The sequence below is a fragment of the Microtetraspora niveoalba genome (genome assembly GCF_001570405.1).
In the GTDB taxonomy this organism is placed as follows: Bacteria; Actinomycetota; Actinomycetes; order Streptosporangiales; family Streptosporangiaceae; genus Microtetraspora; species Microtetraspora niveoalba.
Map to the genome: position 1 here is coordinate 111730 of NZ_BBYM01000016.1, position 56541 is coordinate 168270.

A 56541-nucleotide genomic window follows, 5' to 3' on the forward strand; every position below is an offset into this window, starting at 1 on the left:
TGGTGGACGGTCCGCCCCTGGATGCGCAGCGGCCGCACGCGTTCGGTGACCAGCACCCGGGCCTCGATCGCGGTCCTGCTGGTCACGATCGTGGCCCAGGCGCCGTTCGCCAGGCCCAGCTCGGCGGCGAGCGACGGCGACATCTCGCAGAACAGCTCCGGCTGCAGCTCGGCCAGATAGGCCAGGGGCCGGCTCATGCCGCCCGCCGTGTGGTGCTCGGTCAGCCGGTACGTCGTGAGCACGTACGGGAAGCGGGGCGAGAGCTCGGGGTTGTACGGCGACTCGGGGCGCGGGTAGGTGTGCGCGCACGGGTTGGACTGGACGCCGTACAGGCTGTTGCGCACCGGCGACTCGTAGGGCTCGTAGTGCGCGGGCAGCGGCCCGTCGGCCAGGCCGGCCGGGGCGAAGAGCCAGCCCTTCCCGTCCGCCTGCATGATGAACGGGTCGGTCCCGGACAGCGCGTCCTCGGCCAGGGCTCCCGCGGGCGGCCGGTAGCCGGGGGGCTTGCCCTTCTCGAAGTCGGGCACGTCCGGCCCGGTCCACTCGCCCCGCTCGCCGTCCCAGACGATGTACGCCTTGCGCTCGCTCCAGGGGCGGCCCTCGGGGTCGGCGGAGGCGCGGTTGTAGAGGATGCGCCGGTTGGCCGGCCAGGCCCAGCCCCATTCGAGGGCCTCGGGGTTCTGCTCGCGTCCGGGCCTGCGCCTGGCCGCCTGGTTGACCTCGTCGGCGTAGACACCGCAGTAGATCCAGCAGCCGCAGCGGGTGGAGCCGTCCGGCCGCAGCTCGGTGTACGCGCTGAGGGCCCGGCCGTCGGGCCCGATCCCGCCGATCTCCCGCAACACGGCGGCGGCCGACGGGTCGCGGTGCTCGCCCTCCTCGGGATAGTCCCAGGTGAGCTCGCGCAGCGGCCGGTCGACCTCGCCGGAGGACGCGCGCTGCCTGAGCAGCCGGCCGAGGTGGTAGTAGAACCACAGGTCGCTTCGGCAGTCGCCGGGCGGGTCGAGGGCCTTCTCCCGCCACTGGAGCAGCCGCTGGGTGTTGGTGAAGGTGCCCTCCTTCTCCACATGGCTGGCGGCGGGCAGGAAGAACACCTCGGTGCCGATGTCCTCGGTGCGCATCTCCCCGGTCTCCAGCTCGGGGCCGTCCTTCCAGAAGGTCGCCGTCTCCACCAGGGTCAGGTCGCGTACGACGAGCCAGTCGAGGTTGGCCAGGCCGAACCGCTGCGCGCGCCCGCCCGAGGAGCCGACGGCGGGGTTCTCCCCCACCACGAAGTAGCCCTTGACCGTGCCGTCGATCATGCCCATGACGGTCGTGTAGTGGCCGTGGTCGCCGGTGAGGCGCGGTAGGTTGTCGAAGCGGAAGTCGTTCGCCTCGGTCGCCGCGTCGCCCCACCACGCCTTGAGCAGGCTCACCATGTAGGCGCGCTTCCTGCCCCAGAACCCGGTGTCCCCTCCCGCCCGCGTCAGGTAGTCGTCCAGGTTCTCGTCGATGTGCGCGTACGGCATCGGCAGGTATCCCGGCAGGATGTTGAACAGCGTCGGGATGTCGGTCGAGCCCTGGATGCTCGCGTGGCCGCGCAGGGCGAGGATGCCGCCGCCCGGCCGCCCGATGTTCCCGAGCAGGAGCTGCAGGATGGACGCCGTCCTGATGTACTGCACGCCCACGGTGTGCTGGGTCCAGCCGACCGAGTACACCCAGGCGGTGGTGCGCTCCCTGCCGGAGTTCGCCGTGATCGCGTCGGCCAGCTCGGCGAAGTCGGCCCGGGACACGCCGCACAGCTCCTCGACCGTCTCGGGCGTGTAGCGGGCGAAGTGCCGTTTGAGGATCTGGTACACGCAGCGCGGATGGTTCAGGGTCGGGTCCGTCTTCGGCCGCGGGTGCGCGGCCGCGCCGCCGGCGCCGTACTGGTCGGGGCCGGCGGCGCGGGCGTGCGGCCGGCCTCCTTCGAGCTGCTCGGCGCGCAGCCCGGCCGCGGGCTCCTCCCCCGCCCCCTCGTACGACCAGGTCGACGGGTCGTACGCGCGGGTCTCGTGGTCGAAGCCGGAGAACAGGCCGTCGAGGTCCTCGGTGTCGCGGTAGTCCTCGGACACGATCATCGGCGCGTTCGTGTAGGCCAGCACGTACTCGCGGAAGTCCAGCCCGTTCGACAGGACGTGGTTGATCAGCGCGCCGAGCAGCACGATGTCGCTGCCCGCGCGGATGTTCAGGTACCGGTCGGCGAGCGCGCTGGTCCGTGTGTAGCGCGGGTCCACGTGGAACACCTTCGCCCCCCGGGCCTTGGCCTCGACCACCCACTGGAAGCCCACGGGGTGGCATTCGGCCATGTTGGAGCCCTGGATGACGATGCAGTCGGCGCGCTCCAGGTCCTGCTGGAACGTGGTGGCGCCGCCGCGCCCGAAGCTGGCCCCCAGACCGGGGACGGTGGAGGAGTGTCAAATACGGGCCTGGTTCTCCACCTGGACGGCGCCGAGGGCGGTGTACAGCTTCTTCATCAGGTAGTTCTCTTCGTTGTCGAGCGTCGCCCCGCCCAGGCCGGCGATGCCCAGGGTGCGGCGCACGACCTTGCCCTCGTACTCCTGCTGCCAGGTGTCCCGCCGAGTCCGCGCGACCCGGTCGGCGATCATGTCCATCGCGGTGCCGAGATCGAGCGGCTCCCACTCGGTGCCGTACGGTCGGCGGTAGAGCACGGTCGTCTGACGGCCGGCGTGGGTGACGAGCTGCTTGCTGGCCGAGCCCTTCGGGCACAGCCGGCCCCGCGAGATCGGCGAGTCGGGGTCGCCCTCGATCTGGGTGACCGCGCCGTCCTTGACGTAGACGAGCTGGCCGCAGCCGACCGCGCAGTAGGGGCAGACCGACCGGGCGACGCTGTCCGCCTCCTCGACCCGGGGCCGCAGCGCGTCGGTGCGCGCCGACCGCGCGGCCGCGCCCCTGCCGTCCTGTCCCCGGAGCTGCCGGATCACCGGCCACCGGGCGAGCCATCCCCCACCTGCCATGACGCGTGTCTTGCCCGGCTACGTCCGGGTCTAACCGCGCTCCGCGGCGCGGCGGCCGACCGTGCCCGAACCGTGCCTCGTCGCGTCCGGCGGCCGGGCCGGACGCGAGGAGTGTCGTCCCCGGATCCGGCCGGGACCCCGGCTTACGCTGGGGCGATGGACTCCGGTTTCGGCTACTTCGCCACACACGACGCCGTCGATCCCGCCACGCTCGCCCGGTTGGTCGAGGAGCGGGGCCACATCTCGCTGATGTTCAGCGAGCACACCCACATCCCGGTGAGCGGCGCGGCGCCGCTCGGCCCGGACGGCGAGCCGCTGCCCCGCAAGTACTGGCACACCTACGATCCGCTGGTGGCCTGCATGGCCGCCGGAGGGGCCACGACCCGGCTGCGGGTGGGCACCGCCGTCTGCCTCATCCCGCAACACGAGCCGATCGCGCTCGCCAAGGCCGTGGCCAGCGTCGACGTCCTGACGGGCGGCCGGTTCGAGCTGGGGGTGGGCGCAGGCTGGAACGAGCCGGAGATCCGCGACCACGGCGTCGACCCGGCCCGCCGCTTCGCCGTGATGAAGGAGCGCGTCGAGGCGATGCGGCGGATCTGGACGCAGGCCGACGCCGAGTACCACGGCGAGTTCGTGTCGTTCGGCCCGATGTGGTCGTGGCCGAAGCCGGCCCAGCGGCCGCACCCGCCGATCCTCGTCGGCGGGACCGGGCCGCGCGTCTTCGACCGGGTCCTCGCGTACGGCGACGCCTGGCTGCCGAACTACGGCCCCGGCGTCCTGGAGCGGGTGCCCGAGCTGCTCGCCCGCGCCGACGACGCGGGCCGGCTGGTCCAGGTCGTGATGTTGTCGGCGCCCGCGGACCCCGCCGTGCTGGAGCAGTGCGAGAAGGCCGGGGTGTCGCGGGTGATGGCGTGGCTGCCGTCCGCCGGGCTCGGCCGGATCGAGCGCGAGATGGACGCGTTCGAGGCGGCGCTCGCCGACATGCGGGGAGAGTGACGAGGCCGGCTACGCCGCGATCTCGTCCAGCTCGGCCAGCGCCGCCGCCTCGGGCCGCCATGCCCCGGCGGCGGCGTTGGCCCTCACCTGCTCGGGCCGGGTGGCTCCGGCGATCACCGAGGCCACCGCGGGCCGGGCGAGGAGGCCGCCGATGGCGACGTCGAGCAGGCCCACGCCCTGCCGCTCCGCGAACGCCGCGAGCCGTTCCACGGTGTCGAAGCGGGCGTCGGTGAGGTAGTCGGGCCGGGCGGCGAGCCGGGTGCCCTCCGGGGGCGTCGCGCCGCGCCGGTACTTGCCGGTCAGCAGGCCGTTCGCCAGGGGGAAGTAGGGCAGCACACCGACGCCGAAGCGCCCCGCGGCGGGCAGCAGCTCCCGCTCCGCCCGCCGGTCGAGCAGGCTGTACTCGTTCTGCGCCGAGACGAAGCGCTCGTGCCCGGCGGCGCGGGCGATGTGGTCGGCGTCGGCGACCTGCCAGGCGGCGAAATTGGACGAGCCTATGTAGCGCACCTTGCCCTCGCGCACCAGCTCGGTGAGCGCGGCGAGCGTCTCCTCCACGGGGGTCGCCGGGTCGGGGAAGTGGAGCTGGTAGAGGTCGATCCAGTCGGTGCCCAGCCGGCGCAGCGACCGCTCGACCGCCTTGCGGATGTAGCGGCGGGAGGCGCGGGCGCCCCAGTCGGGGCCGTTCGCGCCGCCGGTGTCTCCGCCGAACTTGGTGGCCAGAACCACCTCGTCGCGGCGGCCGCGCAGCACCTCGCCGAGGAACGCCTCGGACTCGCCGTAGATGTCGGCGGTGTCGATGAGGGTGACCCCCGCGTCGAAGGCGGCGTCCACCACGGCGCGGGTCGCCTCGATGTCGATCCGCCGGCCGAAGTTGTTCGCCCCGAGGCCGACCGCCGAGACGACCAGACCGGAGTCGCCCAGGCGGCGGTAGGACATGTCTGTCACGAGAACGCTCCTCGTTGTCGTCTGCCGCGTACGCCGATCACCGCGTGCGGCCCGGCCCGCTCCCGGCGCCTACTCACCGGCCCCTTGCGGCGGACGCCGTCCGCGGAGGAGTTCCACGACCGCCCCGATGTCGGCGTCGGCCCAGCCGAGCTCGGCCGCCTCCTCGTAGCGCCGTTCGACCAGCCGGGCGATCGGCAGGTCGAGCCCGGCCTCCCTGGCGACGTCCCCGGCGAGCCGTACGTCCTTGGCGCCGAGCCTGGTCGTGAACCAGCCGCGATGATCACCGCTGAGGATATCGTCGATCCGGTTGTGGGCCGCGGGCGGGACGGTCGGCCAGCCGAGGAGGAAGTCACGCAGCAGCATGTCGTCCACCCCGGCGGCGAGGCCGGTGGCGGCCACCTCGCCGAGCACGGCGACGCTCGACATGAGCAGGTAGTTGTTCAGCAGCTTGAAGACGACCGCGTGGCCCGGGTCGCCCCCGCAGTAGCGGTAGGCCGCGAACGCCTCCGCCCACACCGGCCGCAGATCGTCGACCAGCGACCGGTCGCCGCCGACCAGCGTGAACGCCTGCCCGTCGACGACGGCGGCCGGCCCGCCGATGATCGGCGCGGCCACGAACCTGCCTCCCGGCGCGCTCTCGCGCAGCGCGCGGGACGTGCCCGGGGAGACGGTGCTCGTGTCGGCGAAGATCGGGCCCTCGACCCCGGCGAGCCGGGCCATGACCTCGCGCACCGCCTCGTCGCCGGCGAGCGAGAGCAGCACCGCGTCGGCGTCGCGCGCCGCCTCCGCCGGATCCGCCGCCTCGGCCGCGCCGAGCGCGGTCACCTCGCCGGCCCGGCCCGCCGTACGGTTCCACACCGTGACGGTGAAGTCCCGCGCGAGCAGCCGCTCGGCCAGCGCCCGCCCCATCCTGCCCATCCCGAGCACCGCGACGCGCATACGGCATCCCCCCTTCCGCCCATTGTCCCCGGCGTTTCCCCGCGGGAACGTCCCGGGTCGCGGGCTGTGGAGAACCCCGGACGCGAGGCCGTCACGCCGGCGGGCCCGCGATTTACGCTGGAACGGTCAGGAGCCGCCCGTACGAACCCGATGCTCATACGACCGCGAGGGAGCTGACGAATGCCGGAGCCCGAGAGCACGACCTGCGCCATATCCGGCGGCGGACCGGCGGGGGTGATGCTGGCCCTGCTGCTGGCCCGCGCCGGAGTCGAGGTGACGGTCCTGGAGAAGCACGGGGACTTCCTGCGCGACTTCCGCGGGGACACGGTGCACCCCTCGACGCTCGAACTGCTGGACGAGCTGGGGCTGGCGGACGAACTGGAGCGCATCCCCCACCGCGACCTGACCACGGTCCGGATGGACACGCTCGACGGCACGCTGGTGGACGCCGACCTCCGGCGGTTCGCGCCGAGGCGGAAGTACCGGCACATAGCGATGATCCCGCAGTGGGACTTCCTCACCCTGCTGGTGGAGCACGCCCGCCGCTATCCGGCGTTCCGGCTGCTGATGAACGCCGAGACGCTCGGGCCGATCGAGCACGGCGGCGCGGTCCGCGGCCTGCGCTACCGCGACGCGGACGGGGAGCACGACCTGCGCGCCGTGCTGACGGTGGCCGCCGACGGGCGCCGCTCGGACCTTCGGCGCGCCGCGGGCATGATCCCGATCGACTTCGGGGCGCCCATGGACGTGCTGTGGCTGCGCGTCTCGCGCCGGCCGGGCGACGTGGGCGGCGGCCTCACCGCCCGCATCGGCAAGGGTGAGATGGCCGGCGCGATCGACCGGGGCGACTACTGGCAGATCGCGTTCCTCATCCCGAAGGGCTCCTACCGGCGGATCAGGGAGCAGGGGCTCGACGAGCTGCGGACGCGGCTGGCCCGGCTGCTGCCGTTCCTCGGCGACCGGGTGAACGAGATCGACGACTGGGACAAGGTGGCGTTCCTCGAGGTCGGCGTGAACCGGCTGCGGCGCTGGGACCGGCCCGGCCTGCTGGCCATCGGCGACGCCGCGCACACCATGTCGCCGATCGGCGGCGTGGGCATCAACCTCGCGATCCAGGACGCGGTGGCGACCGCCAACCTGCTGGCCGGGCCGCTCCTGCGCGCCCAGGCGGACCCGGCGCGGTTCGACAGGACGTTGAACCCGCGCCTGGTGCGGCGGGTCCAGCGGCGCCGGGCGCTCCCGACGATCGGCACCCAGCTCGTCCAGTTGACGGCCCAGCGCCGGCTCATCGACCGGATCCTCGACGGCGAGGAGCCGCGGCTGCCCGCGTTCCTGAACGGCGAGCGGGCCGGCTGCGTCCTGTCCCAGCTCTTCGCGCGGATCATGCTGTACGGCATCCTCCCCGAGCACGTGCGCACGCCGGACCGGTCCGGCGCCGCCGCCCCCGCGCCGGCTGATCGCGCCCGCTGATCGCGCCGGCCGGCGGTCACACCACCTCGATGTCGGCCATCATCGCCATGTCCTCGTGTTCGAGGTTGTGGCAGTGCATCATGTACCGCCCGCCATAGCCCTCGAAGCGGACCAGCACCTCGACGACCTCGTACGGACGCACGTCCACGGTGTCCTTCCAGCCAGCGTCGGTGGCGGCGGGCGCCTTGCCGCCGCGGGTCAGCACCCGGAAGTGCGCCATGTGCACGTGCACCGGGTGGTGGAAGTCGCTGGCCAGCCGCCACACCTCGGTGGTGCCGAGGCGGGGCCGCGCCAGCGGGACGCCCGGCCGGAACGGCTGCCCGTTGATCGTCCAGCCGCCGGCCCACTCCCCCGACATGCGGAAGTCGAACACCCGCGTGGCGACGGCGGCGGATCGGTCGACCCGCTCCAGGCGGGAGAGCCGGTCCGGCACCGTGCTGTCGTCGGCGGCCCGGCGGGCGACCCGGAACGCCATCACGTTGCGCGCCGGTCCGGAGCCGAGGGTGTTGACCATCGTGACCCGGGTGCCGACGGGATAGGCGGAGAAGTCGACCACGACGTCGAACCGCTCGGCGGGGGCGACGGTGATCGCGTCGTGCTCCACGGGGGCGGCCAGCAGCCCCGCGTCGCTGCCCACCTGGACGAACCGGCCGCCAGGCCGCAGCTCCAGCCGGTAGCGGCGGGCGTTGGACGCGTTGAGCAGCCGCAGCCGGTAGCGGACGGCGTCCACCTCCAGCTCCGGCCAGGGGGCGCCGTTGACGAGGACGACGTCCCCTTCGACGCCCTGCATGTACGCGTCCTCGACGCCGGGGCGCAGCAGCAGGCTCGGGTCGCGCGAGGGGTAGCGGAACGCGCCGTCCTCGTCGAACGCGCGGTCGCAGATCATCAGCGGGATGTCGCGGTCGCCCTTCGGGAGCGGCAGCGCGTCGTCCTCGTCGTCGCGTACCAGCAGGAACCCGGCGAGCCCGCGCCATACCTGCGGGCCGGTGTAGTCCATGCGGTGGTCGTGGTACCAGAGCGTGGCCGCCCGCTGCTCCAGCGGGTAGACGTAGTCCCTGGCCCCCGGATGGAACGTCCACTGGTCCGGGTCGACCCGCATGCCGGCGTGGATGTGGCCGGTCGGGGGGCGGAACCCCCGTCCGGCGGCGACCACCAGATCGGTCGGGTACCCGTCGGAGGCGGCCGGGGTCACGCCGCCGTGCAGGTGGGTGGACGTCGGGACGGGCAGCTCGTTGCGGACCCTGATCACGGTGGGGTCGCCGCGCCGCAGGTCGAAGGTCGGCCCCGGGAATGTGCCGTCGAACCCCCACACCTCGGTCCTCGTCCCGGGGACGATCTCCACCTTGGCCGCGCGCTGCACGACCTCGTAGTGGCCGGGGCGTACCGGGCGGGCGACCCCGGGGACGGGCAGCGGCACGGTGAACGGCGCGGGCAGCGGGAGTGCGCTGGCGAGCGTGCGGCCGGAGGTCTCCCCGGAGAGCCGGCCGCACCCGGCGAGGCCGAGCGCGCCACCGCCGGCCAGGACGGCGCCGCCGAGCGCGCCGAGGAACCGGCGCCGGGAGAGCGTGGACGGGCGGATCATGCCGCGTTCCCCTCCTCACCGGCCCGCTCGCGGGCGCGCAGACCCCACCAGGTCCAGACGGCCAGCACGGCGGAGGCCCCGAAGATCGTCACGCCGAGCGGGAAGTGCCCCGCCAGCACCCGGCTCTGGCCGAGCGCGATCTGCGCCGTCTCCAGGCCCACCAGCGCCGCGCTCGCCCAGGCGGGGCCGCGCGGCCCGCGGCCCGGGCGCCACAGCAGGATCGCGGCGACGAGCTGGAGGTACAGCAGGACGTGTGTGAAGCCGCCGTTGTTGCGGTGCAGCGCCAGCATGTCCACGTCGCCGGTGACGAAGAGCCCGGCCAGGACCGCCTGCGCGAGGATCCCGGCCAGATGCCCGGTGGCGGCGATCCGCAGCCACCAGACGATCCAGCCCGGGGCGCGGGGCCGGAGGGTGCGGGCCGGTCGGCCGGCCACGGCGGAGGGAGCGTTCATGCGGGCAATGCTTCCGCCGGAGCGCCGTGTGATCGTCCGCCCGGCGACGGCGATTCGCCGTACATCGCGGGTGGTAGGGGACGTGGTCCCCTACCCCGGCGTACGACCGGGGATGTACGGGCGGGATCAACCGTGCGGCGGGCGGCCCATGGGAGCAGATGTCCTAATGTGTCGATGGTGAAAGCCCGCACGACGGACACACTGATCGCCGTCGCCGCCCTGATGGGCATCGTCGGCGGCACGTACGGCGGGCTGTCGAGCTCCGGCGCGTACGAACGCCCCCTGGACACGCTCGGCCTCGCGCTGATCGCGGTCGCCGCGCCCGCGCTGGCCTTCCGGCGGAGCGCTCCGCTGGCGGTCGGCGTGGTCACGGTGGCCTGCGCGGTGGCCTACTACGCCTTCCGCTATCCCGGGGTGTTCGCCGCCGCCCCCGCGCTGACGGCGATCTACACGGCCGCGTCCCTGGGGCGGAGGTGGCCGGCGATCTGGCTCGCCGTCGTGATGGACGCGGGCATCTACGGCCTGATCGCGCTGTCGGACACCGATCCGGCTCCGGGCGACGGCTTCAACCTGCTCGGCGGGTGGCTGGTGGCGATGGTCGTCCTCGGCGAGGTGACGCGGAACCGCCGCGCCTACCTGCGCGAGGTGGAGCGGCGGGCGATCGAGGCGGAACGCACCCGCGAGGAGGCCGCGCTGCGCCGGGCGGGCGAGGAGCGCCTGTGGATCGCCCAGGAGTTGCACGACTCGCTCACCCACAGCATCTCGGTGATCAACGTCCAGGTGTCGGTCGCGATGGAGCTCCTGGAGCGGCGCCCCGAGCTGGCCAGGGACGCGCTGGCCGCGATCAAGGAGTCCGGGCGCGAGGCGATGCGCGAGCTGCGCGGCACCCTCGGCGTGCTCAGGCAGGCCGACCCGGACGCCGCGCCCGCCGGCCTGGCGTCGCTGCCCCGGCTGGTGTCCCGGGCCGAGGCCGCCGGACTTCCCGTACGGACCGTCGTGGTCGGCGAACGGCGGGACCTGCCCGAGGAGGTGGACCGGACGGCGTACCGCATCGTGCAGGAGGCGTTCACGAACGTCCTGCGCCACGCGGGCCCGGCGTCGGTCACGCTGACGACCGAATACCATCCGGGGAAGATCGTCGTCCGGGTGGCGGACGACGGGCGCTCGTCCGGCGGCGCCGCCGGGCACGGGATGGGACTGATCGGGATGCGGGAGCGCGTGGTCGCGCTGGGCGGGGCGCTGTCGGCCGGGCCGGCCCCGGAGGGCGGGTTCCTCGTCCACGCCGAGCTCCCCCTCGCCGAGCCGCTGCCGGCGGAGCGGCCGTGATCCGGGTGCTGCTCGCCGACGACCAGCCGCTGATCCGGGCGGGCTTCCGCGCGCTGCTCGAACTGGCGGGGGACATCACGGTGGTGGGCGAGGCGGGCGACGGCGCCGCCGCGATCGAGCTGGCCCGCGAGCTGCGGCCGGACGTGGCGCTGCTCGACGTCAGGATGCCCCTCCTCGACGGCATCCAGGCGACCAGGAGCATCGGCGCGGACCCCGGCCTCGACGGGGTGCGGGTGGTCATCCTGACCAACTACGCGCTCGACGAGTACGTCTTCGCCGCGCTGCGGGCGGGCGCCAGCGGGTTCCTGCTCAAGGACATCGAGCCCGCCGAGCTCCTGCGCTCGGTGCGGGTGGCCGCCCAGGGGGAGGCGCTGCTGTCGCCGTCGGTGACCCGGCGGCTGATCGAGGAGTACGTCGCCACGCCGCCCCGGCCGATGGCCGCGCCGGGACTGGAGCGGCTGACCGGCCGGGAGCGCGAGGTGGTGGCCCTGGTCGCGTCGGGGCTGTCCAACGAGGAGATCGCCGCGCACCTGGTCATCAGCCAGGCCACCGCCAAGACGCACGTCAGCCGGTCGATGACCAAACTGGGGGCCCGCGACCGCGCCCAGCTCGTCGTGTTCGCGTACGAATCGGGGCTGGTCACCCCCGGCGCGGGCCGCGCCTGACCGATCCGCGGGCGGGCCACCGGGAGGCGCCCCGCCCTCGCGCCGAGAACCGCCTTCAGGGGGGCCGAGGCGTCGGGCCACGCGCGCGGGAACGCGGCGGCGACACGGTCCGGGACGGCGGGTCCGTCCCGGGTTAACGTGGACATCCAGCGAAACATCGGGCGGACGCGACCGTCTGGCCGGCGAGGAGGCCCCGGTGGACTACGAGATCTTCGAGCTGGGCGACGTCCGGCTCCAGTCCGGCATCACCCTGCCCGGCGCGAAGCTGGCCTACAAGACGTACGGCGAGCTGAACGAGGCCAGGAGCAACGCGATCGTCTACCCGACCTGGTACTCCGGGCAGCACTACGAGAACGAGTGGCTCATCGGCCCCGGCATGGCGCTCGACCCGGCGAAGTACTTCATCATCATCCCGAACATGCTCGGCAACGGCCTCTCCTCGTCGCCGAGCAACACCCCTCCCCCGCACGACCGGGCGCGGTTCCCGCACGTCACGATGTACGACAACGTGGAGATCCAGCACCGCCTGGTCACCGAGCGCTTCGGCATCGAGAGCCTGGAACTGGTCACGGGGTGGTCGATGGGCGCCGGGCAGACCTACCAGTGGGCGGTCAGCCACCCGGAGATGGTCCGGCGGATCCTCCCCTTCTGCGGCTCCGCGCGTACCAGCCGGCACAACTTCGTCTTCCTGGAGGGGGTGAAGGCCGCGCTCACCGCCGACGCGGCCTGGAACGGCGGCTGGTACCGCGAGCAGCCGTGGACGGGGCTGCGGGCACTGGCCCGGGTCTACGCGGGATGGGGGTTCAGCCAGCAGTTCTACCGCGAGAGGATCTACGAACGGGAGCCGCTGGGCTACGCGTCCCTGGAGGACTTCCTGGTCGGTTTCTGGGAGGGGCTGTTCGTCAAGCGGGACGCCAACAACCTGCTCGCCATGCTGTGGACCTGGCAGTACGCCGACGTGGGCCGCACCCCCGGGTTCGCCGGCACGGAGGAGGCGCTGGCCCGGATCCGGATGCCCGCGATCATCATGCCGGCCCGGCAGGACCTCTACTTCCCGCCCGAGGACAACGAGTGGGAGATCGGCCGCATCCCCGGGGCGGAGCTGCGCGTCATCCCCGGCTCGTGGGGACACTTCGCCGGAGGCGGCGCCAATCCCGAGGACACCCGGTTCATCGACGACGCGCTCAAGGACCTGCTCGCCCGGGAGGCGTAGTCCCCGCCCCGCGACGCGACCCGCCTCCGGGACTCCGGAGGCGGGGTCTTCGTGGTGCCCGGACGGCGTCGCGCCCCGCCGGTGTGCGGCGGGGCGCCCCCGGCCTACTTGTTGCCCTCGGCCGCCGAGATGTCGGCGAGGGCGGACCCGGAGTCGCGTTCGATCGCCAGGTCGCCGATGCTGACGATGCCCACGGGCTGGTCGTTCTGGACGACCGGGATCCGGCGCACCGCCTTGCTGCGCATGATCTGGATGACCTGGTCGATGCTGGTGTCCGGTCCGACCGTGGCGATGTCCTCGCCGCTGCAGACCTCGCGTACCGGCGTCTGCGGGGCCTTGTCGTCGGCGACGACGCGGACCGCGATGTCCCGGTCGGTCACGATGCCGCTCACGTGGCCGCCCTCCGTGACGATCACGGCGCCGGCGTCGTTGTCGCGCATGAGCTGGGCGGCCACGTCGACGCCCTGACCGCTGTCCACGGTCGCCGGGTTCCTGGTCATCACCTCGGCCACTGTCTGTGCCATGAGAACCTCCATCTTTTCGCCGTCTGGGCCCCCATACCCGTCGTTCGGGGCGCAAACGGGCAGGCACGTACGGGACCGGAGGATTTGTCGGAGCCGATCGCTACGATCACGCCCGACCGTTTTCCGAGACCGGAGGATCGACATGGGCGCGTGGGACCTGGGGCCGTTCGACAACGACGGGGCGCTCGACGCGCTCGGGCATATCGGCGAGGCCGCGGACGTGCCCGGCGAGCTGGTCCTGGCCATGCGCGAGGTCCTCGACGAGGACGGCTACGTCGAGGCGCCGGAGCTGTCCGGGGCGGTCGCTGCGGCCTGCCTGATCGGCGCGCGGCTGATCGGCTCCGAGCCTGACGTGGTCGCCGCCAAGTGGCTCGACCGGCATCCCTTCGCGGTGACCGACCCGCTGCGCGACCTGGCCCTCGCCACGCTCGACCGGGCCGCCCGGCCCGGCGACAACGAGCTGTACGAGTTGTGGGAGGACGGCGGAGGGGTGACGGAGTGGCTGGACCGGCTCGCCCCCTACCGGCGGGCCCTCGCGGCCCGGCCGTGAACGCCCGGCGTGCCCGGCGGGCGGAAATCGGCGCCGCTTCCCTGAACCTGACACCGTTCGACAGGTACGGCGCGTAACGTCTGTCCGTCTTCGGAAAGAAGGGAACAGGCGATGCGGTACGTGGCGCTGCTGCGCGGCATCAACGTCGGTGCGAGCACCGCGATGGCCATGCCCGATCTGCGGGCGGTGGTGGAACGGCTCGGGCACTCCGAGGTGCGCACGCACCTGCGGAGCGGCAACGTGGTGTTCACCTCGGCCGACGAGCGGCCCGACCGGGTCGCGTCGCTCATCGAGCGCGGGATCGCCGAGGATCTCGGCCTGACGGTCTCCGTCATCGTACGGACGGCCGCGGAGCTGCGCCGGATCGTCGAGGAGAACCCCCTCGCCGTACCGGACCCGACCAGGTTCACGGTGATGTTCCTCTCCGGCCCGCCCGACCGGGCCGCGTTGGAGGGCATCGACCCGGCCGCCTACGCGCCGGAGGAGATGCGGATCGGCGCGCGCGAGCTGTACCTGCACTTCCCTGAGGGCATGCGGCGCACCCGGCTGGACCCGCTGCTGGCGAAGCGGCTCAGCGGGACGTGGACGACCCGGAACTGGAACACGGTCACCCGGCTGCTGGCCCTCGCGGAGGGGTGAGCTCCGCCTGGCGGGAGACGGGGGCCTCGGCGGGTGAGCGCCGGTGGAGGCTCCGGCCTCTCGTGGACACCGAGCCGCACCCCGTCCTCCCGTGCCGCGCCATCCCGTTCAGGGGCGGGCGTCGGGGCGTCAGGAGGTGAGCGCCTCCACCCGGCGCATCACCTCGCGGCAGAAGTCCCCCACGCCGTCGGGGTCGTCGACGAACTGCGACGGCTTGATGCAGAACGTGGTGTATCCCTCGGCCATCCGCTCGGGGATGTGCTCCAGCGCGCGGCCCAGGTCCGCGCAGGAGCGGGCGTCGGGGAAGACGGCCCGGGTGCCGCCGGCCAGCTCCAGCTCGGCGATGTCCCGGCCCGCCGCGGCCATGCCCTCGGCCAGCGCCTGCATGTCCTCGGCCGAGGGATATCCGAGCGGGTTGAACCCGTGGCCGTACCTGACCAGGCGGCGCAGCAGCGTGGGCGTCACGGTCGCCCCGCCGAACCACAACACGGGCCCGCCCGGCCGGTACGCCTTCGGCTCGAAGTAGACGTCCTCGAACCGGTAGTGCTCGCCCTGGTAGGAGACCGGCGACTCGCGCCAGAGCAGGTCCCAGATCTCCAGGTGCTCGTCCAGCAGCCTGCCGCGCCGGGAGAACGGCACGCCGAGCGCGGCGTACTCGTCCCTGCTCCAGCTCACCGTGGGCAGCACGATCAGGCGGCCCTCGGAGATCAGGTCGAGGGTGCCCAACTCGCGGGCGAGCACCAGCGGGTGCCGCAGCGGCGCGAGGATCGCCGCGGCGGCCAGCCGCAGCGACGAGGTGACCGACGCGATCGCGCTGAGCAGCATGAGCGAGTGGGGCCAGGGGGTGAACGGGTCCTGGTTGCCCGGCAGCGCGTACTCACGGGGGTTGGCCATCCGGCCCTCGGCGCCGGCGTCGGGGCCGAGGACGACGTGCTCGCTGATCATCACGGAGTCGAATCCGGCGTCCTCCGCCTCGCGCGCCCAGCGCACCAGGGCGGGCAGGTCGCGGCCGGAGGTCATGGTCCAGTTCTCCGACAGGACGAGCTGCATCTTCGGCGCTGTCACGACGCGGTCCTCCCCGATAGCCCGGCTCCGCCCCGCCGCCTCGGCGGCAGCGTCGAGCGCGCCACCGGCAGCCGGCGGAGAAATCGTTAGTATCCGTACGATATTCGCGACCGGAGGTGCGACACAAGTGCGCACCCCCTCTCCCCGAACCTCGGGACACCCCCGCCGCCGCCATCCGCCATCGCGGGGACCACACCCGGAGAACGGTGTCGCCATCTGGGACGCCACACCATCCACCACATGGCGTGAGCGGCCGGAGGCGGACCGCCTCCAGGCGATCACCAGGGCTTGCCGCCGCTCATTTGGAACCGTACGATCCCTGCAACCAGTGAACGTTCGGTTCCGCACGAGAGACGGCCGCGCAGAACCGGCGTCGCTGCTCCCCTCCGACGACGCCCCGAGCGGGCCTACCTGGGAAGCGATTCATGACACACGCGGATCTGGTGTTCGTCAACGGCACCGTACTGACCATGGACGCGGACCTCCCGCTCGCGAGCACGGTCGCCGTACGGGACGGCGTCATCGCCCACACCGGTGCCGACGCCCGGGAGTGGATCGGCCCGCGTACCGAGGTCGTGGACCTGGGCGGCCGGGTCCTGCTGCCGGGGATCAACGACTCGCACCTGCACGCCTGCGGCTTCGGCCTGAACCGGCCGCCCTTCTCCGTCGACGTGGCGCTCGGCTCGATCGCCGCCGTGCGCGCCGCCGTCGCCGACGCCGTACGGCACACGCCGCCCGGCGAGTGGATCCGCGGCACCGGCTGGGACACCAGCACGCTGGCGGAGTGCGTTGCGAACTCCCGGCGGCAGCCCACCGCGGCCGACCTGGACGAGGTCGCGCCCGACCACCCGGTGCTGCTGCAGGACTTCTCCGGACACGTGACCTGGGTCAACTCCCGGGCGCTCGAACTGGCGGGGATCCCCGGCGACCACGGTCACGGCGGGCTGCTGCACGACGGCGACCAGGCCGCCGTCCAGCGCGTGTTGCCGTCCCCGACGCCGCGGGAGCGCGTCCAGGTGCTGCGCGACGTGCTCGCCACGCTGAACCGGGAGGGCATCACCAGCTTCACCGAGCCCGGCCTCGGTCCGGGCGGGGAGCACTCGTTCTTCGGCGGGATGGGCGCGGGCGTGCTCGACACGTTCACCGGCCTTGCCGCGGCGGGCGAGCTGACCGCGCGGGTGAGCGTGCTGGGGCTGCCCAGCCCGATGTCGGGGGCCTCCGTCGCCGAGACCGCGGCGTACCTGGCGGCGCCGCCCGACCTGAGCGGCGTCGACCCCCGGCTGGTGCGGCTGCTCGGCGTGAAGGTGTTCGCCGACGGCATCCCGCCGTCGGGGACGGCCTGGATGCACGAGGAGTACCCCTCCGGCGGGCACGGCTCGCTGTGCGTCCACGGACACACCGAGGCGGCGCGCGGCGAGGAGCTGGCCGAGATCCTGCGGCTGGTCCACACGGCCGGGCTGCAGCTCGGCATCCACGTGATCGGCAGCCGGGGCATCGACTCCGTGGTGGACGCGCTCGCGGCCGTCGCCCGCGAACACCCCCGGCCGGACGCCCGGCACTACCTCATCCACGGGCAGTTCGCGTCCAGGACGGCGCTCGCGCGGCTCGGCGAGCTGGGCTACGGCATCAACATGCAGCCGGCCATCCAGGGCCTGCTGTCGGACCAGATGCGCGAGATGTTCGGCGACGAGGCGGCCGACAACGAGTGGCCGGCCCGCTCCGCCCTGGACCTGGGCGTGGCGACCGCGTGCAGCTCCGACGCCCCGGTCACCTTTCCCGACTGGCGCGCGGGTGTCGCCTCGCTGCTGTCCCGCACGTCGAAGGCGAGCGGGCGGGTGGCGGGCGCCTGGGAGCGGATCGGCCTCGAGGAGGCGCTGCGCTGCTACACGATCAACGGCGCCCGGCAGGACTTCGCCGAGACGTGGAAGGGGTCGATCACTCCGGGCAAGGTCGCCGACCTGTGTGTGAGCGGGGCCCGGACGCCCGAGGACATCCCCTCCGCGCCGGTCGAGATGACGGTCTTCGACGGCTCCGTGGTCTTCTCGGCCGGGTGATCCCCCGCGCGTCCCCGCCGGGATCCCACCCCCGGCACACGCCGGCCCGCCCGATCGAGGCGGGCCGGCCGGGCCCGTTTCCGGCCGTCTCAGGAGCGTCTCCCGGGCGGCCGGCCGGCCCGTTTCCGCTCGTCTCAGGGGCGGCCCCCAGAGGTGAACAGTGGCCCTGACGTCGTCCGGGAACGAGAATGTCCCGTTCCAGCCCATTTCGACGAACACGCCAAGCGGCCCTAACGTGCTCACCATGACCGGACACCACACCCTGCGCCAGACCGAGGACGCCATCGGCGACCGGCTCGGCGGACTCAATGTCGATTTCGAGGCGATGTGGGCGGTGTCGAACATCTACCGGGCGTCATCGGCGATCCGCAACCATCTGGAGCAGACCGTGCTCCGCGACACCGGGCTCACCTGGACCGGGTTCGTCGTCATGTGGGTGGTGTGGATCTGGGGAGAGAGCGAGACCCGGCACGTCGCGGCGGAGGCGGGCATCTCCAAGAGCACGCTCACCGGCGTCCTGAAGACCCTGGAGTCCTACCGGTACATCCGCCGCTTCCCCCATCCGACGGACCGGCGCCGGGTCATGCTCGAACTGACCGCCTCCGGCGAGCGCCTGATGCGCTCGCTGTTCCCGGACTTCAACCGGCAGGAGGCGTTCGTGGTGAAGGAGCTGGACAGCGAGCAGCGCCGTGGTCTCGCCGACTCCCTCAGGAAGGTCGTCCAGCACCTGGAGACCACGGAGCGCTGACCACCCCTGCGCCCGAGCCCGCCGAGCGAAGCGAGGCCATCAAACACCCCCTCACGGGCCTTCGGGGTCGACGGCGTCGCGATCGACCCAGAAGGGGTCGAGCAGGGAGCGCAGTTCCTTCGCTCCGACGCGTTCCACCAGTTCGAGCGCGCCGACGTTGTCGACGAGCTGCTCCATGCGGCTGGCGCCGAACAGCACGGTGCTGACCGAGGGGTGGGTCAGCGTGAACGCGACGCAGAGCTGGGCCGGGCTGACGCCGAGGTCGGCCGCGATGCCGGCGATGCCGCCCGCCGCCTCGATGATCCGCTCCCGTACGCCGCCGGGGTCGCGGCCGATCTCGCGGGACGGCGAGGTCTTGCCGGCGAGGATGCCGCCCTCCATGACGTCGGACGCCTGCATGGTGACGCCTTCGGCGAAGACGGCGGCGAAGGGGGCGCCGTCCGGGATCGAGCGGCGGCACGGGCTGTACTTGAGCTGGGCCATCTGCGGGCCGGGCGATCCGGCGGCGAGCGCGTGCTCGCGGATGGTCCTGACGGCGGTGGCCGACCAGTTGTTCACGCCCCAGCAGCCGATGACGCCGTCGGCCTCCAGCTCGGCGAGGTCGGCCGCGAGCCGTCGCAGGTCGAGGTCGTCCCTGCGGATGTCGCCGAGCACGACGATGTCCGCCCGGTCGGTGCCGACCCGGAAGAGGGCGTTGTCGAGCTGCGCGCGCAGCGACTGCTCGGGGTAGGGCTCCAGCCACAGCTTGGCGGACAGCAGGTACTCGTGGCGGGCGATCCCGGCGGCGCGGACGATCGCGGAGAAGAGCACGTCGGTGAAGACCGGCGGTCGGCCGGGGAAGCCGTACACGCCGACGTCGAAGAGGTTGATGCCGAGGTCGACGGCGTGGCGGACCATCGTGACGGCGTCGCGGAAGTCCATCCGGTCGTAGGTGTGCCACGAGCCGAGGGACAGGACGGACGCGTCCGGGCCGTGGGTGCCGATCCTGCGGCGCGGGACGGCGGTGGTGGGCGTGGTCATGGGTCTCCTTGGAGGCCGATCGGGTGGCCGGCGCGGGGGGCCGGTCCGGGGATGCCGGTGGGAGGGGCGTCAGGGAAGCCAGGGGTGGATGACGGGCTTGACCTGCTCCAGCCGGGACATCGAGGCGATCGCCGCCGAGGCGTCGCCCAGCCCGACCGGCTCGCTGAACAGCTCGTCCCAGGCGAACCGCGTCTGGAAGACGCGGAGGAACTCGACGGCCCGGTAGTAGTCGCCGACGTCGCCGTTCAGCGAGCCGAGCACGGCCATCTCCTTGCCCATGACGGTCCCCAGCGGGATGGGCTCGGCGATGGGCCCGGTGCTCCCGACGACGACGAAGGTGCCGCCCTGGGCGGCCATCTCGACCGCCTCGGCGCCGACGCCCGGCGCGCCCGCGAGGTCGAGCACCAGGTCGGCGCCGCGTCCGCCGGTCGCGTCCATGACGGCGGCGACGCGGTCGGCGGCGTCGCCGTCCAGGCCGACCGTGACGTCGGCGCCGAACCGGCGGGCCAGTTCCAGGCGGCTGTCCGGTGCGCCCACGGTGACGACCGTGCCGGCGCCGGCCGTCCTGGCCACGGCGGTGGCGACGACGCCGAGCGCGCCGGCGCCCTGGATCACGACGTTCGCGCCGGGGCGTACGCCTCCGGCCCGGTCGAAGGCGTGCAGGACGGTCTTGACCGCGCATCCGGCGCTGGCCGCCCAGGTGTCGTCGACGTCGTCGGGCAGGAGCACCTTCAGCGCGCCGGGGGCGACGTAGTTGTACTCGGCGAGGCCGGCGGTGGCGTACGGCCAGCGGTCCGAGCGCTGGCGGAAGCCGTACCCGCGGTCGGAGCAGGCGACGGGGCTGCGCAGCACGGTGCAGCCGTGGCAGTGGCCGCAGACGGACTCCGACCAGCCGATGCGGTCGCCCTCCTTGATCTCGCGGCCGAGAGCGTCCACGGTGCCGGGGCCGACGGCCTCCACCGTGCCGACCATCTCGTGCCCGAGCACCATCGGGAGCATCCCGGGGAACGACATGGCGCCGCTCCACAGGTGGACGTCGGTGGCGCACAGCGTGGTGCAGCGGACCCGCACGATCGCCGCGCCCGGCTCGCACTCGCCGGGCAGGGGGATCTCCTCGATGGTCAGGGGCTCTCCGTGCGCGCGCAGGACGGCGGCACGGGTCGAGGACGGAACTGGCATGTGATGATCTCCGATTTCGCTATCTGCTGTGCGCGGTGTCCCAGACCTCGCCCCGGCTGCGCCACCACAGCAGCACCAGGATCACGAGGAAGGGGACGATGCCGCGGTACTGCTGGATCGCCTCCAGCGAGGCCGACAGCCCCTCCAGCAGGCCGAGGATGACGCCTCCGGCGAGCGTCAGGGGCAGGCTCCGGAAGGCGCCGAGCATGGCGACGGCCAGCGCGGTGTTGATGAGCTTGCCGAGGGTGGAGAAGTCGCCGCCGAGGCGCGGGGCGACCAGGACGATGACGAGCGTGCTGATCGCGCCGATGGCGGCCCAGACGGCGACGGCGAGCCGGGGCGCGGGGATGCCGACCACCTGGGCGGTGGACGGGCGCTCGGAGAGCGCCTGCAGCCGGAGGCCGACCCGGGTCCTGCCGAGCAGCAGCCCGACGCCGACGGTGATCAGCACCGCGAACGCGAGCGACACCAGTACGGACTGCGGCACGACGACGCTGCCCACGGTGAACGCGGGCGCGTCGAACGGGGCGGGGAACCGGCGCGCGCCGGAGGTGGTGTTGCCGAAGAGCCGCAGGCCGATCGCCATGAGCGCGACGTACACGCCGACGGTGACGGCGGCCTTGGTGCGTTCGTCGTGCTCCCCGAACCACCTGACCAGCACGGCGCCGAGCAGCGCGGCGAGCGCGGCGCCCGCGACCGCTCCCACGAGGAGCGCGAGCCACGCGTTGAGGCCCGTGTCCGTCAGGGAGACCATCACGAAGGCTCCCATGGAGCCGACCGCCGCCATGGCGAAGTTGACCACGGCGACGAGGCGGTAGGTCAGCACGACGCACAGGCCGAGCAGCGCGTACACTCCGCCGCTGGTCAGCCCGGCGATCACAGAGTTCAACATCGGACACCTCCCGATGGGCTGGCGCGGGCGCGGCGGGGGCCGCGCCCGCGTGGTGGGCAGGGCGTTCGGCTACTTCTTGCCGGGGACGATGAAGCCCTCGGGCAGGACGGTCCACTTGCGGTTCTCGACCTTGACGAACCGGCTGCCCTCGATCGGGTTGTGGGTGTCGCCGGGGCCGAAGACCCAGGGGGTGCCGACCATCGGGTACTCGATCGGCTGCATCTCCTTGAACGCCTTGGTGACCGACTCGCGGGTGATGTCACCCTTGATCGTCTTGAGCACCTCGACGAAGACGTCGGCGGACATGACCGCGCCCTGGCTGAACGCCGTCTTCTGGATCTTGTTGCCGCCGACGACCTTGGCCCACCGCTCGTTGCCGGGCAGCGTCTCGTCGGTGTACGGCTGCCACTCGGTGCCGGAGTACGCGTTCATCCCTTCGGGGATGACCTCGGCGTTGGCGTCGGTGTAGCTGTTGGCGCCCATGATGATGTCCACGTCCTGCATACCCTGGGTCTTGGCCTGGGCGAACCACGGCCCGACCTGGGCGTTGTACAGGATGGCCTGGCAGCCGGCGGCCTTCGCCTTGACGAGGTACGGCGTGGGGTCGCCCTCGCCCACGGAGGTGTCCTTGAGGGCGAGCTGCTTGCCGGTGATGTCCGTCCACTCCTTGATGGCGGTGTCGATGCCGCCGCCGCTGCCCGGGAGCACGGTGTAGAACATGCACACCTTGTCGTGCTTGAGCGTCTCGGAGGCGTAGTACAGCATCGCCGTGAGCAGCTTGAACGGGCCGGGGTTCACCGGCGCGATGTTCGGGCTGGTGAAGCAGGCCGGGTCCACGCCGACGGCGGGGATCGAGACGATGCCGGCCTTGCCGTAGGTCGCCCGGTTGAGGCCGCAGTCCACGGCGCTGGAGGAGCCGACGAGGGCCACGACCTCCTCGGAGTCGATGAGCTCCTTGGCGGCCTCGGTGGACCGCTGCGGGTTCATCGCGTCGTCCTTGCTGATGAACTCGATCTTGCGGCCGTTGATGCCGCCGGCCGCGTTGACCTCGTCGAAGACCGCCTTGACCGCCTGCGGAACCTCGGGGGTCTGGAAGAGGCCGGTGACGCCGTTGATGGCGCCGACCTTGATCGGGCCGTCGGTGCCGCCTCCGTCGCTGGAGCAGGCGGTGGCGGCGAGGGCCAGGGCGGCCGCCGCCGTGACGGCGGCGAACTGCGAACGCTTCATGTGTGCGACTTCCTTCGGGGGTGAAAGGAGCGGGGTGTCAGGGGAGGGGGACCTCGGCGGTGCCGAGGTAGGCCGCCATGACCGCGGGGTCCTCCAGGACCTCCTCGGTGGGGCCGGAGGCGATGACGTGACCGAAGTCGAGGACGGTGACCTGCGAGCAGGCGGCCCGCACCAGTTCCATGTCGTGCTCGACGAGCAGGACCGAGACGCCGAACCGCTCGGGCACCTGGGCGAGCGTGCGCCCGAGCCGCAGCGACTCCGCCGCCGACTGGCCCGCGGCGGGCTCGTCCAGCAGCGCGACCTTGGGCCGGGCGGCGACGGCGGCGGCCACGTCGAGGAGGCGGCGGGTGCCGACGTCCACGATGGAGACCGGCACGTCGCCGGGCGGGCAGCCGAAGAACTCCAGCAGCTCGTCGGCCTCCTTCTTCGCCGGCCGGCGTCCCGCGCCGATCGCGAGGTACTCGTACTGCGTGAGCTCGGGGGCGATCACGGTGGTCTGGAAGGTGCGGCGCAGGCCGCGCCGGGCGCGCGCGCTGGGGCTGAGGCCGTCGATCGTCCTGCCGTCCAGCTCGATCGCGCCCTCGTAGCCGGGGATGAAGCCGGTCACCGCGGCGATGAAGGTGGACTTGCCGGCGCCGTTGGGTCCGATCAGGCCGACGACGGCGCCCTCGGGCACGGTCAGGTCGACCGTGTCCAGGGCCACCACCTCGCCGTAGCGGACGTTCAGGCCGCGTACGGCGAGGGCGGCGGTGCCGCTCCTGTCGGCGGGCGGCGGGACGGCGGCCGGGATCTCGGTGACCGGGGCCTCGTCGCCGGTCTCCTCCTGGCCGGTGCCGGCGCCGGTGCGCTCCAGCAGCTTGCGGGCCTGCCGCTCCCGCTTGCGGGCGCGGGTGAAGTCGGTCTGGCTGACGCCGCTGCGCAGCGCGAAGATCGCGAAGACGCCGAAGAGCATGCCGCCGAGGTCCTGGGGCAGCTTGAGCTTCTCCAGGACGGTCGCCATCACCGCGCCGAAGACGCCGCCCATGACCGCGCCCTCGGGGTTGTGCGGGCCGATCAGGATGGCGACCGCGAACAGCGCGAGCGACTGCATCATCGCGAAGTTGCCGGAGACGACGAGGCCGAGCTGTCCCGCCATCAGGCCGCCGCCGACGCCGGCGATGAAGGCGCTGATCGCGAACGCGGCGAGCTTGCTGCGTGCCACGGAGATGCCGTGGGAGGCGGCGGCCCGCTCGGAGTGGCGCAGCTCCAGCCAGGACATGCCGAGCCGGGTCCGGTTGAGCAGCGCCAGCCCGCCCGCGATCAGCAGGAAGACGATCACGGTGAGGATGAAGTAGCCGCCGTCGCCGTCGAACGGCTCGGGCCGTACCAGCGTCTTGAGCTCGGTGGTGCCGGGGAACTGGTTGGCGTTCAGCACGATGTCGGTGGACACCGCGAAGCCGAAGGTGACCACGGCCAGGTTGACGCCGCGGATGCGCAGGGCGGGCAGCCCGATGGCCACGCCGACGGGGACGGCGGCCAGGCCGCCGAGCAGCAGCCAGAGAAGGAAGCCGCCCGGGGCGTCGGACAGGTTGAGCCGCAGCACCACCCACGCGCCGATGGCCGCGAACGACATCTGGCACAGGGACATGACCCCGACCCGGCCCACGATCACGCCGTAGCTCTGCATGATGACCGCGCTGACGACCGCGCTGATCGCCAGGTAGACCCAGTACGACGAGAGCACGTTCGGCACCACGACGCAGACGAGCGCGGCGATGCCGATCGCCGTGAGCGTGGCCCGCTTGTCGATCATGTTCATCGCGTCTCGCCTTCCGGCTCGGGTCCGCCCGTGGGGGCGGCGGGCGTCGTCCCGGCGGCGGGAGCCACGGTGGGTGCCGCCGCGGGGGCCGCAGCGGAGGCGGCTGGGGTGGCCGCCGTGGACGCCGCCACGGGGGCGGTTGTGGGAGCCGCTGTGGGGGCCGCGCCGAAGTACAGCTCGTGCAGCCGCTGGTCGGCGCCGCGCAGCTCCTCGCAGGGGCCGGAGAAGACGACCCGGCCCTTGCGCAGCACGTACACGTTGGTGCCGACCTCCAGGGCCAGGTGGGCGAACTGCTCGATGAGCAGGACCGCGATGCCGAGCCCGACCAGGTCGGTGACCGCCTTCATCAGGCGGCTCACGATGACGGGGGCGAGTCCCAGTGACATCTCGTCGATGAGCACGACCTTGGGGTCGGAGATCAGGGCCCGGCCGAGCACGACCATCTGCTGCTCGCCGCCGGACAGGTGCCCGGCCTGGAGGTGGCGGCGCTTCTCCAGCTCGGGGAAGAGCCCGTACACCATGTCGAGGTCGCCGTCGCCCGCCTGGGAGACGAGCAGGTTCTGCTCGACGGTCAGGGTCCGGAACGCGGTGCGGGACTGCTCGACGTAGCCGAGGCCCGCCTGCGCGCGGCGGTACGTGGGGAACTTGTCGATGGCGACGCCGTCGAGGTGGATCGTCCCGGAGGTGTTCCTGACGAGCCCGGCGATGCCGTCCATCAGGGTCGTCTTGCCCGCGCCGTTCGCGCCGAGGATCAGGGTGACCGCGCCGGGGACGACGTCGAGCGAGACGTCGTGGACGATGGGCACCTCGCCCCGGCTGATGCTGACGTCGCTGAGGCGCAGGATCTCGCCGGGCATCAGGACGCTCCGTGACAGGCGGCCCGCAGGGCCGCGACGGCGCGGTCGTGGGCGTGCTTCGACGGTTCGAGCTCGGTGCCCAGCAGCCCGAAGAAGCCGTGGATCAGGCCGTCGTAGCAGACGTGGTCGACCTCGCCGCCGGCCTCGGCCAGCCTCTTGGCGTACTCCTCGCCCTCGTCGCGCAGGACGTCGTACTCGGCCTCCAGGATCAGGGCGCGCGGCAGGCGGGAGAGGTCCCCGGCGCGCAGCGGCAGGAGGTAGGGGTCCTCCAGGTCCCGCTCGTCGCGCGGGTAGGTGGTGAAGAACCACTCCATGCTCTCCCTGGAGAGGAAGTAGCCGTCGGAGAACTCCTCGTACGAGGCCCGCCCGTCGGCGGGGTGGCCGAGCACCGGCGAGACGAGCAGCTGCAGGGCGATGGCGGGGCCGCCGAGGTCGCGGGCCTTCAGGGAGACGACGGCGGCGAGGTTGCCGCCCGCGCTCTCCCCGCCCACGGCGATCCTGGCGCCGTCGGCGGAGATCTCCGCGCCGTTCCGCGCGACCCACTCGACCACGGCGTAGCAGTCGTCCGCCGCCGCGGGGAAGGGGTTCTCGGGCGCGAGCCGGTAGTCCACCGAGACCACGACGACGTCCGCGCCGGCGCAGATCAGCCGGTTGGAGTACTCGTTCTCCTCGACCGAGCCGATCGTCCAGCCGCCCCCGTGGAACCATACGAACGCCGGGAAGGGTCCGTCGCCCTCGGGTGTGTAGATCCGGACCGGGATGTCACCGGCCGGGCCGGGAACCACGCTGTCCACCACGCCGCCCACGGCCGGCAGTTCGTCCGGCATCGCCCAGGTCTGACGGAAAGCCTCGCGCATCGCCGGCGCGTCGAACTGTGTGACCTGACCCGGGTCCTCGACACGTGTACGGTCGATGATCCTCCGCGCGTCGGGATGCAGCGGCATCGTTAACCTCCGGGTTGCCCGGGTGCCTCAAGACGTTCAGGCACTCGCAAATCGTATCCGATTCCATGTACGTTAAGCGGGTCCAAACGATGCTGTCTAGAGCGAAGAAGAAGATGATGCGCATCGAACGCCGAGACGACTCCGCACCGGGCGACCTGGTCCTGACGCGAGGACGGGTCCACACCCTGGGCGCCGGAGACGGTCTCGCCGAGGCTATCGCGGTCCGGAACGGACGAATCACCCGAGTAGGCAGTCACGATGACATCGCCCCGCTAATCGGTCGGGAGACCCGGGTCATCGACCTGGCCGGCCGCTCGGTGCTCCCCGGCATCAACGACTCCCACCTCCACGGCGTCTGGCTCGGCACCATGTGGCCGAACCTGCTGATGGACCAGCTCGCCGCCCCGGCGCCCGGCCCGGAGGCCCACGACACGGGACACGGGCACGGGCACGGGGGCCCCGCCTCGCGCCTGGAGACGTCCGCCGACCGCCGGGCGGCGATCCTGCGCACCGGCGAGCTGCTCTCCTCGCTCGGCGTCACCAGCTACACCGAGCCCGGCCTCGGCCCCGGCGAGGACGACGGGCCGACCGGGTGCTTCGGCTCCGGGGCGCTGCGCGACTACGCCGACCTGGCCGCCGAGGGCCTGCTCAACGCGCGCGTCACCGCGCTGATGCTGTTCGGCGAGCTGGACGGCGCGAGCTCGCTGGAGCGGTTCACCCGCGGCCTGCGCGAGTTCACGCCGCCCGCCGACGTCCCCGGCTGGTTCCGCGTCGCGGGGGTGAAGATCTTCGCCGACGGCATCCCGCCCATGCGCACCGCCTGGACGGACGAGCCGTACGCGGACGGCACGTACGGGGCGCTGCTGGTGGAGGGCGCGACCCCCGAGCGGCGGGAGGCCGACCTGGTCGCGATGATCGAGGCGGCCCACGCCGCGGGCCATCAGATCGGCGTCCACGCGACCGGCAGCCGGACCACCAGGAGGGTCGCGGAGGCGTTCCGCGACGCCGGGGCCCGGGACGGGCGGGACGCCCGGCACTACCTCATCCACGGCGACCTGATCCACCCGCCGACGCTGGCGGAGATGGCGGCGGCCGGGGTCGGCCTGAACACCCAGGTGGGGATCGCCGTGGCCACGGAGGAGATGGTGGCGGCGGCGCTCGGCCCGGACGCGCTGCGGCACGCCTGGCCGGTCCGCGACGCCCTGGCCGCGGGCGTGCCGCTCTGCCTCAGCTCCGACGCGCCCGTGTTGTCGCCGGACTGGCGCAAGGGGGTCGCGGCGGCGGTCACCCGCACCGGTCTCGACGGCAGGGCGCGCGGGCCGGAGCAGCGGATCGCGCTGGCCCAGGCGTTGCGCGCGTACACGGTCACCCCCGCGTGGCAGGACGGCGCCGAGGCGTGGAAGGGCACGCTGGAGCCGGGCAAGGCGGCGGACCTGTGCGTCCTGGACGCCGACCTGTTCGACGTCGAGGTCGCGGCGCTGCCCGAGGTCCCGGTCGCCCTGACCGTGGTGGACGGCCGGATCGTCCACGAGCTCTGATCCCGGACACGTCCCCCGGGAAGACGGCGGCGGCCGCGGGCGATGTCGCCCGCGGCCGCACGCGTGTCCGTGTCACCCCGGATCTGTCACCCCGGATGCGCCATCCCGGATGCGTCACTTCGGATGCGTCACTTCCGGCGCGTCACCCGGCCGGTCACCCCTGGCCGGGCGCGTCGGTCCCCCACGACGCCTCGGGCCGCACCACGTCGCGGTCCAGCCAGAGGTCGGCGACCTCGCGGCGCAGCTCGTCGCCGTGCCGTTCGAGCAGGGCCAGCGCGCCGAGGTTGTCCTCGAGCTGCGAGAGCCGGCTCGCGCCGAACAGCACGTTCGCCACCGACGGATGGGTCAGGCAGAACGCGACGGCGAGCTGGGCCGGGGTCGCCCCGAACTTCTCCGCCGCCCGCTCGACCAGCGGGTACGCCTCGCGGATCCGCTCGCGGATGCCGCCGGGGTCGGCGCCGATCTTGCGCTGCGGCCGCAGATTGCCGACCAGGATGCCGCCCTCGAAGACGTCCGACGCCTGCAGCCCCAGCCCGCCCGCGAACAGCTCGCCGTACGGTTCCCCCTCGGGGACGGACCGCCGGGCCAGGCTGTACTTGAGCTGGGCGAAGCTCGGCGCGGTCATGCCCTCGGCCGCCGCGAACTCGCGGGCGGTCCGCAGGTCCCCGGCCGACCAGTTGTTTACGCCCCAGGCGGTGAACCATCCTGCGCGCACCAGCTCCGACACGTCGGACACCACCTGCCGGACGTCAAGCTCCCCCATGAAGTCGCCGGCGACGACGAAGTCGGCGTGGTCGGTGCCGACCCGCTCCAGCGACACGTCGATCTGATCGGCGAACGAACTGCCGGGGTAGTCCCACAACCAGAGCTTGCCGCACAGCAGGTAGTCGTCACGGGAGAGCCCGGCCTCCCGCACGACCTTGCCGAAGATCACGTCGGTGACGGCGTTCTCCGCGTGCGGGCCGAAGTTGTAGTGGGCCACGTCGAAGAGGTTGACGCCGTGCCCGACCGCCCGCCGGATCAGCTCGACCGCGTCGTCCGTCTCCATGCGGTCCCACGTGTTCCATGAGCCGAGGCCGAAGACCGGCACCTCCGGGCCCTGCGTGCCGAGCCGGCGCCGGGGCACCTGACCTGAGAACTCCATCGCGAACCTCCGAAGACGATGTGCGACCTCTGGCCGCAAGCGGGTAGATCGTATAGTATCTCGCATACTGTTTTGGTATGTAAGGAGTGCATCCATGTCGTCTCACCCCGGCGCCGAGGCCGCGAGCCCGGCGAGGATCGTGGACGTGGCCATCGGTTACATGGCCGCCAAGCAGCTCTTCGCCGCCTCCGAGGCCGGCCTGTTCGCGGCGCTCGCCGAGGGGCCCGCCGCGGCCGCCGAGATCGCGGCCCGCACCGGCATCCCGGAGCGCACCGCCCGCATCCTCGCCGACGCGATGGCGGGCCTCGGCCTGCTCACCCGCGCCGACGGCGTCTACGCCAACTCCCCGGCCACCGCACGCTACCTCTCGGGGAACGGGGACGACGTCGACCTGCGGCCGTTCCTGACCTTCCTGGACACGATCAGCTACGGGCACTGGCTCGGCTTCGGCGAGACCACCCGCACGGCGAAGCCGGCGGACCTCGACCTCGGCGGCGACCGGATGACGACGTTCCTGTCGGGCGTGATGACCTACAACGCGCTGCACGCCCGGATGCTCGCCGAGAACTACGACTTCTCCCGGCACGAGCGGGTCCTCGACCTCGGCGGCCTCTCCGGGTCGTTCCTCGCCGAGGCGCTGCGCGGGGCCCCGGGCCTGCGGGGCACCTTCTTCTCGGGCGGCGAGCTCGTCGGGCACGCCCGTACGGTGCTGGCCGAGGCCGGCGTCGCCGACCGGGTCGAGATCGTCGACGGGGACCCGCTGGAGGGCGGCGTCCCCACCGGCTTCGACCTGGTGCTGCTGGAGCACGTCGTGCACCGCTTCGACGCCGAGCAGAACCGGCGCATCGCGAAGGCGGCGCGCGAGGCCGCGACGCCGGGCGCGACCCTGGTGCTGCTCGACTTCTTCCTCGACTCCGACCCGGAGCAGCGCCCCATCGACGCCCTGCACGCCGGCGAGTACCTGGTGATCGACGGCACGGTCGTCTATCCCGAGGACGAGGTGCGCGGCTGGCTGCGCGCCGCGGGCTGGGAGCCGGTCGAGACCCGCGCGCTGCCGGGCAGCCCGCGCGTCATCATCGCGGAGGCACGATGAGCGGCCGCGTCGTCCTGGTCACGGGCGGCGCGAGCGGGATCGGGCGGGCCGTCGCCGAGGCGTTCGCCGCGGCCGGAGACCGGGTGGCCGTCGCGGACGTCGACGGCGCCGCCGCCGAGCGCGTCGCCGCCGAGCTGGACGGCGTCGCGGTCACGATGGACGTGACCGACCAGGCGTCCGTCGTCGCCGGGGTGGCCGAGGTCGCCGACCGGCTCGGCCCGGTCGAGGTCCTCGTGAACAACGCGGGCGTCGTCGCGGGCGGCGGCCTGCTCGTCGATCTGCCCGTCGAGGTCCTCGACACGGTGCTCGCGGTGAACGTGCGCGGCACCTTCACGGTCACGCAGGCGGTCGCCACCCAGATGATCGAGACCGGGCGGGGCGGCTCCATCGTCAACATCAGCTCGATCGGCGCCCGCCAGCCGACCGCCGGGATGGGCCACTACGAGGCCACCAAGGCGGCGGTGGACGCGATCACCCGCACCGGCGCGCTGGAGCTGGCCGAGCACGGCATCCGGGTGAACGCCGTGGCACCCGGCCCCGTCCACACCCCGCTGACCGCCGGGCTGATGGAGGACCCGCGGGCGCGGGCGGCCTGGGAGTCGCGCATCCCGCTCCGCAAGATCGCCCAGACCGCCGACGTCACGCCCCTGGTGCTCTTCCTGGCCTCCGCCGCGGCCGGGCACATCACGGGCGCGGTGGTCCAGGTGGACGGCGGCCAGCTCCTCGTCTGAGCCGGTCGCCACGGCCGCCGGCGGCCTTCCCCCCTCCCGCCGGCGGCTCCGGCGGCGCGTTCCCGCGATCGTCCGGCGAGGACGCGCCGCCGGGACGGCGTCTTCCGGCGCTCGTGCGCGGGCATGGCGAAGCCCGCCGGGAGGACGTTCCCGGCGGGCTTCCGCGTGTCGGGCGGCCGCGCGCGGCCGCGAGGGTCAGATCGCGCGGGGCGGGACGTTGGCGTTGTGCAACGCCGCCGCCGTGGCGATCTTGTGCGCGCAGGCGACCCGCTCGATCTCGTGCGGGTCGGCCCCCCGCTCGATGAGGTCGAGCATGTGCTCGTGCTCCTCCACCGAGCGCCGCGCCCGGCCCGGCACGTACGTGAAGCTGGACCGCCGCATGTGGTCCAGCCGCGCCCACTCGGACTCCAGGAGGGCGTTGAGGTGCTCGTCCGGGCAGTGCTCGTAGATGGAGAAGTGGAACTCGCGGTTGAGCGCCGTGAACGACGAGGGGTCGAACGCCTCCAGCGCCTCCATCATCCGGCTGTTGATCTTGCGCGAGGCCTCGATCTTCTCCGGCGTCATGTGCGGGGCCGAGATGGCGGTCGCGTACCCCTCGAGGCGGGCCAGGATCTGCAGCGAGTGCTCCACCTGCGCGGCGTCGAACACCGCCACCCGGGCCCCGATGTTGCGCACGACCTCGACCAGCCCGTCGGACTGCAGCCGGCGCACCGCCTCGCGAAGCGGGATCGTGCTGACCCCGGTCTCCCGGGCGAGCTGGTCCATGACCAGCCGGTACCCGGGCCCGTAGGTGCCGTCGAGGATGCGTGAGCGCAGCAGCTCGTAGCTGCGCTCCGCCTTCGACTCCTTGGCCCGCGCGGGCTTCTTCGCGGTGCTCACCAACGCCCCCTCACACTTGACCGGACCGCCGTCCGCCGCGCCCGAGCGGCGCTCGGCCGGCGGACGGCGGACCCTTCAATGATCACTGCTCGAGGGCGGTCAGGACAGTCCTTCGGAACAGACCGCCGCCGAGAACCTCGAAGTGCCCGCCGGGGACCGTCACGAGCTGAGCGCCGTCGACGCCTTCGACGATACGCTCGATGCCCTGCGTCATCACGTCGTCGGCTCCGACGACGAAGAGCGGGGGCACCGTCCCGCTCCAGGCCCCACCGGCGAACGGCGTGGCGCGCAGGCCCTCGACACAGGTCGCGAGCCCGGCGGCGCGCTCGCCGTGGGACCGTACCATCCCGGCGATGGCGGCCGTGAACGGGTCGCCCGGCTCGGTCCCGTCGGCGACCGCGCGGTGCAGCGCCTCGATGTCCAGGGCCTCGAACGGCTCGCCGGGGTTGAGCCCGCCGAGCACCGTCCTGCGCACCCGGCCGGGGGCCGCCGCGGGCAGCTCCCAGGCGAGCCGGGCGCCCAGCGAGTAGCCGGCCACGTCGAACACGTCCGCCGGGACACCCGCGTCGGCGAGCGCCGCGTCGAGGGCGGCGACGAGGCTCTCGGCGATCTCCCGCGCCCCCGCCTCCGCCGGGCCGCCCGGCGCGGGGCTCGCGCCGTGGGCGGGCAGGTCGGGCACGACGACGGTGCGCCCGGCGTCCTTCAGCGCGCCGGCGACGCCGGTCGCGACCCAGTCGGCCTCGCCGTCGGAGCCGAAGCCGTGCACGAGAAGCACGGGCGGCGCGGCGGCGGGCCGGTCCGGGACGAAGGTGCGGACGGCCAGGCCGGATGGGTCCTGCATGCGTGTCACAACTCCCCTATTTCACATACGATTTCAGATCTTACTGGACGGTGTCGAGCGCCTCGACCGGGAAGTCCACGACCACCTGGCCGGTGCCGCTGCTGCCGAAGTACGGGCAGAGCTGCTCGCCCTGACCGCGGTAGGAGTCCCATCCCAGCAGGCCGAACAACATCGCCGTGTCCGCCATGGCGCCCTCGCCCGTGCAGCGCCTGTTGTAGTCCGGGAGCATCTCCAGGAACTCCGGCACCCGCCCCTCACACCACATGTCCAGGACCTTCAGGTCCACCTGGCGGTTGATCTCGCTGCTCACGTCGTTCAGCAGCGACTCGGCGATCTCGTTGGGCGGGAAGGCGTGGGACAACGAGCCGCTGGCGAGGAAGGCCACCTTGCGGTCGCTGCGCCGTACGGCGCGCAGCAGGGCCTCCCCGATCCGCCGGTTCTCCTCGATGGAGGAGTAGATGTTGCACCCGATCGGCAACACCCGGATCGAGGAGTCGCCGTTCATGAAGTACATCGGGACGAGCGTGGCGTACTCCAGGCCCAGGTCCTTGTAGGTGTGCACCATCGCCTTCTGGCCGCCGGCCACGATCTCCTCGCGGATCAGCTCGGCCAGCTCGGGGTCGCCCGCGTAGTCGTAGGCCAGGTCGTGGATGAAGTGCGGCAGCTCGTGGCTGGCGTAGGACGCCCGGTGGCGCCGCCTGCCGTTCAGGTGGAAGCCGATGCTGTTCATCCAGTGCGTGTCGGCCACCAGGAAGGTGTCGGCCCCGAGCTCACGGGCGCGCCGCCCGATCTCGGTCAGCGCCACCTCGGCCGGACGGCGGATGCCGAAGTGCTTGCCCGGCTGGATGGACAGCCAGATCGACGGCACGTGCGTGATCTTCGCCGCCAGGACGACCTCTCCCATTACGCCCTCCCCTGTCTCAATCCGGGCGCCCGCGCGGCCCGGTTCCGGACGACCTGAGTGTGGCCGCCCAAATCGGACATACAAGAATCATGTAGGAACTCAAATATCTTTGTCTATAGCCGTCGCCAATCTGATCGAGTATCATCAACGATGTCGTATACGATTTGGAGGGGGCATGGAACACCCGCTCGGCCTCTCGCCGGGGAAGATCGTCGCGGTCCATCTCAACTACCGCAGCCGTGCGGCCGAGCGCGGGCGCGTCCCGGCGGTGCCGTCGTACTTCCTCAAGCCGTCGTCGTCCCTGTCCTGGTCGGGCCGTCCGGTCGTCCGGCCCGCCGGGTGCGAGCTGCTCGCCTTCGAGGGAGAGATCGCGATCATCATCGGCGAGCGCGCGCACCGCGTCCCGCCCGACCGAGCGCTCGACCACGTCGCGGGCTACACGGCGGCCAACGACTTCGGCGTCTACGACTTCAAGCACGCCGACCTCGGCTCCAACCTGCGGGCCAAGGGCCAGGACGGGTACACCCCGGTCGGCCCGGCCATCCTGCGGGACGCCGACCCCGGCAGGCTGTGGCTGCGCACGTACGTGAACGGGGAGCAGGTCCAGGAGGCGTGCACCGACGAGCTGCTGTTCGGCTTCGACCTGCTCATCGCCGACCTGTCCCGCGTCATGACGCTGGAGCCCGGCGACCTCGTCCTCGCCGGCACGCCGGCCGGGTCCACCGTCGTACGGCCGGGCGACGTGGTCGAGGTGGAGCTGGAGGGGGCCGGGCGGCTGCGCAACGAGGTCGTCGCCGACACCCGGGAACTCGGCCCCTGGGGCGTGCAGCCCGAGGTCACCGAGGAGACCCGGGCCGCGGCCTACGGCTCCGCCCGCCGTCCCGAGACCGTCACCCTCACCGGGAAGACGGCGGGAGACACGGCCGGGAGCACGACGGGCGGCGCGGCGGAGAGCACGACGGGAGACACGCCGGCGGCGGCCCCGATCTCCCCGGAGACCGAGGCGGCGCTCCGTGCGGTGTCCACCGCCACGTTGTCGTCGCAGCTCCGCAAACGCGGGATCGACCACCACTTCATCGAGGGCGTACGGCCGGCCCGGCCGGACCTGCGCATGGTGGGGGTCGCACGGACCCTGCGCTACCTCCCGCTGCGCGAGGACGTCTTCGCCGAGATCGGCGGCGGCATGAACGCCCAGAAGCGCACGGTCGAGGAGATCCGGCCGGGCGAGGTCCTGGTCATCGAGGCGCGCGGCGAGCACGGCGCCGGGACCCTCGGCGACATCCTCGCGCTGCGGGCCCTGCGCCGCGGCGCGGCCGGGGTGGTCACCGACGGCGGCCTGCGCGACAGCCCGTCGTTCTCCGGCCTCGACCTGCCGTCGTACTACGCGGTGCCGCACGCGGCCGTCCTCGGGCGCCGCCACGTCCCGATGGACTCGCAGGTGCCGATCTCCTGCGGCGGGGTGCTGGTCATGCCCGGCGACGTGCTGGTCGGCGACGCGGAGGGCGTGGTCGTCATCCCGCCGTCCCTGGTCGACGAGGTGGCCGGGGACGCGCTGCGGCAGGAGGACGAGGAGCGCTTCATCTACGAGCGGGTCGCCGAGGGCGAGTCGGTCGACGGCCTCTACCCCATGAACACCCGCTGGCGGGAGACCTACGAGCAGACCAGGCGCGAGAAGTGACTCGCGACCGGCACAGCAAGGAGTTGAACACGTGAAGTTCCGTTCGGATCCCGCGACGATACGCGGCTCCATCGCCCCCGTGGTGACACCGTTCACCGCCGACGGCGCGCTCGACCTCGACTCGCTGCGGGCGCTCGTGCGCTGGCAGCTCTCCCAGGGCTCGCACGGCATCTCCACCGGCGGCTCCACCGGCGAGCCGGGCGCGCAGAGCGTCGAGGAGCGCGTCGCCGCGATGACGGCGGTGGCCGAGGAGACGGCCGACACCGTGCCGTTCCTGCCCGGCACCGGCTCGGCGAAGCTGGACGAGACCCTGCGGCTGACCGCCGAGGCGGAGCGGCTCGGCGCGGACGCCGCGCTCGTCATCACCCCCTACTACGCCCGGCCGACGCAGGAGGCGCTGTTCCGCTGGTACTCGACGGTCGCCGCCGAGTTCCCGTCGTTGCCGGTCGTCATCTACAACGTGCCGTCGCGGACCGCGGTGGACATCGCCCCCGAGACGGTCGCCCGGCTCCGGCGGGCCCACGACAACATCGTGGGCATCAAGGAGACGACCAAGGACTTCGAGCACTTCTCCCACGTGCTGAACCTCTGCGGCCGCGACTTCCTCATGTGGTCGGGCATCGAGTTGCTGTGCCTGCCGCTGCTCGCCATCGGCGGCGTCGGCTTCGTCAGCGCGGCGGCCAACCTGGCGCCGTCGGCGGTCGCCCGCATGTACACGGCGTACACCGAGGGCGACCACAAGACCGCGCTCGACCTGCACTACGCGCTGCACCCGCTGGTCGAGCTGCTCTTCGTGGAGACCAACCCGGCGCCGGCCAAGTGGGTCCTGGAGCAGCGCGGGCTCATCGCCTCCGGGCACGTCCGCCCTCCGCTGGTCTCCCCCACCGAGGCGGGCGTGGCGCGCATCAACGAACTGCTGGCACAGAGCGAGGGAGTCGCCTGATGAAGCTGGAGCACTACATCGGGGGGGCGCACGTCCCCAGCGTCTCGGGCGCGACCTTCACCGCGCTCGAACCGGCCACCAACACGGAGTACGCGACGATCGCCGCGGGCGACGCGCAGGACGTGGAGGCGGCGGTCGCCGCCGCGCGCACCGCGTTCACGGAGGGCCCGTGGCCGCGCATGTCGGGCGGCGAGCGGGCGGCGGTGCTGCGCAGGATCGCGGCCGCGATCGAGTCGCGTGACGACCGGATCGCGGCGATCGAGTGCCGCGACACCGGCCTGCCGATCACGCAGGCCCGCGGCCAGGCCCACCGCGCCGCGCACAATTTCCGGTTCTTCGCCGATGTGATCACCACGCTGGGCGAGGACGTCTACCGGGTCGCCTCCCAGCAGCTCAACTATGTCGTGCGCAAGCCCGTCGGAGTGGCCGGACTGATCACGCCGTGGAACACGCCGTTCATGCTGGAGACGTGGAAGCTGGCGCCGGCGCTCGCCGCCGGATGCCCGGTCGTCTTGAAGCCCGCGGAGTGGTCCCCCCTTTCGGCCGGTCTGCTGCCGGAGATCATGGAGGAGGCGGGGCTGCCCACGGGCGTGTTCAACATTGTGCACGGCATCGGCGAGGAGGCCGGGGCGGCGCTGGTCGCGCACCCCGACGTGCCGGTGATCTCCTTCACCGGTGAGACCGGCACCGGTCAGATCATCATGCGTTCGGCCGCGACCCACCTGAAGACCCTCTCCATGGAGCTCGGCGGCAAGTCCCCCCTTGTGGTCTTCGACGACGCCGACCTGGAGCGGGCGATCGACGCCGCCGTCTTCGGCGTCTTCTCGCTGAACGGCGAGCGGTGCACGGCCAGCTCGCGGGTCCTGGTCCAGGACACGATCTACGACACGTTCGTGGAGCGGCTGGCCGAGCGTGCCGCGCGGGTCAGGGTGGGCTCCCCGGACGACCCGGCGACCGAACTCGGCGCGCTCATCCACCCCGAGCACTACGCGCGTGTCATGGAGTACGTGCGCGTCGGCGTGGACGAGGGCGCGCGTCTGGTCGCGGGCGGCGGGCGGCCGACCGGCCTGCCCGAGGGCAACTTCCTGTCCGCCACCGTCTTCGCGGACGTCACCCCCGAGATGCGGATCTTCCAGGAGGAGATCTTCGGCCCGGTCGTGTGCGTCACCCCGTTCTCCACCGAGGAGGAGGCGATCCGGCTGGCCAACGCCACCCGGTACGGCCTCGCCGCCTACCTCTGGACGAACGACCTGCGCCGGACGCACCGGATGACGCAGGCGATCGAGGCGGGCATGCTCTGGGTCAACTCGCAGAACGTCCGCGACCTGCGCACGCCGTTCGGCGGCGTCAAGGCCAGCGGCCTGGGACGCGAGGGCGGCAACCACAGCATCGACGTGTACACCGAGTCGCACATCGTCCACGTGGCGACGGAGGACCTGCCCATCCCCCGCTTCGGCGTGGCCTGACGCCGGCCTCCCGGCATCACCCGCCGGCCGCCCCGTACGGCCCGGGCCCCAGGGGTCCGGGCCGACACGCTTCCAATATGACCACTCCTGGCTAATTCGCGGCAATCTTGTCGTCGTTTGCGGCGTAGATCCTTCTTTCGCAGTGAAAACGACCAAGGATGTGCGAATGCCGCGTTTTGTCGCTCTGACCGCCGCTCTGCTGGCCGCCCTGGCGCTGCCCGCCCTCCCCGCCCACGCCGGTGCGCCCGACGGCACGCTCACCGCGCGTACGCCGAGCGTGAAGGCCGGCGATCCGGTGCAGTTCTCCTATTCCACGCCGCGCCCGGATGCCAAGAACTGGATCGGCCTCTACAGCGACCCCGGCGACGGGCCGGTGGACCAGAAATACGTGGGCCCCTCGCTGAAGTGGGTCTACATCCCCTCCGCCGCCGGCACGGCCACCCTGCCGACCAACGGCCTGGAGCCCGGCGCCTATGTCGCCTACGCCCTGGCGAAGGACGGCTACGAGTGGCTCGCGCCGCCCGCCAAGCTGAAGATCGTGAGCAGCGAGCCGCTGCACTTCGTCACCGGCGACTTCACCCTGCGCAACGCCCGCGCGAAGTCCCCCTACGCGGCCACGGTCAAGGGCACGGTCCGCGGCCCCGAGGCCGCGTTCCGCAAGGTGAACGGCCCGGAGTGGGTGCGGATCGGCGAGGACGGCTCCGTGACCGGCACGCCGCCGGCGTCGGCGTCCGCGAAGACGGCCGCGGTCACCGTCGAGGCGCGCACCGCCGCGGGCGAACGGACCTCCGCCACGGTCCGCATCCGGGTCCGGCCGCCCGGCGCCCCGCTGGTGCCCGAGTTGAAGGCCATGTCCTGGAACCTGTGGCACGGCGGGAGCCAGGTCAAGGGCGGCCGGGAGAAGCAGGTGAAGTTCCTGCTCGACCGCGACGTGGACGTGGTCGGCCTGCAGGAGACGTCGTCCACCTCGGCGAAGGAGCTGGCCGAGGCGCTCGGCTGGGACCACTACCAGGCGGGCGCCGACCTCGGCATCATCAGCCGCTACCCGATCGTGGGGCGCGGCCCGCTGCCGTCCGAGTCGGGCCTCGCCGGGGTCAACGCGCGGATCAGGCTGGATGACCGGCACGAAGTGGCCCTCTGGAACGTGCACCTCGGCTACACCCCGTACGGCCCGTACGACGCGTGCTTCGGCCGATGGAGCGTGGACCGGCTGCTGTCCAGGGAGGCCGAGTCGAAGCGCACCGAGCAGATCCGGCGCGTGATGTCGGCCATGTCCGGCGACCTCGCCGCCTCCGGCCGCACCCCCGTCCTGCTGACCGGCGACTTCAACGCCCCCTCGCACCTCGACTGGACCCCCGCGGCCAAGCGGTGCGGCTACGACTCCGTCCCCTGGCCGACCTCGGTCGCCCCTGAGCAGGCGGGCATGAAGGACTCCTACCGGGTGGCCCACCCCGACCCGGTCGCCGCCCCCGGCATCACCTGGTCGCCCATCTACACCGCCTTCACCGGCGGCTACGGCCATGACGCCCACACGGGCGAGCCCGAGCCGCAGGACCGCATCGACTTCGTCCACTACAAGGGCGACATCGAGGTGACCTCCTCCGAGGCCGTCGTCGAGGGAACCCCGGCCCCGATCCCCGGCCACAAGGACAACGCCTGGACCTCCGACCACGCCGCCGTCCTGACCACCTTCACCATGAACTGACCGAACCCACCGAGGGCGCGGCGCCAGGCCCACGGCCCGGGCTCACGTGCCGGTGGCGGATCGAAGGCGGATCGGCGGCGTGCCGGTCAGATGAACGAGGCGACCATGGCGGCGAACTCCTCCGGGGTGGCGATGCGCACGCCGAGCGTCGCGGCCTTGTCCCGCTTGGACCCGGCCTTCTCGCCGGCCACGAGCAGGGAGGTACGCGCCGAGACGCTGGAGGACGCCCGGCCTCCGGCGCGCTCGATCAGCTCGTTCATCTCGGTGCGGGACAGCGCCTCCAGCGGCCCGCTCATCGCGCCGGTCACCACGACGGCCATCCCGGTGAGCGGAAGCTCGACCACGCTCCCGTCGCCCGCGCCGGCCCCGGCTCCCTGCCCGGCCTCGGCGTCGGACCCCGCCGCGCCCGGTCCGGCGGGGCGCGGCCCCGTGGCGCCCGGCTCGGTCATGGTCACCCCGGCCGCCACCAGCCGGTCGATCAGCGGCCCCAGCTCGGCCAGCTCCTCCACGAGGGCCGCGGCCTTCTCCGGCCCGATGCCGTCCACGGCCTGCAGCGCCTCGGCGTCGGCCGCGCGGATCGCGTCCATCGAGCCGAAGTGCCGGGCGATCCGCCGGGACATCGACCGGCCGGTGCCGCGCACGCCGAGCGCGCAGAACACCTTGTTCAGCGGCTTCTCCTTGGCCCGCTCGATCGCGGCCAGCAGGTTGTCGGTGCTGGTCTCGCCCATCCGGTCCAGGCCGAGGATCTGCTCGCGGGTGAGCGTGAACAGGTCGGCGAAGTCGGCGACCAGCCCGGCCTCGACCATCTGGACGATGCGGGTCTCCCCGAGGCCCTCGATGTCGAGCTGGTCGCGGCCCACCGCGTAGCTGACCGAGGCGACCGCACGGCAGGCCCGGCCGCGGACGCACCGCCAGCGCTGCTGGGAGACGTCGATCTCGGCGCCGCACCTCGGGCACACGTCGGGGAACTCGATCGGCCGCTCCGCCCCGGTCCGCAGATGGACCACCGGCGCCTCCACCCTCGGGATCACGTCGCCCGCCTTGTAGACGGTCACGTGGTCGCCGATCATCAGGCCGCGCCGGGTGATGTCCGCCGGGTTGTGCAGCGTGGCGTAGGTGACGACGCTGCCGTCCAGCAGCACCGGCTCCAGCACCGCGCGCGGCGCGATGATGCCGGTGCGCCCGATGTTCCACTCCACCCCGACCAGCTTGGTGATCTTCTCCACGGCGGGCAGCTTGTACGCGATCGCCCAGCGGGGCGCCCGCGAGCTGAACCCGGCCTGCTCCTGGTCGGCGGCGAGGTCGGCCTTGACGACGATGCCGTCGATGCCGAACGGCAGCTCGGCGCGCACCGCGGCGATCTCCTCGACGCGGGCCTGGACCTGCTCGACCGTGGACACGGCGATCACGCCGACCGGGGTCGCGCCGGTGGTCCGCACGCCGAGGCCGGCGACCAGCTCCATGATCCGGCTGTGCGGCAGTTCGCGCAGCCGCGCGGCCGGCTCGCCCCCGTCGTCGGGCGGCAGCGGCAGCGCGCCGTACCCGAAGAAGGTCGTCTCGCAGCGGTACGGCCGGTCCTTGGCGCGCAGGGTGCCGGCGGCGGCGCTGCGCGGGTTCGCGAACGTGGTGCCGTCGTGCGCGGTGCGTTTCGCGCACGCGTCCTCGAACTGGGCGGCGGTCATCAGCACCTCGCCGCGGATCTCCACCGTGACCGGCTCCGTCAGCGTCTCGGGCAGGCCCTCGACGGTGCCGATCGCGTGCGACACGTCCTCACCGGCCACGCCGTCGCCGCGGGTGACGAGCTGGGTCAACCGGCCGGCGTGGTAGCGGGCCGACACGGCGAGCCCGTCGAGCTTCGGCTCGACGCTCCACATCTCGACCGGGCGGCCGAGCCTGCGCTCCAGCCCGGCCGCCCACCCGGCCAGCTCGTCGGCGGAGAACACGTTGTCCAGGCTGAGCATCGGCACCGTGTGCGGCACGTCACCGGTCACGGCCCCGCCGGCGACCTTCCCGGTGGGCGATCCGGGCAGCACGTGGTCGGGGTGGGCCGCCTCGTACGCCTCGATGCCGCGCACCAGGCGGTCGTAGGCGTCGTCGTCGAGGGCGGAGTCGCCCGCGCCGTAGTAGGCGGCGGCGGCGTCGACCGCGACCCGCACGGCCTGGGCGTATTCGGCCTGGTCGGCGAGGGGCGTGGCGTGGAGCGCGTCAGTCATGCGCACATAGTGCCGTGTCCGACCGACAATCCCGTACGCCGCGCCCGGCCTCCGGGCGTCCCATCTCGTTGACCGGGACCGGCCGCGTCCCGGCCCGCTCGCCGGCAGCACGATGGGTGCGGCCCGCCGGCGTACGGCGCGGCGAGGGCCGGCGAAGGCCAGTGAGGACACGAACCCTGGAGGGCGGATGGGAACCCCCGTCATCGTCGACGCCGCGCGCACCCCGATCGGACGGCGGGGCGGCCTGCTTTCCGGCCTGCACGCCGCCGAACTGCTCGGCGCCGCCCAGCGCGGCGCCCTGGACCGGCTCGGTCTGGACCCCGCCCTGGTGGAGCAGGTGATCGGCGGCTGCGTCACCCAGGCGGGCGAGCAGTCCGCCAGTGTCACCCGTACGGCGTGGCTGCACGCGGGCCTGCCGGAGGCCGCCGGCGCGACGACGATCGACTCGCAGTGCGGCTCGGCCCAGCAGGCGGTGCACCTGGTCGCCGGGCAGATCGCGGCGGGCGCGATCGACGTGGGCATGGCCTGCGGGGTGGAGTCGATGTCCCGGGTGCCGCTGCTGGCCAACATCGGCGACGGCGTCGGCCGGCCCCGCCCGGACTCGTGGAACCGCGACATGCCGGCGCAGTTCGTGGCCGCCGACCGGATCGCGCGCCGCCGCGGCTTCACCCGGGAGCGACTGGACGCGTTCGGGCTGCGATCGCAGGCGCGGGCCGGGGAGGCGTGGGCCGAGGGGCGCCTGGACGGGCAGATCATCCCGGTCCGCGTCCCCGGCCCGGAGGGCTCGGTCGTGTCCCGGGACCAGGGGCTGCGCGAGACGAGCATGGAGGCGCTGGCGGGGCTGAAGCCCATCATCGACGGTGGCCTGCACACCGCGGGCACCGCGTCGCAGATCTCCGACGGCGCGAGCGTCGCCGTGCTGATGGACGAGGGCAGGGCCCGCGACCTGGGGATGCGCCCCCGCGCCCGCCTCGTGGCCCAGTGCCTGGTCGGCGCGGAGCCCGAGTTCCTGCTCGACGGCCCGGTCCAGGCCGCCGACCGGATGCTGGCGCGCACCGGCATGAAGATCGGTGACATCGACCTGTTCGAGGTGAACGAGGCGTTCGCCGCGGTGCCGATGTCGTTCGCCCAGGTCCACGGCGTGGATCCGGACCGGCTCAACGTGAACGGCGGCGCGATCGCGATCGGCCACCCGGTGGGCGCGACCGGCATCCGGCTCGTCGCGACCGCGATCGGCGAGCTCGAACGCCGCGATTTGAACGTGGCGATGGTCCTGGTGTGCGCCGGCGGCGCCCTCGCCACGGGCGCGATCATCGAGCGCCTCTGACGGCCCGCGGCCGGCCGGGGCCCGGCGTCGGGGGCGCTCAGTCGTCGGCGAGGTCCTCGGGGGCGGCGCGGGCGATCGCGGCCAGCACGTCCAGCGCGTACGACAGGGTCTCCACGGGCGGGGAGGCGAGGCCGAGCCGCACCGCGCCGGGCGCGCCGCGCGTCCCGACGACGAATGAGGCGGCGGGCGTGACGGCGATCCCGCGCCGGGCCGCGGCGGCGACGAAGGTCTCGGCCCGCCACCGCTCGGGCAGCTCCCACCAGCAGTAGTAGGCGCGGGGGTCGGCCCGTACGGTGAACCCGGCGAGCCGCACCGCGGCGATCCGCTGGCGGGCCGCGGCGTCCGCCCGCTTGGCTTCGGCGACGGCGGCCACGGTGCCGTCGGCCGTCCACCGGGTCACGGCGTCGAGGGCGAACCGGGCGGCGGTCCACGCCCCCGAGCGCAGCGCGGCGGCGAGGCGCTCGGCGAGCCTGGGAGGCGTCACGGCGAAGCCCGCGGTCAGCCCGGGTGCCAGCCGTTTGGACACGCTGTCGACCAGGATCGCGCGGTCCGGGGCCAGCGCGGCGAGCGGCGCCGGCGCGGCATCGTGCAGGAACGCCCACACGGCGTCCTCGACCGCGTACAGGTCCAGTTCGCGCAGCGTGCGGGCGATCCGCGCGCGCCGCTCCTCCGGCATGGTGATCCCGAGGGGGTTGTGCAGGGTCGGCTGGAGGTAGACCGCGCGCAGCGGGGCGGCGCGGTGCGCGGCGGCGAGCGCGTCGGGGCACAGCCCGTCGGCGTCGACGGCGACGGGAACGGCGGTCACGCCGAGCCGGTGCGCGACGGCCTTCACCACGGGATAGCTGAGCGCCTCCACCCCGAGACGCTCGCCGGGCGGCACCAGCGCGGCGACGGCGGCGGCGACGGCCTGCCGCCCGTTCCCCGCGAACAGGACGCGCGCCGGGTCGGGCCGCCAGCCCGCCGTACCGGCCAGCCGGGCCGCGGCCTCCCGTGCCTCGGGGGTGCCGGCCGCGCCGACCGGCCGGAGCGCGGCGCCGAGCACGTCGGGCCGCAGCAACGGACCGAGCCCCCGGGCGAGCAGGTCGGCCTGGCCGGGGGCCACGGGATAGTTCAGCTCCAGGTCGATCCTGGCGGCGGAGGGTTCGGCGAGCGCGGGCCCGGGCGGCGGCTGCGCCGCGCGGACGAAGGTGCCCCGGCCGACCTCCCCCACGACGAGCCCGCGCCTGGCCAGCTCCTTGTAGACGCGCCCGGCGGTCGAGCCGGCGATGCCGCGCCGCCGGGCGAAGGAGCGCTGCGGCGGCAGCCGGTCTCCGGGACGCAGACGGCCGGCCGCGATGTCCGCCGCCACCTCGTCGGCGACCGCGCGGTAGTCCTCCATGACACAACCTCATCGCATTCGCAGGATTGCACCGAGTGCAATGTCACTATTGCACGCGAAATCGCCCGGCCTCTAGCCTCGAAGCATCGGTTGCGGGTACGGGAGATCGGGAGCGGGCGACATGATCGGCATCGACGGTCTCGCGGGCATGGCGGCGGTGGCGCTCGGGATCGTCCTGACGCCCGGCCCCAACATGATCTATCTGGTGTCCCGGTCGATCGCCCAGGGCCGGCGGGCCGGGCTGATCTCCCTGGCGGGCGTGGCCGCGGGGTTCCTCGTCTACCTCACCGCCGTGGCGGCCGGCATCGCGGCCGTGTTCGCACTGGTGCCCGCCGTGTACACGGCGATCAAGCTGGCGGGGGCCGCGTACCTGCTGTGGCTGGCCTGGCAGGCCGTACGGCCCGGCGGCGTGTCCGCCTTCGCGCCGAAGGAGCTGCCGGCGGACCCGCCGCGCAGGCTGTTCACGATGGGGCTGGTCACCAACCTGCTCAACCCCAAGATCGCCGTGGTGTACCTGTCGGTGCTCCCGCAGTTCGTGGATCCGGCGCGCGGGCACGTCGCCGCGCAGAGCCTCGTGCTCGGGCTCGTCCAGATCGGCGTCGCCCTGACGGTCGACGGTCTGATCGTGCTGACGGCCGGCACCGTCTCCGGCTTCCTGTCACGACGCCCGAGGTGGCTGAGCGTCCAGCGCTACCTCATGGGCTCGGTGCTCGCCGGGCTCGCCCTGCACCTCGCCGCCGACCGGTCCCCCACCCTGGCGCTCCGGCCGTGACAAGGCTGTGGGGAAGGCCGTCGTCGTGGGTCTCCGGTCGCCGCGCCGCCCGCCAGGCGGAACTCCCTTCCCGGCGTGCTGTACACGGCCGAGAAGTCCGGCTGTTCAACGAAGGTCGGGGATGCGTTCGCCACCCTTCGCAGGACGCTGGATCGCCGATGAAGCCGGCCACGCGACGTCGTCGATCGCGAGCCACGGCGCGACGGCCAGGGCCGTGGGCGTGAGCCCGGCGAACGTCGTTACCTCGCGGTGGAGGTGGGACTGGTCGACGTAGCCGCTCTCGACGGCAACGCGGGCGGCGGCGTGACCCGCCGCGAGAAGGTGGGCGGCGTGGTCGAAGCGCACCAGTCGGGCGGCGCGTTTGGGTGTGATGCCGAGCTGGGACCGGAAGCGGGACCACAGGCGCTTGCGGCTCCAGCCGACCTCGTCCGCCAGGCCGTCGACCCGCACCCGCCCCCGGCTGGTGAGCGTCCGCCGCCAGGCATAGGCGACCTGCGGATCGACCGGTGGGTGGGCGCCCAGCCGTCGGCCGAGGATGTCCACCGCGATCGTGAACCGTTCGTCCCACGACGCGGCGGCGCGCAGCCTGTCCTCGGCTCGCCCGGCGTCGCGGCCCCAGACATCCTCAAGGGCTACCACCGTCCCGCTGAGCTCGCTCGATGCGCCGAACAACGCAGCCGCCGCGACCGGCTCCAGCCGGATCTGGAGGCACTCGCCGACTCCCCAGCCAGTTGCCCGGAGATCGCCGGGGAGGAGCCCGGCGACGACACTGCCGCGCTCGTGCCGGCCATGGGTTTCGTAGACGACGCCTTCTCCCTCGCTCAGATCGACGAGCAGGGTGACGGACGGGTACGCGACCATGGCGATGTCCACAAAGGCCGGGGCACGATGGCGGAACCCGGCCATGCTGACCCCCGGCAGCCGAACCGACGGGCGTGGGACTGCGACGTCCACCCACGCCCGGTCAGCTGGCGTCCCGGTCGACAACATGTGACCAGTCTAGGCCTCAGGGATCATGGGTGGGCTGTCAGCGGCCCGTTGCCGTGAAGTCCAGCAGTAGTTTGCTGGTCGTCTCGGGCGCTTCCAACATGGGCAGGTGCCCGACGCCGGGCAGCAACTCGACCCGCGCGTTCGGCACCGCGTCGTACTGGTGCGCCGACGACGGCTCCCAACGGGGGTCGGCAGCGCCGAAGATCACCAGCACGGGGACCTCGAGGGAGGCGAGACGCTCGGGCACGCCCCGCTCCGCGATGTACGCGGTGTTCCGGCGCAGCACCGTCCTCATCACGCGGTAGGTGATGCCCCCTACGTCGGCGACCACGTCGTCCGGGAGGTCCACCGGGCGAGCGGCCGTCGCGCTGATCCCCCTGCGGATCATCGCATCCGAACGCCTCGACCACAGGAGCGGGCCCAAAGGCGGGGCCAACAGGACCCGAAGGATGAACGGCTGCCGAAGGAGCGCATCCGGATTTGGGCCGCTACTGATCAGTGCAAGCGAACCCACGAGGTCGGGACGTTGTTCGGCAAGCGCGGTGGCGACGTAGCCTCCGCTGGAGTGCCCGACCGCGGCGACGTGACGAAGGCCGAGGTCGTCCAGCAGCGCCGCCACCTGGCCCGCCTGGGCAGGCACGTCGTACGACGGCGCGGGCGGGGACTGGCCGCAGCCCGGGAGGTCGACCCGGATGACGTGATGGTGGCCGGCCAGTGCCGGGACCACCGGGCTCCAGAAGCCGCCCGAGGCCCCCGATCCGTGGATGAGCAACAACGGCGGCGCCTGCCGCGGGCCGTCATGGACCACGTGCATCCCATGCGAGTGCTCAATGTCGTACTCACTCATGCGGAGACTATGCACGGGCGGTCGACTATCGGTCTTGGACAAATGTTCCTGCCGGGTTGACGACCGACGGCGCGCCACCATCGCCGCAGTCCGAGGAGCCGCTCATACAGCGGCGCCACCGGCCCGTCCACGACGCTCGGCGTCGCCAGGCACAGCCGGTCGGTGTCCCGCCCATACAGGAGCGTCACCCCGGCGGGCGGCGCGGCTGGCGCGGCGGGAAGGTTCGGCAGCTTCCCACGTTGTAGTGCACGTCGAACGTTTCAGGTGACGGCCGGGTCAGATCGCTCCGATGTACGTCCAGGTTCCGGCATGCCGGGCGAAGCGGCTGTTCTCCTCCATCGCCCCCGGCCTCCCGCGGTCCTCGTAGTGGGCCCTGAACCGTACGGTGCCCTCGGTGTGGACCGCGCTGCCGCCGGTGGTCTCCAGGATCTCCAGGCGCACCCACCGGGGCCCGCCGGCGAGATCGAGTCGCTCGGGCCTGGTGGACGGGTGCCAGGTGCGCAGGAGATAGCCGGCGTCTCCGACGGCGAAGGCGCTGAACCGCGACCGCATCAGCGCCTCGGCGGTCGTCGCGGCGGCCTCCCCCCGGTGCAGCCGCCCGCAGCAGTCGCGGTACGGCGCGGCCGTCCCGCAGGGGCAGGACGAGGGGGCGGCGGGGCGGAGCGGCCGGCTCGGGCGGCGTCGGGGCATCCCCTCATTCTGCCGTGGGCCCCACCCCCATCCGACGGACGCCCGGGTCGCGCCGTGCACGGGTATTCACCCGGGTCCGAAACCGGGGCAAGATGAGGCATGGTCAGGCTTCAGGGCGAGACGTCGCCGGAGCTCCCCCGGCTGTGGGGCCGGGAGCTGCGCTCACTGCGCGAGGCCACGGGCGCGCCGATCGCGTTCGGAGGCCCGGTCACGGACGGCGGGCTGCGCCTCCAGCACTTCGACGGCACCCGCACCGGCCTGCTGTCCGGGCTCGCGGTGTCCCCCGGCGCGGGGGTCGGCGGCCGCGCCTGGCACGAGCGGCGGGTCGTCGGTGTCGACGACTACCGCGTCGCGGACGACATCTCGCACGACTACGACGTCCCGGTACTGACCGAGGGCATCCGCGCCACCGTCGCCGCGCCCGTGCTCGTCGGCGCCACGGTCCGCGGCGTGATCTACTCCGCCGTCCGGGAGAGCCCGGGCCTCGGCGACCGGCTCAAGACCGCGACCACGGCCGCCGCCCGCGCCCTCGCGCGGAGACTGGCCATGGAGGACGAGATCGACCGGCGCGTGGCCGCCCGCGTCGAGGCGGCGGAGAAGACGCGCGCGAGCGCGCTCGAACGGCTGCGCAAGGTCCACTCCGGTCTGCACGCGCTGCGGCGGAGCACCGACGACGACACGCTGCGCGCGCGGATCACCGGGCTGCTCGACGAGTTGTCCGGCCAGGCCGCCCGCCCCGCCCCCACCGGCGAGGTACCCGCGCTCAGCGCCCGCGAGCTGGCGGTCCTGTCGCTGGTGGCGACGGGACGCACGTACGCGAGCGTGGCGGCCGATCTCGGCATCGCGCCCATGACGGTCAAGAGCTACATGCGCGACATCCTGGTCCGGCTCGACGCGCACACCCGGCACGAGGCCGTCGTCGCCGCCCGCCGCCACGGCCTCATCCCCTGAACCCGCCCGCACCCCCATCGGGGGGTGTCGCGGCGGCGCGGCGAAGGTCACCATGTGCGGCGGACGACGAAGGAGGCCGCGATGTCACCCGATCCCACCTCTGCCCTGCGAGCCGCGCGGGACCGCCTGCTCGACCTGCGCACCTCGTACGACGAGGCCGTCGCGACGTTCTCGTGGCCCGACGTGGGCGACACCTTCAACTGGGCGCACGACTGGTTCGAGACCTGGGCCCGCGACGACGAGCGCCCCGGCCTGGTGGTCGTCGAGGAGGACGGCGGCCGCTCCGCGTACTCGTTCGCGGAGCTGTGCCGCAGGTCCGACCGGGTGGCCCGCTTCCTCGCGGCGGGCGGGGTGGGCCGCGGCGACAGCGTCGTGGTCATGCTCGGCAACCGGGTCGAGCTGTGGGACTGCATGCTCGCCATCGTCAAGCTGGGCGCGGTGATCATGCCGACGACGACGGCCGTCGGCCCCGCCGAGCTCGCCGACCGGGTCGACCGCGGGAACGCGAAGGCGGTCATCTGCGACGTCGCGGACACGCCGAAGTTCGCGGACGTCCCGGGGGCGTACCTGAAGGTCGTCGCCGGGGGCGCGGTGGAGGGCTGGCGGGAGCTCTCGGCGGCGTACGAGCTGGAGGCCGGGCCGCTGCCGCACCCGGGGAACGCGAGCGGCGACCGGCTGCTGCTCTATTTCACCTCGGGCACGACCAGCAGGCCCAAGCTCGTCGAGCACTCCCACGTGTCCTATCCGGTCGGCCACCTGTCGACGATGTACTGGCAGGGCCTGCGGCCCGGGGACGTCCACCTCAACATCTCCTCGCCGGGGTGGGCGAAGCACGCCTGGTCGAACTTCTTCGCGCCGTGGCTGGCCGAGGCGACCGTGGTCGTCTACAACTACACGCGGTTCGATCCGGCGGGGATGCTGGCGCTGCTGCGTTCCGAGAAGGTGACGACGTTCTGCGCGCCTCCCACGGTGTGGCGGATGCTGATCAACGCCGACCTGGCCGAGGCCCCCGAGTCGCTCAGGGAGGCCGTCGGCGCGGGAGAGCCGTTGAACCCCGAGGTCATCAGCCAGGTGCGGCGCAGGTGGGGGCTGACGATCCGGGACGGTTTCGGGCAGACCGAGACCACCGCGTCGGTCGGCAACCCGCCGGGGCAGCCCGTCAAGCCCGGGTCGATGGGCCGTCCGCTGCCGGGGGTGCCGGTCGTGCTGGTCGACCCGACGACCGGCGCGCGGCTCGACGGCGAGGCCGAGGGGGAGCTGTGCCTCGACCTGTCCCGGTCCCCGCTGACCCTGATGACCGGATACCAGGGGGACGAGGCGCGCAACGCGGAGGCGATGGACGGCGGCTTCTACCACACGGGGGACGTCGCCGCCCGGGACGCCGACGGCTACATCACGTTCATCGGGCGGACCGACGACGTGTTCAAGGCGTCCGACTACAAGGTCAGCCCCTTCGAGCTGGAGAGCGTCCTGATCGAGCATCCCGCCGTCGCCGAGGCGGCCGTCGTCCCCGCGCCCGACCCCGTGCGGCTGGCGGTGCCGAAGGCGTACGTGACGCTGGCGCCGGGCCACCGGCCCGACGAGGAGACGGCCCGGTCGATCCTCGCGTACGCCCGGGAGCATCTGCCGCCCTACCTGCGGGTCCGCCGTCTGGAGTTCGCCGAGCTGCCGAAGACGATCTCCGGGAAGATCCGCCGGGTCGAGCTGCGGGCGCGGGAGGAGCTCCACTCGGGCGAGCGCCCGGCCGGCGAGTGGCGCGACGACCAGTTCCGCCTGTCCTGAGACCCGGGGTCAGGCGGCCGGTCCGGGTTCGAGGTGGTAGCCGAGCTGGCTGTACAGCTCGAGCTGGTCGTAGTAGTCCCGGTCGGTGATGATCCGGCCGTTCTCGGTCGCGCAGGCGCAGGCGCCGCGGAGCACGACGCGGCGCCCGGTGCCCTCCGCCGTGCTGCCGTCCGGCAGGAGGAAGGGCCCCGTGTGGGTGCCGACGAGCGTGTACTCGGTGACCGCGGGGTCGGCGGACTCGACCTTGTACCAGGCCGCGATGTGCAGGTCCGGGAAGGCCGTGAAGAGATGCTCGAACTGCCAGGCGATCTGCTCGTGGCCCTCCGCGACGCCCACCGGGGTCACGTAGACGGCGTCGGGGCAGTAGCAGGCGAGCACCCGGTCCAGGTCGTGGGCGTTCATCGCCTCGAACAGTGTGTCCTTGAGCTCTCGGGCAGTCGGCATGGCCATCGTCCTCCTCGCCGTACTCCACGGTACCGCCCGGCGTTCCCGGCTCCCGAGGGCGGCGACGGGGGTCACAGCAGCGGATGCACCTCGGGATGCGCCTCCCACCAGCGGCCGAAGACCGGGTTGTCGTCCACATGGTCGACGAACGCCTGCGCCAGGCCGCGGTAGAGCGCCCCGGCGGTCGCGTCGCTGAGGCGGTCCCTGCGCCATGCGAGGAGCAGCCGCGCCACCTGCGGCTCTCCCGCGAGCGGCCGTACGGCGGTGCCGGCCGGCGCGGGCCAGCAGGGATCGACGAGCCGCACGCCGTGCCCGTCCGCGACCAGCGGGCGGGCGGCGCCGCTCGGGGCCTCGAAGCGGATGTCGGGTTCGAAGCCGGCCGCCCGGCACGAGGCCCGCAGCGCGGCGAGGGAGCCGTCGTCGGCACCCGGCGGGCTGATCCACGCCTCCCCTTCGAGGTCGGCCAGCCGGATCTCCTCACTCCCCGCGAGGGGGTGCGCCGCCGACAGCGCGACGAATATCGGATACCTCGGGACCAGCGTGCGGCTGACGACCGGCGCCGCCAGCGGGACGCCGAACCCCTCGATGACGCCGAGAAGGGCCGCGTCGAGCCGCCCGTGCGTGAGCGCCTCGGCGAGCAGCACCGCGGAGGGCTCGATGCGCAGGGAGATCTCGCAGCCGGGCAGCACGTCGCCGACCCGGTTCACGATGCTGCCCACGCAGCCGACGTGCACCGAACCCAGCCGCAGCGATCCGGAACCGCCGCCCGGTCCGCGCAGGTCGCCGAACAGCGCGTCGACCTCGGACAGGACGATCCGGGCGCGGGCGATGACCTGGTCGCCCAGCGGGGTCGGCTCCACGCCGGACCGGCTGCGTACGAAGAGCTCGCCTCCGATGAGGGTCTCGACCCGGCGCAGCAGATTGGTCATGGCCGGCTGGGATAGCCCGGCCTGGGCCGCGGCCCTGGTCAGGCTGCCCGTCTCCGCTATCGCACAGATCATACGGAGATGCCGGATATCGAGATCCATAACGCAGAATTATGCGTCAAGTAATGACTCCCGCCCAGGCCGTACGCGAGACGCGCACCTCCGGCCCTGAGCGCACGTCCGGCCCTGAGCGCACGTCCGGCCCTGAGCGCACGGGCGGCCCTGAGCGCACGGGCGGAGCCGTCGGCCGGGCCGGGGGACCGCGGCTCTCCTCGCGACATTCTCCGTGGCCGGGCCGTGAAACGCGGCCCGGCCGAGGGGCCATAACCAAGACTTATGTGGGCCTTTATGGCCGCTGGTTCGATTTCGTCAGGAAACTACGGGCGACACACCCCTTCGATCCTCCGGCCGCCCGATTCCCGGAGCCACCGGCCCGCGCACGCGCGGCCCCGCCGCGTCCCGGTCTCTTCCGGGCTGCCGGATCCTTCACCTCCCCCACCCTCACGCCGCTCCTCGACACCCCCCGGAGGTCGCACGTGGGAATCACCCCACCCCTGCGCGCGCTCAGACGACCGTCGCTGGTCGCCCTCGTCCTCACTCCCGTCCTCGCGCTGGGGCTCGCGCTCCAGCCCGCGACGGCCGCCACCGCCGCCACGCCGCCGCCCGCCGGCACCACCGCGCTCGGCGCGGCGTCCACGGGCCCAGCGTCCACAAGCACGATGTCCACCGGCACGGCGGCCACGGGCACGCCGCCCCCGGCTCCGGCGCTGTCCGGCCGGGACGGCGACGGCTCGGACCACGTCCGCCGGTCGGCGGTCCCGGTCCGCGACCGTGCGCCGCTCCCCTCCTCCTCCGACCGCCTGCGGCAGGACTACGACCTGCCCGAGGCCGCGTCCACGCACCCGCGCCCGTCGATGAAGGACACGCCCGCCAGGACCGCCGAGGCCGCCGCCGCGTGCGACGTGCGCGACTTCACCGGCCGGACCGGAAGCGCCCTGGTGCAGCAGGTCAAGGCGTCCACGACGGACTGCGTCAACACCCTCTTCACCCTGACCGGGTCCGACGCCGCCGCCGCGTTCCGCGAGGCGCAGATGGCGAGCGTCGCGTACGGCCTGCGCGACAACGCGGTGAACTACCCCGGCGACAACGGCACCGGCACCGCGCAGCTCGTGCTCTACCTGCGCGCCGGCTACTACGTCCACTGGTACAATCCGTCCACCGTGGGCTCGTACGGGCCGACGCTGAAGACCGCGATCCAGGCCGGCCTGGACGCGTTCTTCGCGAACTCCCGCTCCTCGACGGTCAGTGACGCCAACGGCGAGGTGCTCGCCGAGGCGGTCACGCTGATCGACAGCGCCGAGGAGAACGACCGCTACCTGTACGTGGTGAAGCGGCTGCTGGACGGCTACACCAGCGCGTACGACGCGCATTGGTGGATGCTGAGCGCCGTCAACAACGTGTACACGGTGCTCTTCCGCGGCCACCAGGTGCCGGCGTTCGTCACCGCGGTCCAGCGCGACCCGAGCGTCCTGGACACGCTGAACTCGTTCGCGGCGAACCACCTCGCCCTGCTCGGCACCGACCGCGGGTACCTGACCTCCAACGCGGGCCGGGAACTGGGCCGGTTCCTCCAGCACACGGCGCTGCTGTCCACGGTCCGGCCGATGGCCAGGAACCTCCTCCAGCGCAGTTCCATGACCGGGCCGACCGCCCCGCTGTGGGTGGGCGTGGCCGAGATGGCCGACGGCTACGACAAGGCCAACTGCTCCTACTACGGCACCTGCGACCTGCGGGCCCGCCTCGCGGCGAACGTCCTGACCGTCCGGTACACCTGCGGTCCGAGCATCACGATCCGCGCCCAGGACATGACCTCGGCCCAGCTCGCCGACTCGTGCGCCAGCCTCGCCGCGCAGGACGCGTACTTCCACGACCTGGTCAAGGACGGCGGCCGCCCGGTCGCGAACGACGGCAACACCACGATCGAGGTCTGCGTCTTCGACTCCAGCACCGACTACCAGACGTACGCCGGGGCGATTTTCGGCATCGACACGAACAACGGCGGGATGTACCTGGAGGGCGACCCGGCCGCCGCCGGCAACCAGCCCCGCTTCATCGCGTACGAGGCCGAGTGGGTGCGGCCGGACTTCCAGATCTGGAACCTGAACCACGAGTACACCCACTACCTCGATGGCCGGTTCGACATGTACGGCGACTTCGACGCGGGCGTCACCACCCCCACCATCTGGTGGATCGAGGGCTTCGCCGAGTACGTCTCGTACTCGTACCGGAAGGTCGTCTACGACGCCGCGATCAGCGAGGCGGCGAAGCGGACGTACGCGCTGAGCACGCTCTGGGACACCACCTACTCGCACGACACCACGCGCATCTACCGCTGGGGCTACCTGGCCGTGCGGTACATGTTCGAGAAGCACGCCGGCGACGTCGCGACCGTCCTCGGCCACTACCGGTCCGGGAACTGGAACGGCGCCCGCTCCTTCCTGACGGGCACGATCGGCGCACGCTACGACTCCGACTGGTGGACGTGGCTGGCCGCGTGCGCGTCGGGGACGTGCGCGGGCGGCGGGAACGGCGGCAACCAGGCGCCGCGGGCCGCGTTCACGTTCACCGCGAACGGCCTCGCCGTGAGCTTCGCCGACGCCTCGACCGACCCCGACGGCACGATCTCCGCGCGCCGCTGGGACTTCGGCGACGGCTCGTCGTCCACCTCGGCGAACCCCTCGCACACATACGGCACGGCCGGCACGTACACGGTGGCGCTGACCGTCACCGACGACGGGGGCGCGACGGGCACGACCAGCCGCCAGGTGACCGTGTCCTCCGGCGGAACGGACGTCCCCGAGTGCTCCTCGTCCGACACGCGGGAGCTGGGCGAGAACTGCCGACGGAGCGGCGTGTCCGCGACGTCGGGGAACTACGCCTACTTCTACCTGTACGTCCCGCCCGGCACCGCCAGGCTCGTCATCACCTCGTCGGGCGGCTCCGGGAACGCCGACCTCTACTACAGCCCCAGCGCCTGGGCCACGAAGTCGGCGTACACCCAGCGGTCGACGGGGCCGGGCAACGACGAGACCCTGACGGTCGCGAACCCGGCGAGCGGCTACCACTACGTCAGCCTGTACGCCACCCAGGGCTTCTCCGGAGCCTCGGTGAAGGTCGCGTACTGACGCGACCGGGTTCGCCCGCCGCCGCCTGACCGCCGATCTCCGGCCGGGGCCGGACCCCGCGTCCGGTCCCGGCCCTCACCGCCTCCTGATCAGGAGCCCTTGATCAGGAGGCGGTGGGACTCCTGCAGCCCCTCGGGGAGCTCCTCCGGAGAGAACCACCCGGCCTCCAGGATCTCGAAGCCGTCGGTCCTGAGCGTGCCGCCGACGAACTCGGCCTCGTAGGCCACCTCCACGCGCAGGCGGAAGCCGCTGCGGAGCAGGACGAGCCGGTGCGCGCGGACGTCCAGCCCCGTCTCCTCGCGTACCTCCCGGGCGACCGTGTCCTCGAACCTCTCCGCCCGCTTCGCGTAGCCGGACGGCAGCCCCCACTGGCGGCCCTCCGGCCACAGGCGGTGCTTCAGCAGCAGGACCCGCCCCTCGGAGTCGCGGACGACGCCGGTGACGCCGACCATGAACGTGGCGTGGGCGAGCCACAGCAGGCGCCACTGCATCGGGCCGCGGATGGCCCGCCACAGGCGGGCGATGAGCCTCTTCACGTCGTCTCCCCCGGTGCGGTGATCGCGAGCCCGTCCACGATGGCGCAACCGCCGCCGGTTTTCCAACCGGCGGGTGCGTTCAGCAGCCGGGGAAGCCTGCGGGCAGCGGCCGGGCGTGCAGCACGTCGAGGCGCGACACGGCGCGCGTCAGCACGACGTAGAGCCGGTTGAGCCCGCGCTCCTCCGCCTCGGCGATGCCGGCGGGCTCGGCCACGATCACGTGGTCGTACTCCAGGCCCTTGGCCAGCGACGCGGGCAGCACGGTGACCCGGGCGTGGCGGGCCGGCGCGCCGGACGTCGCGCCGTCGTCCCGCAGCACCGTGAGGGCGTCCTCCGGCAGCGCCTCCCGCAGCGTGGCGGCCAGCGCGTCCACGACCCCGGCGGGAGCGATCACCGCGATCGACCCGTCGTGCGGGAGAGCCGCACGAACGGCGTCGAGGGTCGCCCGCGTCAGGTCGGCCACGGGGGTCACCCGGGCCCGGCCGTCCGCGCGGAAGGAACGCGTCGGGGGCACGTCCACGTCCAGGACGTCCAGCAGGCGGTTGGCGAGCCGGGCGACCGCGGCCGGCACGCGGAAGCCGGTCGTCAGCGCGATCACGGGCGCCTCCGGCCTGCCCAGGTGCGCGAGCGGCTCGCGCCAGTCCCGGGCCGCCCACGGGGTCGTCCCCTGCGCCAGGTCGCCCAGCACGGTGATCGACCCGTGCTCGCTCCTGCGCGCGACGACGCGGCACTGCATCCCCGACAGGTCCTGCGCCTCGTCCACGATCACGTGTCCGTATCCCGGCGTGCGCCGCAGCAGCCCGGCGACCTCGTCCACGAGCACCAGGTCGGCGTCCGACCACCGGGCGCTCCTGTACGTGCGCGGCGGCCGCGCCCACCGGATCGCCGCCTGCTCGTCGGGCGTCAGGACGCCGTTCGCCACCCGCGCGAGCGCCTCCGGGTCGCCGAGCACCTCGGCCACCACCTCCTCGGGGCGTACGGCGGGCCACACCGCGTCGACGAACGGCGCGGCGCCGCGCGCCATGCGGCGCGTCCGGGCCGCGTTCAGGACCTGTCCGCGCGCCTCGGCCCGCCGTCCCAGCAGGGAGACGACCCGGGACAGGACGCGTTCGCGCCCCACCGCGTACGGCGCGGCCTCCCGCCGGGTGTCGTCCACGACGCGGCGCAGCTCGTCCTCGTCCACCCGCCACCGGTAGGAGCCGTCGGCCACGGTGACCGGCCCGTCCGGTCTGCGCACCCGGGCGTACAGCGCCCGGCGCAGCACGGTCGCCATGCGGACGTCGTGCTTGACGGCGGCGGCCGCGTCGTCCTCGGCCCGCGCCGGGGCGCACGCGGTGTCGCGGGCGAGCAGGCGCTCCAGCGTGGTCTGCTCGACGTCCACCTCGCCGAGCACGGGCAGCACCGCCGAGATGTAGTGGAGGAACGCGGGGTTGGGCCCGAGCACGAGCACCCCCGTCCGGGAGAGCCGCTGCCGGTGGGCGTACAGCAGGTACGCGGCGC

At 73.1% G+C, this 56541-nt stretch carries 48 protein-coding genes (2 of these 48 cut by a window edge); 21 read left to right on the forward strand and 27 right to left on the reverse strand.

Annotated features, from left to right (window positions below; translation table 11 throughout):
* On the reverse strand, positions 1-2993 hold the 5' portion of the coding sequence (fdh, locus tag AWQ70_RS16245) for a formate dehydrogenase (protein ID WP_084517192.1). Its footprint begins 199 nt before the window's first position; the window shows 2993 of its 3192 coding nt (coding positions 1-2993); the start codon lies at positions 2991-2993; its stop codon lies beyond the left edge, outside the window.
* A gap of 156 nt (positions 2994-3149) precedes the next feature.
* On the opposite strand from fdh, the gene AWQ70_RS16255 reads away from it, so the two are divergent.
* Positions 3150-3989: an LLM class F420-dependent oxidoreductase gene (locus AWQ70_RS16255; RefSeq protein WP_067176656.1), complete on the forward strand. Its 840-nt coding sequence runs from the start codon at positions 3150-3152 to the stop codon at positions 3987-3989.
* 9 nt (positions 3990-3998) lie between these two features.
* Here the strand turns inward: AWQ70_RS16255 and AWQ70_RS16260 are convergent, their stop codons facing one another.
* Entirely contained in the window at positions 3999-4925 is a 927-nt protein-coding gene (locus AWQ70_RS16260; RefSeq protein ID WP_067176659.1) for an aldo/keto reductase, read from the reverse strand.
* 78 nt (positions 4926-5003) lie between these two features.
* Positions 5004-5873 (reverse strand): NAD(P)-dependent oxidoreductase, encoded by an 870-nt coding sequence (locus tag AWQ70_RS16265; protein ID WP_067176662.1) that lies wholly within the window; start codon positions 5871-5873, stop codon positions 5004-5006.
* A 180-nt stretch (positions 5874-6053) separates the two neighbouring features.
* Between AWQ70_RS16265 and AWQ70_RS16270 the strand changes: the two genes are divergently transcribed.
* Complete coding sequence (locus AWQ70_RS16270; RefSeq protein ID WP_067176664.1) at positions 6054-7343, forward strand: FAD-dependent oxidoreductase; 1290 nt, start codon at positions 6054-6056, stop codon at positions 7341-7343.
* A gap of 16 nt (positions 7344-7359) precedes the next feature.
* Here the strand turns inward: AWQ70_RS16270 and AWQ70_RS16275 are convergent, their stop codons facing one another.
* Both AWQ70_RS16275 and AWQ70_RS16280 read right to left on the reverse strand, forming a co-directional pair.
* Positions 7360-8925 carry a multicopper oxidase family protein gene (locus AWQ70_RS16275; RefSeq protein WP_067176666.1) on the reverse strand — a complete coding sequence of 522 codons (1566 nt, stop codon included), beginning with the start codon at positions 8923-8925 and terminating at the stop codon, positions 7360-7362.
* Positions 8922-9377, reverse strand: coding sequence for a hypothetical protein (locus AWQ70_RS16280; RefSeq protein ID WP_067176669.1), 456 nt, complete (start codon positions 9375-9377; stop codon positions 8922-8924). Before AWQ70_RS16280 ends, AWQ70_RS16275 begins: the two co-directional genes overlap by 4 nt.
* A gap of 174 nt (positions 9378-9551) precedes the next feature.
* Here AWQ70_RS16280 and AWQ70_RS16285 point away from each other — a divergent pair, with 174 nt between their 5' ends.
* The 3 genes from AWQ70_RS16285 (at position 9552) to AWQ70_RS16295 (ending at position 12581) form a co-directional block, all read left to right on the forward strand.
* Positions 9552-10703, forward strand: coding sequence for a sensor histidine kinase (locus tag AWQ70_RS16285; protein WP_067176671.1), 1152 nt, complete (start codon positions 9552-9554; stop codon positions 10701-10703).
* Complete coding sequence (locus AWQ70_RS16290; RefSeq protein WP_067176675.1) at positions 10700-11368, forward strand: response regulator; 669 nt, start codon at positions 10700-10702, stop codon at positions 11366-11368. The genes AWQ70_RS16285 and AWQ70_RS16290 overlap by 4 nt, the downstream gene beginning before the upstream one ends.
* Positions 11369-11564: 196 nt before the next feature.
* The gene (locus tag AWQ70_RS16295) at positions 11565-12581 is read left to right on the forward strand and encodes an alpha/beta fold hydrolase (protein ID WP_157530106.1); all 1017 of its coding nucleotides are present in this window, start codon (positions 11565-11567) and stop codon (positions 12579-12581) included.
* A gap of 104 nt (positions 12582-12685) precedes the next feature.
* On the opposite strand, the gene AWQ70_RS16300 is transcribed toward AWQ70_RS16295, so the two are convergent.
* Positions 12686-13105, reverse strand: a complete 420-nt coding sequence (locus tag AWQ70_RS16300) for a CBS domain-containing protein (protein ID WP_067176871.1) — start codon at positions 13103-13105, stop codon at positions 12686-12688.
* 142 nt (positions 13106-13247) lie between these two features.
* Here AWQ70_RS16300 and AWQ70_RS16305 point away from each other — a divergent pair, with 142 nt between their 5' ends.
* Both AWQ70_RS16305 and AWQ70_RS16310 read left to right on the forward strand, forming a co-directional pair.
* Positions 13248-13655, forward strand: coding sequence for a DUF4259 domain-containing protein (locus AWQ70_RS16305; protein ID WP_067176681.1), 408 nt, complete (start codon positions 13248-13250; stop codon positions 13653-13655).
* Positions 13656-13766: 111 nt separating this feature from the next.
* On the forward strand, positions 13767-14294 hold the full coding sequence (locus tag AWQ70_RS16310; RefSeq protein ID WP_067176683.1) for a DUF1697 domain-containing protein: 528 nt from the start codon (positions 13767-13769) through the stop codon (positions 14292-14294).
* 129 nt (positions 14295-14423) lie between these two features.
* On the opposite strand, the gene AWQ70_RS16315 is transcribed toward AWQ70_RS16310, so the two are convergent.
* Positions 14424-15359: a TIGR03619 family F420-dependent LLM class oxidoreductase gene (locus AWQ70_RS16315; RefSeq protein WP_218004549.1), complete on the reverse strand. Its 936-nt coding sequence runs from the start codon at positions 15357-15359 to the stop codon at positions 14424-14426.
* 425 nt (positions 15360-15784) lie between these two features.
* Between AWQ70_RS16315 and AWQ70_RS16320 the strand changes: the two genes are divergently transcribed.
* The gene (locus AWQ70_RS16320) at positions 15785-17413 is read left to right on the forward strand and encodes an amidohydrolase (RefSeq protein WP_067176690.1); all 1629 of its coding nucleotides are present in this window, start codon (positions 15785-15787) and stop codon (positions 17411-17413) included.
* 244 nt (positions 17414-17657) lie between these two features.
* Positions 17658-18161: a MarR family winged helix-turn-helix transcriptional regulator gene (locus tag AWQ70_RS16325; protein ID WP_067176874.1), complete on the forward strand. Its 504-nt coding sequence runs from the start codon at positions 17658-17660 to the stop codon at positions 18159-18161.
* Between the two features lie 51 nt (positions 18162-18212).
* On the opposite strand, the gene AWQ70_RS16330 is transcribed toward AWQ70_RS16325, so the two are convergent.
* The 7 genes from AWQ70_RS16330 to lipP1 form a co-directional block, all read right to left on the reverse strand.
* Positions 18213-19181 (reverse strand): aldo/keto reductase, encoded by a 969-nt coding sequence (locus AWQ70_RS16330; RefSeq protein WP_067176694.1) that lies wholly within the window; start codon positions 19179-19181, stop codon positions 18213-18215.
* A gap of 69 nt (positions 19182-19250) precedes the next feature.
* On the reverse strand, positions 19251-20360 hold the full coding sequence (locus tag AWQ70_RS16335; RefSeq protein ID WP_067176697.1) for a zinc-binding dehydrogenase: 1110 nt from the start codon (positions 20358-20360) through the stop codon (positions 19251-19253).
* Positions 20361-20379: 19 nt separating this feature from the next.
* Positions 20380-21252, reverse strand: coding sequence for a branched-chain amino acid ABC transporter permease (locus AWQ70_RS16340; RefSeq protein ID WP_067176700.1), 873 nt, complete (start codon positions 21250-21252; stop codon positions 20380-20382).
* A gap of 69 nt (positions 21253-21321) precedes the next feature.
* Positions 21322-22479 carry an ABC transporter substrate-binding protein gene (locus tag AWQ70_RS16345; protein WP_067176704.1) on the reverse strand — a complete coding sequence of 386 codons (1158 nt, stop codon included), beginning with the start codon at positions 22477-22479 and terminating at the stop codon, positions 21322-21324.
* Between the two features lie 37 nt (positions 22480-22516).
* A complete protein-coding gene (locus AWQ70_RS16350) occupies positions 22517-24277 on the reverse strand; it encodes a branched-chain amino acid ABC transporter ATP-binding protein/permease (RefSeq protein ID WP_067176707.1) in 1761 nt (586 codons plus the stop codon).
* Positions 24274-25134, reverse strand: coding sequence for an ABC transporter ATP-binding protein (locus AWQ70_RS16355; protein ID WP_084517195.1), 861 nt, complete (start codon positions 25132-25134; stop codon positions 24274-24276). The genes AWQ70_RS16350 and AWQ70_RS16355 overlap by 4 nt, the downstream gene beginning before the upstream one ends.
* Complete coding sequence (lipP1, locus tag AWQ70_RS16360; protein WP_067176709.1) at positions 25134-26078, reverse strand: LipP1 family hormone-sensitive lipase; 945 nt, start codon at positions 26076-26078, stop codon at positions 25134-25136. Before lipP1 ends, AWQ70_RS16355 begins: the two co-directional genes overlap by 1 nt.
* 89 nt (positions 26079-26167) lie before the next feature.
* Here lipP1 and AWQ70_RS16365 point away from each other — a divergent pair, with 89 nt between their 5' ends.
* On the forward strand, positions 26168-27616 hold the full coding sequence (locus tag AWQ70_RS16365; protein WP_245646990.1) for an amidohydrolase: 1449 nt from the start codon (positions 26168-26170) through the stop codon (positions 27614-27616).
* 154 nt (positions 27617-27770) lie between these two features.
* On the opposite strand, the gene AWQ70_RS16370 is transcribed toward AWQ70_RS16365, so the two are convergent.
* A complete protein-coding gene (locus tag AWQ70_RS16370; protein ID WP_067176716.1) occupies positions 27771-28760 on the reverse strand; it encodes an aldo/keto reductase in 990 nt (329 codons plus the stop codon).
* Between the two features lie 94 nt (positions 28761-28854).
* Here AWQ70_RS16370 and AWQ70_RS16375 point away from each other — a divergent pair, with 94 nt between their 5' ends.
* Both AWQ70_RS16375 and AWQ70_RS16380 read left to right on the forward strand, forming a co-directional pair.
* Positions 28855-29853 (forward strand): methyltransferase, encoded by a 999-nt coding sequence (locus tag AWQ70_RS16375; protein ID WP_067176719.1) that lies wholly within the window; start codon positions 28855-28857, stop codon positions 29851-29853.
* On the forward strand, positions 29850-30584 hold the full coding sequence (locus AWQ70_RS16380) for an SDR family NAD(P)-dependent oxidoreductase (RefSeq protein ID WP_067176724.1): 735 nt from the start codon (positions 29850-29852) through the stop codon (positions 30582-30584). Before AWQ70_RS16375 ends, AWQ70_RS16380 begins: the two co-directional genes overlap by 4 nt.
* Positions 30585-30779: 195 nt before the next feature.
* On the opposite strand, the gene AWQ70_RS16385 is transcribed toward AWQ70_RS16380, so the two are convergent.
* From AWQ70_RS16385 to hpaD, 3 genes are all read right to left on the reverse strand, one after another.
* A complete protein-coding gene (locus AWQ70_RS16385; protein WP_067176726.1) occupies positions 30780-31463 on the reverse strand; it encodes a GntR family transcriptional regulator in 684 nt (227 codons plus the stop codon).
* An 82-nt stretch (positions 31464-31545) separates the two neighbouring features.
* On the reverse strand, positions 31546-32304 hold the full coding sequence (locus AWQ70_RS16390; RefSeq protein ID WP_067176729.1) for an alpha/beta fold hydrolase: 759 nt from the start codon (positions 32302-32304) through the stop codon (positions 31546-31548).
* A 40-nt stretch (positions 32305-32344) separates the two neighbouring features.
* A complete protein-coding gene (gene hpaD, locus AWQ70_RS16395) occupies positions 32345-33208 on the reverse strand; it encodes a 3,4-dihydroxyphenylacetate 2,3-dioxygenase (protein WP_067176732.1) in 864 nt (287 codons plus the stop codon).
* Positions 33209-33383: 175 nt separating this feature from the next.
* Between hpaD and AWQ70_RS16400 the strand changes: the two genes are divergently transcribed.
* The 4 genes from AWQ70_RS16400 (at position 33384) to AWQ70_RS16415 (ending at position 39000) form a co-directional block, all read left to right on the forward strand.
* Positions 33384-34886, forward strand: coding sequence for a fumarylacetoacetate hydrolase family protein (locus tag AWQ70_RS16400; RefSeq protein WP_067176735.1), 1503 nt, complete (start codon positions 33384-33386; stop codon positions 34884-34886).
* 31 nt (positions 34887-34917) lie between these two features.
* Entirely contained in the window at positions 34918-35829 is a 912-nt protein-coding gene (dapA, locus tag AWQ70_RS16405; protein WP_067176739.1) for a 4-hydroxy-tetrahydrodipicolinate synthase, read from the forward strand.
* Entirely contained in the window at positions 35829-37295 is a 1467-nt protein-coding gene (hpaE, locus tag AWQ70_RS16410; protein WP_067176742.1) for a 5-carboxymethyl-2-hydroxymuconate semialdehyde dehydrogenase, read from the forward strand. The genes dapA and hpaE overlap by 1 nt, the downstream gene beginning before the upstream one ends.
* A 166-nt stretch (positions 37296-37461) precedes the next feature.
* On the forward strand, positions 37462-39000 hold the full coding sequence (locus AWQ70_RS16415; protein WP_067176745.1) for an endonuclease/exonuclease/phosphatase family protein: 1539 nt from the start codon (positions 37462-37464) through the stop codon (positions 38998-39000).
* Between the two features lie 86 nt (positions 39001-39086).
* On the opposite strand, the gene ligA is transcribed toward AWQ70_RS16415, so the two are convergent.
* Complete coding sequence (ligA, locus tag AWQ70_RS16420) at positions 39087-41213, reverse strand: NAD-dependent DNA ligase LigA (protein ID WP_067176747.1); 2127 nt, start codon at positions 41211-41213, stop codon at positions 39087-39089.
* A 187-nt stretch (positions 41214-41400) separates the two neighbouring features.
* On the opposite strand from ligA, the gene AWQ70_RS16425 reads away from it, so the two are divergent.
* Entirely contained in the window at positions 41401-42540 is a 1140-nt protein-coding gene (locus AWQ70_RS16425) for a steroid 3-ketoacyl-CoA thiolase (RefSeq protein WP_067176750.1), read from the forward strand.
* Between the two features lie 37 nt (positions 42541-42577).
* Here AWQ70_RS16425 and AWQ70_RS16430 read toward each other — a convergent pair whose 3' ends face one another.
* A complete protein-coding gene (locus tag AWQ70_RS16430) occupies positions 42578-43918 on the reverse strand; it encodes an aminotransferase-like domain-containing protein (protein ID WP_067176753.1) in 1341 nt (446 codons plus the stop codon).
* Between the two features lie 121 nt (positions 43919-44039).
* Here AWQ70_RS16430 and AWQ70_RS16435 point away from each other — a divergent pair, with 121 nt between their 5' ends.
* Positions 44040-44690, forward strand: coding sequence for a LysE family translocator (locus tag AWQ70_RS16435; protein ID WP_067176756.1), 651 nt, complete (start codon positions 44040-44042; stop codon positions 44688-44690).
* Positions 44691-44795: 105 nt separating this feature from the next.
* Here the strand turns inward: AWQ70_RS16435 and AWQ70_RS16440 are convergent, their stop codons facing one another.
* The 3 genes from AWQ70_RS16440 to AWQ70_RS16450 all read right to left on the reverse strand — a co-directional run bounded on the left by AWQ70_RS16440 (position 44796) and on the right by AWQ70_RS16450 (position 47217).
* Positions 44796-45596, reverse strand: coding sequence for a helix-turn-helix domain-containing protein (locus tag AWQ70_RS16440; protein WP_067176877.1), 801 nt, complete (start codon positions 45594-45596; stop codon positions 44796-44798).
* A gap of 121 nt (positions 45597-45717) precedes the next feature.
* Complete coding sequence (locus tag AWQ70_RS16445) at positions 45718-46527, reverse strand: alpha/beta fold hydrolase (protein WP_084517210.1); 810 nt, start codon at positions 46525-46527, stop codon at positions 45718-45720.
* Between the two features lie 276 nt (positions 46528-46803).
* Positions 46804-47217 (reverse strand): YchJ family protein, encoded by a 414-nt coding sequence (locus AWQ70_RS16450; protein WP_067176761.1) that lies wholly within the window; start codon positions 47215-47217, stop codon positions 46804-46806.
* Positions 47218-47316: 99 nt separating this feature from the next.
* Here AWQ70_RS16450 and AWQ70_RS16455 point away from each other — a divergent pair, with 99 nt between their 5' ends.
* Both AWQ70_RS16455 and AWQ70_RS16460 read left to right on the forward strand, forming a co-directional pair.
* Positions 47317-48168: a helix-turn-helix transcriptional regulator gene (locus tag AWQ70_RS16455; protein ID WP_067176764.1), complete on the forward strand. Its 852-nt coding sequence runs from the start codon at positions 47317-47319 to the stop codon at positions 48166-48168.
* An 81-nt stretch (positions 48169-48249) separates the two neighbouring features.
* Positions 48250-49950: an AMP-binding protein gene (locus AWQ70_RS16460; RefSeq protein WP_067176880.1), complete on the forward strand. Its 1701-nt coding sequence runs from the start codon at positions 48250-48252 to the stop codon at positions 49948-49950.
* A gap of 9 nt (positions 49951-49959) precedes the next feature.
* Here AWQ70_RS16460 and AWQ70_RS16465 read toward each other — a convergent pair whose 3' ends face one another.
* Both AWQ70_RS16465 and AWQ70_RS16470 read right to left on the reverse strand, forming a co-directional pair.
* A complete protein-coding gene (locus AWQ70_RS16465; RefSeq protein WP_067176883.1) occupies positions 49960-50394 on the reverse strand; it encodes an ester cyclase in 435 nt (144 codons plus the stop codon).
* A 71-nt stretch (positions 50395-50465) separates the two neighbouring features.
* Positions 50466-51422 (reverse strand): LysR family transcriptional regulator, encoded by a 957-nt coding sequence (locus AWQ70_RS16470; protein WP_067176774.1) that lies wholly within the window; start codon positions 51420-51422, stop codon positions 50466-50468.
* A gap of 434 nt (positions 51423-51856) precedes the next feature.
* Between AWQ70_RS16470 and AWQ70_RS16475 the strand changes: the two genes are divergently transcribed.
* Positions 51857-54505 (forward strand): collagenase, encoded by a 2649-nt coding sequence (locus AWQ70_RS16475; RefSeq protein WP_218004550.1) that lies wholly within the window; start codon positions 51857-51859, stop codon positions 54503-54505.
* Positions 54506-54594: 89 nt separating this feature from the next.
* Here AWQ70_RS16475 and AWQ70_RS16480 read toward each other — a convergent pair whose 3' ends face one another.
* Positions 54595-55041, reverse strand: a complete 447-nt coding sequence (locus AWQ70_RS16480; RefSeq protein WP_067176778.1) for an NUDIX domain-containing protein — start codon at positions 55039-55041, stop codon at positions 54595-54597.
* 79 nt (positions 55042-55120) lie between these two features.
* On the reverse strand, positions 55121-56541 hold the 3' portion of the coding sequence (locus AWQ70_RS16485; protein ID WP_067176781.1) for a HelD family protein. It continues 670 nt past the right edge of the window; the window shows 1421 of its 2091 coding nt (coding positions 671-2091); its start codon lies off the right edge, out of view; it ends in the stop codon at positions 55121-55123.

What these genes read in the sequence shown, in the direction of transcription:
- AWQ70_RS16365 (WP_245646990.1), top strand. Translation starts at nt 26,168, where the DNA reads ATGCTGTCTAGAGCGAAGAAGAAGATGATGCGCATCGAACGCCGAGAC.
- AWQ70_RS16425 (WP_067176750.1), top strand. Translation starts at nt 41,401, where the DNA reads ATGGGAACCCCCGTCATCGTCGACGCCGCGCGCACCCCGATCGGACGG.
- AWQ70_RS16350 (WP_067176707.1), bottom strand. Translation starts at nt 24,277, where the DNA reads ATGAACATGATCGACAAGCGGGCCACGCTCACGGCGATCGGCATCGCC.
- AWQ70_RS16370 (WP_067176716.1), bottom strand. Translation starts at nt 28,760, where the DNA reads ATGGAGTTCTCAGGTCAGGTGCCCCGGCGCCGGCTCGGCACGCAGGGC.
- AWQ70_RS16440 (WP_067176877.1), bottom strand. Translation starts at nt 45,596, where the DNA reads ATGGCCGGGTTCCGCCATCGTGCCCCGGCCTTTGTGGACATCGCCATG.
- AWQ70_RS16300 (WP_067176871.1), bottom strand. Translation starts at nt 13,105, where the DNA reads ATGGCACAGACAGTGGCCGAGGTGATGACCAGGAACCCGGCGACCGTG.
- AWQ70_RS16355 (WP_084517195.1), bottom strand. Translation starts at nt 25,134, where the DNA reads ATGCCCGGCGAGATCCTGCGCCTCAGCGACGTCAGCATCAGCCGGGGC.
- AWQ70_RS16415 (WP_067176745.1), top strand. Translation starts at nt 37,462, where the DNA reads ATGCCGCGTTTTGTCGCTCTGACCGCCGCTCTGCTGGCCGCCCTGGCG.
- AWQ70_RS16270 (WP_067176664.1), top strand. Translation starts at nt 6,054, where the DNA reads ATGCCGGAGCCCGAGAGCACGACCTGCGCCATATCCGGCGGCGGACCG.
- AWQ70_RS16325 (WP_067176874.1), top strand. Translation starts at nt 17,658, where the DNA reads ATGACCGGACACCACACCCTGCGCCAGACCGAGGACGCCATCGGCGAC.
- AWQ70_RS16265 (WP_067176662.1), bottom strand. Translation starts at nt 5,873, where the DNA reads ATGCGCGTCGCGGTGCTCGGGATGGGCAGGATGGGGCGGGCGCTGGCC.
- AWQ70_RS16445 (WP_084517210.1), bottom strand. Translation starts at nt 46,527, where the DNA reads ATGAGTGAGTACGACATTGAGCACTCGCATGGGATGCACGTGGTCCAT.
- AWQ70_RS16305 (WP_067176681.1), top strand. Translation starts at nt 13,248, where the DNA reads ATGGGCGCGTGGGACCTGGGGCCGTTCGACAACGACGGGGCGCTCGAC.
- AWQ70_RS16390 (WP_067176729.1), bottom strand. Translation starts at nt 32,304, where the DNA reads ATGCAGGACCCATCCGGCCTGGCCGTCCGCACCTTCGTCCCGGACCGG.
- AWQ70_RS16345 (WP_067176704.1), bottom strand. Translation starts at nt 22,479, where the DNA reads ATGAAGCGTTCGCAGTTCGCCGCCGTCACGGCGGCGGCCGCCCTGGCC.
- AWQ70_RS16470 (WP_067176774.1), bottom strand. Translation starts at nt 51,422, where the DNA reads ATGGATCTCGATATCCGGCATCTCCGTATGATCTGTGCGATAGCGGAG.
- AWQ70_RS16455 (WP_067176764.1), top strand. Translation starts at nt 47,317, where the DNA reads ATGGTCAGGCTTCAGGGCGAGACGTCGCCGGAGCTCCCCCGGCTGTGG.
- AWQ70_RS16465 (WP_067176883.1), bottom strand. Translation starts at nt 50,394, where the DNA reads ATGCCGACTGCCCGAGAGCTCAAGGACACACTGTTCGAGGCGATGAAC.
- AWQ70_RS16275 (WP_067176666.1), bottom strand. Translation starts at nt 8,925, where the DNA reads ATGATCCGCCCGTCCACGCTCTCCCGGCGCCGGTTCCTCGGCGCGCTC.
- AWQ70_RS16460 (WP_067176880.1), top strand. Translation starts at nt 48,250, where the DNA reads ATGTCACCCGATCCCACCTCTGCCCTGCGAGCCGCGCGGGACCGCCTG.
- lipP1 (WP_067176709.1), bottom strand. Translation starts at nt 26,078, where the DNA reads ATGCCGCTGCATCCCGACGCGCGGAGGATCATCGACCGTACACGTGTC.
- AWQ70_RS16340 (WP_067176700.1), bottom strand. Translation starts at nt 21,252, where the DNA reads ATGTTGAACTCTGTGATCGCCGGGCTGACCAGCGGCGGAGTGTACGCG.
- AWQ70_RS16335 (WP_067176697.1), bottom strand. Translation starts at nt 20,360, where the DNA reads ATGCCAGTTCCGTCCTCGACCCGTGCCGCCGTCCTGCGCGCGCACGGA.
- AWQ70_RS16310 (WP_067176683.1), top strand. Translation starts at nt 13,767, where the DNA reads ATGCGGTACGTGGCGCTGCTGCGCGGCATCAACGTCGGTGCGAGCACC.
- hpaD (WP_067176732.1), bottom strand. Translation starts at nt 33,208, where the DNA reads ATGGGAGAGGTCGTCCTGGCGGCGAAGATCACGCACGTGCCGTCGATC.
- AWQ70_RS16450 (WP_067176761.1), bottom strand. Translation starts at nt 47,217, where the DNA reads ATGCCCCGACGCCGCCCGAGCCGGCCGCTCCGCCCCGCCGCCCCCTCG.
- hpaE (WP_067176742.1), top strand. Translation starts at nt 35,829, where the DNA reads ATGAAGCTGGAGCACTACATCGGGGGGGCGCACGTCCCCAGCGTCTCG.
- AWQ70_RS16435 (WP_067176756.1), top strand. Translation starts at nt 44,040, where the DNA reads ATGATCGGCATCGACGGTCTCGCGGGCATGGCGGCGGTGGCGCTCGGG.
- AWQ70_RS16255 (WP_067176656.1), top strand. Translation starts at nt 3,150, where the DNA reads ATGGACTCCGGTTTCGGCTACTTCGCCACACACGACGCCGTCGATCCC.
- AWQ70_RS16375 (WP_067176719.1), top strand. Translation starts at nt 28,855, where the DNA reads ATGTCGTCTCACCCCGGCGCCGAGGCCGCGAGCCCGGCGAGGATCGTG.
- ligA (WP_067176747.1), bottom strand. Translation starts at nt 41,213, where the DNA reads ATGACTGACGCGCTCCACGCCACGCCCCTCGCCGACCAGGCCGAATAC.
- AWQ70_RS16260 (WP_067176659.1), bottom strand. Translation starts at nt 4,925, where the DNA reads ATGTCCTACCGCCGCCTGGGCGACTCCGGTCTGGTCGTCTCGGCGGTC.
- AWQ70_RS16330 (WP_067176694.1), bottom strand. Translation starts at nt 19,181, where the DNA reads ATGACCACGCCCACCACCGCCGTCCCGCGCCGCAGGATCGGCACCCAC.
- AWQ70_RS16320 (WP_067176690.1), top strand. Translation starts at nt 15,785, where the DNA reads ATGACACACGCGGATCTGGTGTTCGTCAACGGCACCGTACTGACCATG.
- AWQ70_RS16380 (WP_067176724.1), top strand. Translation starts at nt 29,850, where the DNA reads ATGAGCGGCCGCGTCGTCCTGGTCACGGGCGGCGCGAGCGGGATCGGG.
- AWQ70_RS16430 (WP_067176753.1), bottom strand. Translation starts at nt 43,918, where the DNA reads ATGGAGGACTACCGCGCGGTCGCCGACGAGGTGGCGGCGGACATCGCG.
- AWQ70_RS16285 (WP_067176671.1), top strand. Translation starts at nt 9,552, where the DNA reads ATGGTGAAAGCCCGCACGACGGACACACTGATCGCCGTCGCCGCCCTG.
- AWQ70_RS16400 (WP_067176735.1), top strand. Translation starts at nt 33,384, where the DNA reads ATGGAACACCCGCTCGGCCTCTCGCCGGGGAAGATCGTCGCGGTCCAT.
- AWQ70_RS16280 (WP_067176669.1), bottom strand. Translation starts at nt 9,377, where the DNA reads ATGAACGCTCCCTCCGCCGTGGCCGGCCGACCGGCCCGCACCCTCCGG.